General features: G+C 60.9%; 61 protein-coding genes and 3 tRNA genes (1 of these 64 only partly in view). 59 read left to right on the top strand and 5 right to left on the bottom strand.

The features are described 5' to 3' along the window. From JQN68_RS10120 to JQN68_RS10005, 24 genes are all read left to right on the top strand, one after another. Positions 1-123: the 3' portion of a KpsF/GutQ family sugar-phosphate isomerase gene (locus tag JQN68_RS10120; RefSeq protein ID WP_225072261.1), read on the top strand. The gene continues 840 nt to the left of window position 1, outside the view; only the last 123 of its 963 coding nucleotides appear in the window; its start codon lies beyond the left edge, outside the window; its stop codon occupies positions 121-123. Beyond that, complete coding sequence (locus tag JQN68_RS10115; protein WP_225072196.1) at positions 123-653, top strand: KdsC family phosphatase; 531 nt, start codon at positions 123-125, stop codon at positions 651-653. Before JQN68_RS10120 ends, JQN68_RS10115 begins: the two co-directional genes overlap by 1 nt. A gap of 101 nt (positions 654-754) precedes the next feature. Continuing rightward, positions 755-1297, top strand: coding sequence for an LPS export ABC transporter periplasmic protein LptC (gene lptC, locus JQN68_RS10110; protein ID WP_249621164.1), 543 nt, complete (start codon positions 755-757; stop codon positions 1295-1297). Positions 1298-1301: 4 nt separating this feature from the next. Beyond that, entirely contained in the window at positions 1302-1799 is a 498-nt protein-coding gene (gene lptA, locus JQN68_RS10105) for a lipopolysaccharide transport periplasmic protein LptA (RefSeq protein ID WP_225072197.1), read from the top strand. Then, positions 1799-2524, top strand: coding sequence for an LPS export ABC transporter ATP-binding protein (gene lptB / locus JQN68_RS10100; RefSeq protein ID WP_225072198.1), 726 nt, complete (start codon positions 1799-1801; stop codon positions 2522-2524). Before lptA ends, lptB begins: the two co-directional genes overlap by 1 nt. 212 nt (positions 2525-2736) lie before the next feature. Beyond that, entirely contained in the window at positions 2737-4185 is a 1449-nt protein-coding gene (gene rpoN / locus JQN68_RS10095) for an RNA polymerase factor sigma-54 (RefSeq protein WP_225072199.1), read from the top strand. Positions 4186-4268: 83 nt separating this feature from the next. Then, a complete protein-coding gene (hpf, locus tag JQN68_RS10090; RefSeq protein ID WP_225072200.1) occupies positions 4269-4817 on the top strand; it encodes a ribosome hibernation-promoting factor, HPF/YfiA family in 549 nt (182 codons plus the stop codon). 89 nt (positions 4818-4906) lie between these two features. Then, positions 4907-5368, top strand: a complete 462-nt coding sequence (locus JQN68_RS10085; RefSeq protein WP_225072201.1) for a PTS sugar transporter subunit IIA — start codon at positions 4907-4909, stop codon at positions 5366-5368. 278 nt (positions 5369-5646) lie between these two features. Next, a complete protein-coding gene (gene rapZ, locus JQN68_RS10080) occupies positions 5647-6513 on the top strand; it encodes an RNase adapter RapZ (protein ID WP_225072202.1) in 867 nt (288 codons plus the stop codon). Between the two features lie 5 nt (positions 6514-6518). Continuing rightward, positions 6519-6926 carry a PTS sugar transporter subunit IIA gene (locus JQN68_RS10075; protein WP_225072203.1) on the top strand — a complete coding sequence of 136 codons (408 nt, stop codon included), beginning with the start codon at positions 6519-6521 and terminating at the stop codon, positions 6924-6926. 108 nt (positions 6927-7034) lie between these two features. Then, entirely contained in the window at positions 7035-7520 is a 486-nt protein-coding gene (locus JQN68_RS10070; protein ID WP_225072204.1) for a PTS sugar transporter subunit IIB, read from the top strand. A gap of 1 nt (position 7521) precedes the next feature. Continuing rightward, on the top strand, positions 7522-8211 hold the full coding sequence (locus JQN68_RS10065; protein WP_225072205.1) for a PTS sugar transporter subunit IIC: 690 nt from the start codon (positions 7522-7524) through the stop codon (positions 8209-8211). A gap of 1 nt (position 8212) precedes the next feature. Then, complete coding sequence (locus tag JQN68_RS10060) at positions 8213-8989, top strand: PTS system mannose/fructose/sorbose family transporter subunit IID (RefSeq protein WP_225072206.1); 777 nt, start codon at positions 8213-8215, stop codon at positions 8987-8989. Next, positions 8968-9255: an HPr family phosphocarrier protein gene (locus JQN68_RS10055; protein ID WP_349632309.1), complete on the top strand. Its 288-nt coding sequence runs from the start codon at positions 8968-8970 to the stop codon at positions 9253-9255. Before JQN68_RS10060 ends, JQN68_RS10055 begins: the two co-directional genes overlap by 22 nt. Before the next feature lies 1 nt (position 9256). Further along, on the top strand, positions 9257-11041 hold the full coding sequence (ptsP, locus tag JQN68_RS10050; RefSeq protein WP_225072207.1) for a phosphoenolpyruvate--protein phosphotransferase: 1785 nt from the start codon (positions 9257-9259) through the stop codon (positions 11039-11041). A 64-nt stretch (positions 11042-11105) separates the two neighbouring features. Next, the gene (metK, locus tag JQN68_RS10045; RefSeq protein ID WP_225072208.1) at positions 11106-12275 is read left to right on the top strand and encodes a methionine adenosyltransferase; all 1170 of its coding nucleotides are present in this window, start codon (positions 11106-11108) and stop codon (positions 12273-12275) included. Positions 12276-12429: 154 nt separating this feature from the next. Beyond that, positions 12430-13164 carry a hypothetical protein gene (locus JQN68_RS10040; RefSeq protein ID WP_225072209.1) on the top strand — a complete coding sequence of 245 codons (735 nt, stop codon included), beginning with the start codon at positions 12430-12432 and terminating at the stop codon, positions 13162-13164. A gap of 321 nt (positions 13165-13485) precedes the next feature. Continuing rightward, positions 13486-14913, top strand: coding sequence for an adenosylhomocysteinase (gene ahcY / locus JQN68_RS10035; protein ID WP_225072210.1), 1428 nt, complete (start codon positions 13486-13488; stop codon positions 14911-14913). Between the two features lie 78 nt (positions 14914-14991). Beyond that, positions 14992-15666, top strand: a complete 675-nt coding sequence (locus JQN68_RS10030; protein ID WP_225072211.1) for a Crp/Fnr family transcriptional regulator — start codon at positions 14992-14994, stop codon at positions 15664-15666. A gap of 72 nt (positions 15667-15738) precedes the next feature. Then, positions 15739-16167 (top strand): acyl-CoA thioesterase, encoded by a 429-nt coding sequence (locus JQN68_RS10025; protein WP_225072212.1) that lies wholly within the window; start codon positions 15739-15741, stop codon positions 16165-16167. Positions 16168-16204: 37 nt separating this feature from the next. Next, positions 16205-16279, top strand: a tRNA-Val gene (locus JQN68_RS10020). 160 nt (positions 16280-16439) lie between these two features. Next, positions 16440-16985: a nitroreductase family protein gene (locus JQN68_RS10015; protein ID WP_225072213.1), complete on the top strand. Its 546-nt coding sequence runs from the start codon at positions 16440-16442 to the stop codon at positions 16983-16985. 87 nt (positions 16986-17072) lie between these two features. Next, positions 17073-17480, top strand: a complete 408-nt coding sequence (locus tag JQN68_RS10010) for a bacteriohemerythrin (RefSeq protein ID WP_225072214.1) — start codon at positions 17073-17075, stop codon at positions 17478-17480. A gap of 162 nt (positions 17481-17642) precedes the next feature. Beyond that, the gene (locus JQN68_RS10005) at positions 17643-17885 is read left to right on the top strand and encodes a hypothetical protein (RefSeq protein ID WP_225072215.1); all 243 of its coding nucleotides are present in this window, start codon (positions 17643-17645) and stop codon (positions 17883-17885) included. A 292-nt stretch (positions 17886-18177) separates the two neighbouring features. Here the strand turns inward: JQN68_RS10005 and JQN68_RS10000 are convergent, their stop codons facing one another. Both JQN68_RS10000 and JQN68_RS09995 read right to left on the bottom strand, forming a co-directional pair. Next, a complete protein-coding gene (locus JQN68_RS10000; RefSeq protein ID WP_225072216.1) occupies positions 18178-19533 on the bottom strand; it encodes an alanine/glycine:cation symporter family protein in 1356 nt (451 codons plus the stop codon). A gap of 181 nt (positions 19534-19714) precedes the next feature. Further along, a complete protein-coding gene (locus JQN68_RS09995; protein WP_225072217.1) occupies positions 19715-20269 on the bottom strand; it encodes a hemerythrin domain-containing protein in 555 nt (184 codons plus the stop codon). Positions 20270-20638: 369 nt separating this feature from the next. Between JQN68_RS09995 and JQN68_RS09990 the strand changes: the two genes are divergently transcribed. The 16 genes from JQN68_RS09990 to holA all read left to right on the top strand — a co-directional run bounded on the left by JQN68_RS09990 (position 20639) and on the right by holA (position 37865). After that, positions 20639-22546, top strand: a complete 1908-nt coding sequence (locus JQN68_RS09990; protein WP_225072218.1) for a putative bifunctional diguanylate cyclase/phosphodiesterase — start codon at positions 20639-20641, stop codon at positions 22544-22546. 105 nt (positions 22547-22651) lie between these two features. Further along, complete coding sequence (locus JQN68_RS09985; RefSeq protein ID WP_225072219.1) at positions 22652-22807, top strand: hypothetical protein; 156 nt, start codon at positions 22652-22654, stop codon at positions 22805-22807. Between the two features lie 246 nt (positions 22808-23053). After that, on the top strand, positions 23054-23749 hold the full coding sequence (rnc, locus tag JQN68_RS09980; RefSeq protein ID WP_225072220.1) for a ribonuclease III: 696 nt from the start codon (positions 23054-23056) through the stop codon (positions 23747-23749). Positions 23750-23790: 41 nt separating this feature from the next. After that, the gene (locus tag JQN68_RS09975; RefSeq protein ID WP_249621163.1) at positions 23791-24882 is read left to right on the top strand and encodes an elongator complex protein 3; all 1092 of its coding nucleotides are present in this window, start codon (positions 23791-23793) and stop codon (positions 24880-24882) included. 4 nt (positions 24883-24886) lie between these two features. Beyond that, positions 24887-25798 (top strand): GTPase Era, encoded by a 912-nt coding sequence (era, locus tag JQN68_RS09970; protein ID WP_225072222.1) that lies wholly within the window; start codon positions 24887-24889, stop codon positions 25796-25798. 40 nt (positions 25799-25838) lie between these two features. Beyond that, complete coding sequence (gene der, locus JQN68_RS09965) at positions 25839-27158, top strand: ribosome biogenesis GTPase Der (RefSeq protein WP_225072264.1); 1320 nt, start codon at positions 25839-25841, stop codon at positions 27156-27158. Between the two features lie 128 nt (positions 27159-27286). Continuing rightward, positions 27287-28816, top strand: a complete 1530-nt coding sequence (locus tag JQN68_RS09960; RefSeq protein ID WP_225072223.1) for a response regulator — start codon at positions 27287-27289, stop codon at positions 28814-28816. 35 nt (positions 28817-28851) lie between these two features. After that, entirely contained in the window at positions 28852-30828 is a 1977-nt protein-coding gene (locus tag JQN68_RS09955; protein WP_225072224.1) for a chemotaxis protein CheA, read from the top strand. Then, positions 30818-31303 carry a chemotaxis protein CheW gene (locus JQN68_RS09950; protein ID WP_249621162.1) on the top strand — a complete coding sequence of 162 codons (486 nt, stop codon included), beginning with the start codon at positions 30818-30820 and terminating at the stop codon, positions 31301-31303. The genes JQN68_RS09955 and JQN68_RS09950 overlap by 11 nt, the downstream gene beginning before the upstream one ends. Positions 31304-31438: 135 nt before the next feature. Further along, complete coding sequence (locus tag JQN68_RS09945) at positions 31439-31810, top strand: response regulator transcription factor (protein ID WP_225072226.1); 372 nt, start codon at positions 31439-31441, stop codon at positions 31808-31810. A 73-nt stretch (positions 31811-31883) separates the two neighbouring features. Further along, entirely contained in the window at positions 31884-32711 is an 828-nt protein-coding gene (locus JQN68_RS09940; RefSeq protein WP_225072227.1) for a GAF domain-containing protein, read from the top strand. 36 nt (positions 32712-32747) lie between these two features. Then, the gene (locus tag JQN68_RS09935) at positions 32748-33251 is read left to right on the top strand and encodes a response regulator (protein WP_283775493.1); all 504 of its coding nucleotides are present in this window, start codon (positions 32748-32750) and stop codon (positions 33249-33251) included. Positions 33252-33386: 135 nt separating this feature from the next. Then, positions 33387-33605, top strand: coding sequence for a translation initiation factor IF-1 (infA, locus tag JQN68_RS09930; protein WP_225072229.1), 219 nt, complete (start codon positions 33387-33389; stop codon positions 33603-33605). Positions 33606-33775: 170 nt separating this feature from the next. After that, on the top strand, positions 33776-36331 hold the full coding sequence (gene leuS / locus JQN68_RS09925; protein WP_225072230.1) for a leucine--tRNA ligase: 2556 nt from the start codon (positions 33776-33778) through the stop codon (positions 36329-36331). Then, positions 36328-36846 carry an LPS assembly lipoprotein LptE gene (gene lptE, locus JQN68_RS09920; RefSeq protein ID WP_225072231.1) on the top strand — a complete coding sequence of 173 codons (519 nt, stop codon included), beginning with the start codon at positions 36328-36330 and terminating at the stop codon, positions 36844-36846. Before leuS ends, lptE begins: the two co-directional genes overlap by 4 nt. Before the next feature lie 17 nt (positions 36847-36863). Further along, entirely contained in the window at positions 36864-37865 is a 1002-nt protein-coding gene (gene holA / locus JQN68_RS09915) for a DNA polymerase III subunit delta (RefSeq protein WP_225072232.1), read from the top strand. Positions 37866-37914: 49 nt separating this feature from the next. On the opposite strand, the gene rpsT is transcribed toward holA, so the two are convergent. Beyond that, the gene (gene rpsT, locus JQN68_RS09910) at positions 37915-38178 is read right to left on the bottom strand and encodes a 30S ribosomal protein S20 (protein WP_225072233.1); all 264 of its coding nucleotides are present in this window, start codon (positions 38176-38178) and stop codon (positions 37915-37917) included. A 229-nt stretch (positions 38179-38407) separates the two neighbouring features. Here rpsT and murJ point away from each other — a divergent pair, with 229 nt between their 5' ends. The 18 genes from murJ to JQN68_RS09820 all read left to right on the top strand — a co-directional run bounded on the left by murJ (position 38408) and on the right by JQN68_RS09820 (position 53134). Then, positions 38408-39979: a murein biosynthesis integral membrane protein MurJ gene (gene murJ, locus JQN68_RS09905; RefSeq protein WP_225072234.1), complete on the top strand. Its 1572-nt coding sequence runs from the start codon at positions 38408-38410 to the stop codon at positions 39977-39979. Beyond that, the gene (locus JQN68_RS09900; RefSeq protein ID WP_225072235.1) at positions 39976-40515 is read left to right on the top strand and encodes a methylated-DNA--[protein]-cysteine S-methyltransferase; all 540 of its coding nucleotides are present in this window, start codon (positions 39976-39978) and stop codon (positions 40513-40515) included. Before murJ ends, JQN68_RS09900 begins: the two co-directional genes overlap by 4 nt. An 88-nt stretch (positions 40516-40603) precedes the next feature. After that, positions 40604-40678: transfer RNA gene (locus JQN68_RS09895), tRNA-Val, on the top strand. 75 nt (positions 40679-40753) lie between these two features. Further along, positions 40754-42664 (top strand): threonine--tRNA ligase, encoded by a 1911-nt coding sequence (gene thrS / locus JQN68_RS09890; protein ID WP_283775492.1) that lies wholly within the window; start codon positions 40754-40756, stop codon positions 42662-42664. Between the two features lie 11 nt (positions 42665-42675). Next, a complete protein-coding gene (gene infC, locus JQN68_RS09885; protein WP_225072265.1) occupies positions 42676-43191 on the top strand; it encodes a translation initiation factor IF-3 in 516 nt (171 codons plus the stop codon). Positions 43192-43299: 108 nt separating this feature from the next. Beyond that, complete coding sequence (rpmI, locus tag JQN68_RS09880) at positions 43300-43497, top strand: 50S ribosomal protein L35 (protein WP_225072237.1); 198 nt, start codon at positions 43300-43302, stop codon at positions 43495-43497. Positions 43498-43601: 104 nt separating this feature from the next. Beyond that, positions 43602-43958, top strand: a complete 357-nt coding sequence (gene rplT / locus JQN68_RS09875) for a 50S ribosomal protein L20 (protein ID WP_225072238.1) — start codon at positions 43602-43604, stop codon at positions 43956-43958. 121 nt (positions 43959-44079) lie between these two features. Next, positions 44080-45096, top strand: coding sequence for a phenylalanine--tRNA ligase subunit alpha (gene pheS / locus JQN68_RS09870; protein ID WP_225072239.1), 1017 nt, complete (start codon positions 44080-44082; stop codon positions 45094-45096). A 109-nt stretch (positions 45097-45205) separates the two neighbouring features. After that, on the top strand, positions 45206-47620 hold the full coding sequence (pheT, locus tag JQN68_RS09865; RefSeq protein ID WP_225072240.1) for a phenylalanine--tRNA ligase subunit beta: 2415 nt from the start codon (positions 45206-45208) through the stop codon (positions 47618-47620). 80 nt (positions 47621-47700) lie between these two features. Beyond that, positions 47701-48024: an integration host factor subunit alpha gene (locus JQN68_RS09860; protein WP_225072241.1), complete on the top strand. Its 324-nt coding sequence runs from the start codon at positions 47701-47703 to the stop codon at positions 48022-48024. Next, on the top strand, positions 48005-48385 hold the full coding sequence (locus JQN68_RS09855; RefSeq protein WP_225072242.1) for a MerR family transcriptional regulator: 381 nt from the start codon (positions 48005-48007) through the stop codon (positions 48383-48385). The genes JQN68_RS09860 and JQN68_RS09855 overlap by 20 nt, the downstream gene beginning before the upstream one ends. Before the next feature lie 57 nt (positions 48386-48442). Beyond that, the gene (surE, locus tag JQN68_RS09850; protein ID WP_225072243.1) at positions 48443-49216 is read left to right on the top strand and encodes a 5'/3'-nucleotidase SurE; all 774 of its coding nucleotides are present in this window, start codon (positions 48443-48445) and stop codon (positions 49214-49216) included. A 12-nt stretch (positions 49217-49228) separates the two neighbouring features. Beyond that, on the top strand, positions 49229-49882 hold the full coding sequence (locus JQN68_RS09845) for a protein-L-isoaspartate(D-aspartate) O-methyltransferase (RefSeq protein ID WP_225072244.1): 654 nt from the start codon (positions 49229-49231) through the stop codon (positions 49880-49882). A gap of 3 nt (positions 49883-49885) precedes the next feature. Beyond that, positions 49886-50479: a YqaA family protein gene (locus JQN68_RS09840; protein ID WP_225072245.1), complete on the top strand. Its 594-nt coding sequence runs from the start codon at positions 49886-49888 to the stop codon at positions 50477-50479. Positions 50480-50521: 42 nt separating this feature from the next. Further along, complete coding sequence (locus JQN68_RS09835; protein WP_225072246.1) at positions 50522-51319, top strand: peptidoglycan DD-metalloendopeptidase family protein; 798 nt, start codon at positions 50522-50524, stop codon at positions 51317-51319. Positions 51320-51367: 48 nt separating this feature from the next. After that, the gene (locus JQN68_RS09830) at positions 51368-52384 is read left to right on the top strand and encodes a sigma-70 family RNA polymerase sigma factor (protein WP_225072247.1); all 1017 of its coding nucleotides are present in this window, start codon (positions 51368-51370) and stop codon (positions 52382-52384) included. A 58-nt stretch (positions 52385-52442) separates the two neighbouring features. Then, entirely contained in the window at positions 52443-52958 is a 516-nt protein-coding gene (locus tag JQN68_RS09825) for an adenine phosphoribosyltransferase (RefSeq protein ID WP_225072266.1), read from the top strand. Between the two features lie 99 nt (positions 52959-53057). After that, positions 53058-53134: transfer RNA gene (locus JQN68_RS09820), tRNA-Arg, on the top strand. An 87-nt stretch (positions 53135-53221) separates the two neighbouring features. On the opposite strand, the gene JQN68_RS14760 is transcribed toward JQN68_RS09820, so the two are convergent. Next, positions 53222-53563, bottom strand: a complete 342-nt coding sequence (locus tag JQN68_RS14760; protein ID WP_349632312.1) for a helix-turn-helix domain-containing protein — start codon at positions 53561-53563, stop codon at positions 53222-53224. Between the two features lie 475 nt (positions 53564-54038). Beyond that, positions 54039-54134: a phage integrase N-terminal SAM-like domain-containing protein gene (locus tag JQN68_RS09810; protein WP_225072249.1), complete on the bottom strand. Its 96-nt coding sequence runs from the start codon at positions 54132-54134 to the stop codon at positions 54039-54041. Between the two features lie 389 nt (positions 54135-54523). Here JQN68_RS09810 and JQN68_RS09805 point away from each other — a divergent pair, with 389 nt between their 5' ends. Further along, a complete protein-coding gene (locus tag JQN68_RS09805; protein WP_225072250.1) occupies positions 54524-55330 on the top strand; it encodes a transposase in 807 nt (268 codons plus the stop codon). The last annotated feature ends 123 nt before the right edge of the window (positions 55331-55453 follow it).

Here is a 55453-nt window from a genome sequence, read left to right as displayed (position 1 = left end):
GAGGCGGTGCAGGTCATGGAGGAGCACGCCATTACCTCGTTGTTCGTATTCGATGCCGAGGACCGGGATGTGCCGGTGGGCATCATTCATCTGCATGATCTGCTCAAGGCGGGAGTGGTCTGATGTCGGTGGTCCTGGAAAAGGTATGTCTGCTGCTGTTGGACGTGGACGGGGTTTTGACCGACGGTCGCATCACCTATGATGACCAGGGACGCGAAACCAAAAGCTTTGATGTCAAAGACGGTCACGGCATCAAGCTGTTGATGCGGGCCGGTCTCCAGGTCGGCATCATTACCGGGCGCCGTTCGCCGATTGTCGCCCATCGCGCCCAGGAACTGGGTATCGGCATGGTTTACCAGGGAGCGCTGGACAAACGCGTGCCCTATGAGGCGATTCTGGCTGAACAGGGGTTGACGGATGAGCAGGTGGCCTATGTCGGCGACGATCTCATCGACCTGCCTATTCTTCGTCGGGTAGGGTTTTCCGCCGCCGTGGCGGATGCGGTGGATGAAGTCAAGGCGGCGGTGCATTATGTGGCCCGGCGGCGCGGCGGTCGCGGCGCGGTTCGGGAAATCTGCGATCACATTCTCAAGGGCAGTGGTCGCTGGCCGGCGGTCACGGCGCGCTACGGATTGGAATGGCGGCAGTCCTGAATCAAAAGCCATGCCAACTGTCTGTGTAACGCCTTTACTCCTTGCCACGATGGTGATATACTCCCGCTACTATGTTGCCGAAGTTAACTGCCCGAAATTTATTGCTAATTGCCATGCTGCTGCTGGTCACGGGGCTGCTGGTGCCCATCTTGGGACGACAGCGGGAACCCGTGTCTAAAAAATCGGGAGATACCCTGCCCCCGGATGTTGATCTGGCGCTGAAAACCATCAATTATACCGAGACCCGAGATGGTCGCCGCCACTGGTCATTGAAGGCCGATTCCGCGGAATTCGATTCCACGCGCCAGGCCAGTACCATCAAGAATGTGCACATGGTTTTTTTTGACCGCCAGGGCGAAGAACAGGTGGTGCTGACCGCGGACCAAGGTTCCTGGGCGACGGCTTCCGGGGAGGTGTCCGCCAGCGGCAATGTCGTCATCAAGGCAGGGGGGGAATATTCCCTGTTTACCGACCAACTGCAGTACAGCGAGGAACGTGGTCAGATTACCAGCGAACATCCGGTTCGCATGGTGGGCCGAGGGGTGGAAATGACCGGCCGCGGCCTGGTTTTTTCCGTTCAAAGCCGGACCCTGCAACTGCAGTCCGCGGTGAAGGCCACCATCACCAGTCGTCAGGACGGGTAACGCTATGAAACAGTTACGATTTGCTCTGCTGCTTGCCGCGCTGTGTCTGTTCGCCGGGAGCCCGACGGGGGCCTGGGCCCAACCGGCCGGCAAGGTCGTGGGTTCCGCACCCATCGAGATCACTTCCAGTCGCATGGAGGCCGACGGCAACCTGCGCCGGGTCAAGTTCATCGGCCAGGTCATTGCCCGCCAGGGCGAGATGACCATTCATGCCGAGGAACTGGTGGTTCACTATGAGTCGCAGGGGGGGCGCATCTCCACCGTGGAAGCACTGCGCCAGGTGCGAATCGTTAAGGGCGACAGGATTGCCACCGGCGGTCGGGCGGTCTATGATGTGGCCAAGGCGCAGGTGGTCCTGACCGGATCGCCGCGGGTTCAACAGGGGGCCAATTCCATCGCCGGTCAAGAGATTACGTTCTTTCTGGATAGCGAACGCAGCATCGTCAAAGGCGATTCCGGCAGCCGCGTCAAGGCCATTTTCCACTCCCAGGAGCAGCCCTAGTGGGACGTAAGCTGGTCGCCCGCAACCTGTGGAAGACCTACCGCGGCCGTCAGGTGGTACGGGGGGTTGATCTCGAACTGCAATCGGGACAGGTGGTGGGCCTCCTCGGTCCCAACGGCGCCGGCAAAACCACCTCCTTTTATATGGTGGTCGGCTTGATTCGGCCCGATATGGGCCGGGTTCTCCTGGATGACAGGGACTTGACCAACCTGCCCATGTATCGACGGGCCCGGGCCGGCATTTCCTATCTGCCCCAGGAGGCATCGGTCTTTCGGAAACTGACGGTGCAGGAGAACCTTCTGGCCATTCTTGAAACCGTTGTTGATCGTCGCGATGAGCAGTGTGAAAAGGCCGATGCTCTGGTGGAGGAATTCGGCTTGCGACACGTCGCCAAAACCCCCGGCTATGCCCTGTCGGGCGGCGAGCGGCGCCGCCTGGAGATTGCCCGGGCACTGGTTATAGAGCCGGATTTCATACTGTTGGACGAACCCTTTGCCGGCATCGATCCGCTGGCCGTCAACGATATCCAGAACATTATCGGGCGGTTGCGTTCCCAAGGTATCGGCGTGCTGATCTCCGATCACAATGTGCGGGAGACCCTCGGGGTCTGCGACGAGGCCTATATTCTCAGTGAAGGAGCGATTCTGTCTTTCGGCAAGCCGGCCCAGATCGCGGCCTGTCCGCAGGTTCGAAGCATTTATCTGGGGGAGAAGTTCCGGCTTTGAGTTCAGGTTCGGTGGCCGGGGGCAGCGGTCGCCTACCTGGTCGGCAGCGCGAGAAAAGCGGGCCTGCCTGAGTTTGGACGGCTGTCCTTTGGCGGGCCGTTGGGGTAGAATTTCAACATGAGGTTGCTTACCGGCAGGCTACCCCAAGGGATTGCGGGGGACCTTTCCGACAAACCGATGGTCATCGGCCAGCGGTTCTTCAGTGGAGTATCATGGCTTTAGAAATTCGTCAACAAATGAAACTCAGCCAACAGCTGGTCATGACGCCCCAGCTGCAACAGGCTATCAAGCTGCTACAGCTTTCCCGCATGGAACTGGAAGCCGTCGTGCGCCAGGAACTGGAAGAAAATCCGGTTCTGGAAGAAGGGCTTGACTCTCTCGACGAAAAGGATGACCCCAATGAGCGTGCCGAAGCCATGGAGGCTCCGGCACCCACCGAAGAGGTACAGGAGTTCAAGGGCGACAGCGAGGAACTCAGCCAGCTGGACTGGCAGGCTTATCTGGACGGCTACCATTCCGGCAGCACCACGGCCGATATCTACGAAGCGGATGAGGAGCGCCCCAGTTTCGAGAATCTGCTGACCAAGAAGCCCTCGCTGTCCGATCATCTGATGTGGCAGCTCAACCTTACCCGCATCGGCCCTGAAGAACGAGTCGCCGCTGCGGAAATCATCGGCAACCTGGATGAAGGCGGCTACCTGATTGCATCTCTGGAAGAGATCGGCCAGGCGGCGGGGATTTCGCCGGAGGTCGTCGAACGGGCTCTGGCTGTGGTTCAGGAGTTCGATCCGGCCGGGGTGGCGTCCCGGAACCTGCAGGAGTGTCTGCTGCGCCAGGTCGAGCAGTTGGGCATGGGCGAGTCCCTGGTGGGTGTGGTGCTCCGCGACCATATCGCCGATCTGGAAAATCGCCGCTATCCCGCCATTGCCAAAGCCCTCAACGTGTCCCTGGATGAAGTGCTGGGTGCCGGGCGCATCATCTCCGGTCTCGATCCCAGTCCCGGTCGGGCCTATTCGCAGGAAGAAGTTCAGTACATTACCCCAGATATCTTCGTTTACAAGGTTGGTGACGAATATATGGTGGTATTGAACGACGAGGGCTTGCCCACTCTGCGCATCAACTCGTTTTATCGCAATGCCCTGTCCGGCAGTACCCAGGTCGATGAAAAGGCCGGGGAATACATTCAGGAAAAAATGCGCGGCGCGGTCTGGCTCATCAAGAGCATCCACCAGCGGCAGCGGACCATTTATCGGGTAACCAAGAGCATTGTCAAATTTCAGAGGGATTTTTTCGAAAAGGGCATCGAATATCTTAAACCTCTTGTTCTACGCGATGTGGCGGAGGATATTGAGATGCATGAATCGACCGTCAGCCGGGTTACGACCAACAAGTACGTGCAAACCCCGCGGGGTCTTTTTGAACTGAAATACTTTTTCAACAGTGGTATCAATACCACGGTGGGCGATTCCATCGCTTCCGAAAGCGTCAAGAGCAAAATCAAGGAAATTATCGCGGCGGAAAATGCCAAGAAACCCTATTCCGACCAGAAGATTGTCAATATCCTCAAACAGCAGGGGATTGACATCGCCCGTCGAACCGTGACGAAATACCGCGAAATGCTCGGTATCCGCTCATCGACGGAGCGCAAGAGGCTGTTTTGATCCAGGGTCGGGAGCCGGGGCGCGCCCAGCGCCTCCGCAGGTGAGTCCTGCCCATTTACACCAGAAATTCCAGGAGGTATTTCATGCAAATTGCCGTAACGTTCAGACATATGGAAGCGAGCGAGCCGGTTCGGGCCTATGTTGAGGAGAAACTCGGGCGGGTCAAGAAGTATATCGATGAGCCGATCGATGCCCAGGCGGTGTTGGCGGTGGAAAAGAAGATCCGTCACAGTGCCGAAGTGACCCTGGTGGCCAAGGGTATCACCATCAAGGGCTCGGAAGAAACCAACGACATGTACGCCGCCATCGATGCCGTGGTCGACAAGATCGAGCGGCAGCTCAAACGTTACAAGGAAAAGATTAAAAACCATAAGCCCGACACCGGTCGTGCGCGCGTGGTGGCCAAGACCGTGCTGGCGGCGGAGAGCATCGATGAAGGAGCCAGCGAGCCGGTCATCATTCGCAGCCAGAGTTTCCCCGTCAAGCCCATGTCGGTGGAAGAAGCGGTCATGCAGATGGATTTGCTGAACAAGAATTTTCTGGTTTTCACCGATTCGTCCAGTGAAGAGATCCAGGTTGTCTATCGGCGCAAAGACGGCAATTACGGCCTGATTGTTCCGGAACGCCGTTAACCGGCAACTGCGAAAGTATTCCGCCATGCTGCCGGGCGATACCCTGGTGTCGCCCGGCAGGTCAACGGGCCGAGACAAGCGATAGGTTTATGAAGATTGTTGATTTGCTTGATTCCTCTGCAATTGTCGCCAACCTGTCAGCCACGGAGAAAAATGCCGTGCTGGCTGAACTGGCCGCCGCCGCGATCAAAGGGGAAAACAGTCTGGAGCAGGGCATGGTGGTTCAGGTCCTGCAGGAGCGGGAGCGCCTGGGCAGTACCGGCATCGGCGACGGGGTGGCCATTCCCCACGGCAAGTTGAAAAAGCTGGACCAGTTGCTGTTGTCCTTTGGCCGCAGCCCGAAGGGCGTCGATTTCGATTCCCTGGATGGCAAACCGGCGCAGCTGTTTTTTCTTCTGCTGGCTCCGGAGGAGGCGGTCGGAGTGCACCTCAAGACTCTGGCGCGAATTTCCAAGCTTCTGAAAAGCGCCGCGGTCAGGCAAAAACTGCTGACGGCGGATTCCGGAGAGGATATCTTCCGCATCATCAGCGAGGAGGAAGAACATATCTGAAGCACCGCTACGGTGTCCGACGGCGGCGGGTTTTCCGGAACGTCGGGAGCTTGGACCAAGGCCTGGCCGGACTGCCTCCGGCAGCATGCCGGCGAAATTGTGTTCAACCCGGTAGCGACGCACGGTTGTGCTCGACTGCCTCTGCAGCATGCCTTGCCAGGCCGGGTTTTGCCTGGCCCGGCGAGGCTTTTTTCTGGCTGATGCAAAGTTTTGCCCGGTTTTTCGCCCGCGGGTGAGGGGTTGCAGCGAAAAGCGTCTTTTGGGGTGGGAAAAATACCATGCAACAGGCGAGACTGGTCATCATTACCGGATTGTCCGGTTCAGGCAAGACAACAGCGGCCAGGGCCCTTGAAGACGAAGGGTTTTTTGTGGTCGATAATCTGCCGTTGGTGTTGCTGCCCGCGTTTCTGGAGCTGAATCCGCCCCTTGGTACGAGCAACTCCAATCTGGCCGTGGTTGTGGATGTCCGCAACCAGCAATATCTGCAGGATTGCCAGGAGGTTCTGAGTGGTATCAAGGCGGCCGGCCATCAGGTGGACATTTTTTTCTTTGATGCCAACGACGATGTCCTGTTGCGTCGTTACTCTGAAACCCGCCGTCGCCATCCCTTGCCGACCCGGCAGGGTGTGGCGGAAAGCATTCTGTGCGAACGCGAACTGCTCATCGGCCTGATGGCCATGGCGACGGCCATTATCGATACCTCCTGGATGACGCCGCATCAGTTGCGCGCCAAAACCCTGCAGTTGGTCTACGGCGACGAGGGCGGGCATCCCCTGGCGGTGCTGGTGCAGTCCTTCGGTTTTCGGTACGGAATTCCGCCCGGAGCCGATCTGGTCATGGATGTCCGCTTTCTGCCCAACCCGCACTTCATCCCGGAATTGCGTCCTTCCACGGGGTTGGCGCCGGCGGTGCGGGACTTTGTCCTGGAACAGGCGGCGACCCGGGATTTTCTCGATAAATTTCTCCCCTTGCTGGAGTTTCTCCTGCCCCACTACCGCCAGGAAGGGAAAAGCTATCTGACCATCGCCATCGGCTGTACCGGCGGCCGGCACCGCAGCGTGGCGATAGCCGAGCATCTGCGGGGCAGGATTCGCAGCCATGAACTGTCGGTGGAGGTGCTCCACCGGGATGTGGCCAAGGGATAACGAGGGTGATAGGTCTGGTTGTTGCCGCACATGCCGATCTGGCCGGCGAACTGCTTCGTACCGCCGAAATGATTATTGGCCCCCTGCCGCGGGTGGCGACCATCGGTATTTGTCGCGAGGACAGTCCGGAAGAGGTGCGCGCCCGTTTTGCCAAGGCCGTGGCCGAGGCCGGCCAGGATGGCCACGGCGTCCTGATTCTCACCGATATGTTCGGCGGTACTCCGTCCAATATCGGCTACGCCTTCCTGGAGCCGCAGCGTGTCGAGGTGCTGACCGGCGTCAACCTGGCCATGCTGCTGAAAGCCGCCAGTGAACGCAGTTCCCAATCCCTGGCGCAGCTGGCGGTGACGACCAAGGAGTACGGCCAGCAGAGCATCCTGCTGGCCAGTGAAATTCTGACCAGACTTTCCTGATCGCCGGCTCGGCGGCGCTCCGTTTCCGGATGGTTCCAGCCGGGATGCGGTGATGGGCCCGCAGGATGGGCCCCTACCGTTTCCGGATGAAAGCAGGCGAAGGCATTTATGGCGATCGTACTGGCAAGGGTCGATAACCGACTGATTCACGGACAGGTCCTGGAGGCCTGGGTGCCCAGCACCCGTACCGAATGCATCGTGGTGGCCAACAACCGGGTGGCCGAGGAGGAGCTGTCCCGATTGTTGATGGCGGCAGCCGTACCTCGGGGTATCCGCGTGGTCATCGGCTCCATCGAGTATGCCTCGGCATTTCTCTGTTCCCCCGACGGGCAGGCGCTGCGCACCCTGGTTCTGTTCGACTCCCCGGCCGACGCTCTGCGGGCCCACGACCTCGGGGTGCCCTTTGCCGAACTGAATCTCGGCAATCTGCAGCGCCTCGAGGGGAAAAAGCGTGTCAGTTGCTCCGTCGCCTTCGATCAGGAGGATATTCAGAGTCTGAACGCCCTGGAAGCCCAAGGGGTGAAAATTCATATCCAGTGTGTCCCTTCCGAGCGACAGCGCAATTGGCGCGTTGCCCTGGCCTCCGGGTGCTGACATGACTGTCGCGGCGCTGCTCTGGGCGGCTTTGACTTCGATCTTCGCCGGTCTGGATCGAACCGCCCTCTGTCAGGTGATGCTGGCGCGGCCGATTGTCGTGGCACCGCTCCTCGGTTGGCTGCTGGGGATGCCCTTGGTCGGCCTGCAAGCCGGCGCCTTGATCGAGCTTTTGTGGGTCGGCCGTCTGCCGGTAGGCGCAGCAGTGCCGCCGGATGATACCCAGCTGGCGGTCGCAAGCACCCTGCTTGCCGTTACCAGCCCCCTTGGACTGCTGCCGGCCGGCTTTGAAGCGGTGATCTGCGTTTTCCTGGTTTTGCCTTTTGGACGCGCCGGCGAAGCCTTCGACCGGTTGGCTCGGCGTGCCAACAACCGCCTCCCGCAGTTGGCCGGCGAGGCCATCGAGCAGGAGCAGTATGCGCGGGTGAAATGGCTGCATTTGCAGGGCATGGCGGCATTTGCCCTGGCCTCCCTGGCGACCTGTATCGCTTTGGTGACGGGCGGTTGGCTGCTGTTGCATGGTCTGGTGCCCCATCTGAGGACCGTGCTGGCCGCTGCCGGACCCTGGTTGTGGCCGGTTCTGCCCGTGCTCGGCAGCGCCGTGGTGCTGGCCGGCGGAGGTGTCCGGCATGCCTGGCTGTGGTTCGGCGGTACTTTCCTGCTGGTCTACGTTTTGCGCCTGGTGTTCTGATATGATGTCAAGGGTTCGCTACAACCGATTGCGGGTGCTTGGCGCCACCCTGTGGCGCTCCCTGACGCTGCAGGGCAGTTGGAGCTTCGACGGCATGCAAAGCCTGGGTTTCCTGTTTGCCATGTTACCGGCCCTGCGGCGCTATTACCAGGGTCCCGAACTGGCCGCCGCCTGTCGCCGCCATCTGCGCCATTTCAATACCCATCCGGTGTTGGCGACCCTGATTCTTGGCGCCAGTCTGCGGCTGGAAGAGCACCGCAGCCAGGGTGATGAAGGCTTGATCGACGTCGTCAAGTTCAAGGAGGCACTGGTCGGACCCTGCGCCGCCATGGGCGATGGCTTTTTCTGGGGCGGGCTGAGGCCTCTGGCCGCGGCCCTGGGGGCCGGTCTGGGTCTCACCGGTTCCCTGTGGGCGATTCCGGTCTTTCTGCTGGTCTACAATCTGCCCCATCTCTGGCTGCGGGTTTTGGGGTTGCTGCAAGGCTATCGCCGCGGCTACCGGATTGTGGAATCTCTGCAGCACTGGCATTTGCCGGATTGGACGCAGCGTCTCAAGCGGCTGACCGTGGTGCTGTTGGCGGTTCTGTGCGCATGGGTGTCCGCTGCCGTAGCCCCTGCGGGCCGGCCGACCGGCGCAATTTGGGGTTTGCTTGGGCTGCCCCTGGTTTTTCTGCTGGTCTGGCTGGTGCGTCGGGGGATTTCGCCGCTGCTCATCGGCTTGGCGGGTTGTTTGCTGATTTTGTCGGGAGTTCAGATATGTTTGATGCAGGGCTGGTGACCATGGAAGGTGTATTTACCATCAAAAACCGCCTGGGACTGCATGCCCGGGCCGCGGCGCTGCTGGTTCAGACCGCCAGCCAGTTCCAGTCCGAGATCACCCTCAGCAAGGACGAGGAAGAGGTCAATGGCAAGAGTATCATGGGGATACTGATGCTGGCCGCGGCCCAGGGATCCGAAGTCAAGGTCCTGTGCGAGGGCGAGGACGCCGCCCAGGCGTTGGCCGCCATCGCCGAGTTGATCGACAACGGGTTCGGAGAAACCTGACATGCTGCAGGATATTTTTCTTCAGGGCATCAGCGCTTCGCCGGGGGTGGCCATCGGGGCGGCTTATGTCATCGATCGCAATCGCATTTCCGCTGTCGAACGGCCCATCGACGTTGACGAGGTCGAGGCCGAATGCCGGCTGTTCCAGGAGGCCGTCAGCCGCTCCCGGCAACAGTTGCAAGAGGTCAAGAACCGCGTGGCGGAACCGCGCCTGGCCGAACATCTGCATATCATCGACACGCATCTGTTGATTCTTGAAGATCAGATGCTGGTCGGCGAGACCCTCTCCCTGATCAGAGCCGAACGCATCAATGCCGAAGGTGCCCTGAAGCGTATTTTGCAAAAATTCCGGGCTGTTTTCGACAGTATCGAGGACGAATACCTGCGTGAGCGACGTTCGGATGTGGACTCCGTCGGCCAACGCATCCTGCGCAATCTCATGGGGGCCGCCCAGCAGTCCCTGGCCGATGTGGATCGCAAAGCCATTGTCGTGGCGCATGATCTGTCGCCGGCCGATACCATGCAGATGGACAAGGAACGCATCATCGGTTTTATCACCGATGTCGGCGGCCGGACTTCCCATACCGCCATTCTGGCCCGTTCCCTGGGCATCCCGGCGGTGGTCGGCCTGGAGAGCGCGACGGCCAAGGTCCGGGACGGCATGCCGTTGATCATCGATGGATCCACCGGGACCGTCGTACTCAATCCTTCACCGGAAACCTTCCGTGACTACCTGCAGAAAAAACAGTTCTACGAATATCTGCAACAGGAGCTGATCTTCTATCGGGACCTGGAAGCCGAGACCCTGGACGGCCATCGCATTGTGCTGCAGGGCAATGTGGAGTTGGCCGAGGAGGTGCCGGCGGCCCTGCGTGAAGGCGCCCAAGGCATCGGTCTGTATCGCACCGAATTTCTTTACATGAACCGGGAGGATACGCCCTCTGAGGAAGACCAGCTGCAGGCTTACAAGACCATCGTCGAGCGCATGGCGCCGCATCCGGTGACCATTCGCACCCTGGATGTCGGCGGCGACAAGCTGGTCAGCAGCATCGACCTTTCCGATGAAGCCAACCCGGCCATGGGGTTGCGGGCAGTGCGATTTTCCCTGAAGGAGAAACACCTCTTCAAAACCCAACTGCGCGCCATTCTGCGGGCTTCCGCCTTCGGCAGGGCGCGAGTCCTGATTCCCATGATCACCGGGGTGGCGGAAATCGTCGCCTGCAAGGCCTGCATTGCCGAGGCCAAGGAGGAGCTGACCGCCGAGGGGCTGGCTTTCGATGAGCACCTGCAGGTGGGCATCATGATTGAAACGCCGTCGGCGGCCATGATCGCGGACCTGCTGGCCCGCGAGGTGGATTTTCTGTCCGTCGGCACCAACGACCTCATCCAGTATTGCCTGGCCGTGGACCGCGGCAACGAACATGTCGCCTATCTGTACGAACCTTTGCATCCGGCGGTGCTGCGTGCTCTGCGCATGACCTGTCAGGCGGCCCGCGAACAGGGGGTGGAAATCGGCATCTGTGGTGAAATGGCCGCCGATCCCCTCTACGCCCTGGTGCTGCTTGGTCTGGGATTCCAGGAGCTTTCCATGAACGCGCCCTACATTTCCCAAGTGAAGCGGATCATTCGCCAGGTCCGGCGCCAGGAGGCCGAGGAACTGGTGCTGGAACTGCTGCAACTGGGCACCGCTCCGGAGGTCGCAGCCCGGTTGGAGGCGGAAATGCACCGGCGTTTCCCGTCCCTGTTCGAAGCTCCCCGGGCTGCTGGTTCGCCAGGAAAATGTTGACAGTTCTGAAAGAGTTCATCTAATATTCACGTTTGCGAAATCAGCGACAGGAGGGCATCATTCCATGGGCATGACCGATTTTCTGTTTACATCCGAGTCCGTCAGTGAAGGACATCCCGATAAAGTAGCCGATCAGATTTCCGATTCCATCCTGGATGCGATCCTCAGCCAGGATCCCACCAGCCGCGTGGCGTGCGAAACCCTGGTGACTACCGGCCTGGTCATGATTGCCGGGGAAATCACCACCAACGCCCGGATCGACTATCCGGACGTGGTTCGCAGCACCATTCGCGATATCGGCTATGACGATTCGGCCATGGGATTCGACTGGGAAACCTGCGCCGTGCTGACCTCCATCGACCGCCAATCCCCGGATATTTCCCAAGGGGTAAGCGAAGGGCAGGGACTGTTCAAGGAGCAGGGGGCCGGCGACCAGGGGTTGATGTTCGGCTATGCCTGCGATGAAACGCCGGAATTGATGCCCATGCCCATCATTTTCGCCCATAAGCTGACCCAGCGTACGGCGGAAGTACGTAAAAGCGGCCTGCTGCCCTTCCTGCGTCCGGACAGCAAGTCCCAGGTGTCCATCCAGTACATTAACGACAAACCCATCCGCATCGATACGGTGGTGGTTTCTTCGCAGCACAGCCCCGAGGTTCCTTATGAGACCCTGCGCGAGGCCCTGATTGAAGAAGTGGTCAAGAAAATGCTGCCGGCGGACATGCTCGACGAAAACACCAAATACTTCATCAATCCCACCGGCCGTTTCGTGGTCGGCGGTCCCCAGGGGGATTGCGGCCTGACGGGCCGCAAGATCATCGTCGATACCTACGGCGGCCAGGGTTCCCACGGCGGCGGCGCCTTTTCGGGGAAGGATCCCTCCAAGGTCGATCGCAGCGCCTCCTACATGGCCCGCTATGTTGCCAAGAACGTGGTCGCCGCCGGCCTGGCGCGCAAATGCGAGGTGCAGTTGGCTTATGCCATCGGCGTGGCGGAACCGGTCTCCATCATGGTCAATACCTTCGGCACCGGCCTAATTCCCGCCAACACCATCGCCAAGCTGGTGCGGGAGGAATTCGATATGCGTCCGGCCGCCATCATCCATACCCTTGATCTGCTGCGGCCCATCTACCGGAAGACGGCGGCCTACGGTCATTTTGGTCGCGAATTGCCGGAATTCACCTGGGAACGTACCGACCGGGTCGAGTCCCTGCGGCAGCGCGCGGGGCTCTGATTCCTGCCAAGCCGAGTTTCAAGAAGGAAAAAAGCGAACCTGCCGGTTCGCTTTTTTCGTAAGCACCAAGATGATCGGCGCCCGCTACGGGCAGAAATTTCCAGGACGATATGCTACCATGAAACAAAACCCGTTGCGAAAGGCGGTGGCGAACATGCAACGAAACATGAAACTATTGGCTTTGGGAATGGGCTTGGCACTTCTGGTGAGCGGCTGCGTCAGGTATCGCAGTCAGGTGGTGCCGTTTCGTGCCCCCTCCAGTTATGCCAACATGCAGGTGGTGGTCGATACCCAGGTGGCGGCACAAGCCTATGCGGACAAAGCGGCGGCGCGTCAGGTGTTCGGTTTCGACGTCCGTGGTGCCGGCTTGCTGCCGGTGCAGGTGATCATGCAGAATGACGGTCAGCAGAGCCTCGCGGTTATGCCCGAGCAGTCCTTTCTTCTCGATGCCGAAGGCAATCTGTGGCCGCTGCTCGACAGCGCCACAGCCTATCGCCGGGTTGAGGAAAGCTCCGAATACGCTCGTATCGCCAGGGGCGGCGGCCGTGGCGCCCTGCTCGGCGCTGCCGGGGGCGCGGTGCTCGGCACTGCCATCGGTATCCTGACCGGGGAAAATATCGGTTCGGCGGCGTTCAAGGGTGCTGCCGTGGGTGGTGGCGGCGGGGCGGTAGTCGGCGGCGCCGGTGCCCTCGGCAGCGATGAGGCCGGCCGGCAGATAGCGCGCGACCTGGCGGCCAAGCAGCTGGTCAACCAGGCGGTGCCGCCCGGCAACCTGGCTCAGGGATTCCTGTTTTTCCCCGGTGAAGCGACTTCGGCCAGCCAACTGCGGTTGCAGTTGCGGGCCATGCCCAGCGGCACGGTGCATACGGTCATTCTGCCATTGCAATAATTCGGCTCAGGTTGGTCGCTGACCTCTCATGGGGGCGAATTCAGGCGGATTCGCCCTTTTGTCTTGCCATTTGCGGGCGGTCGGGCTATATAACAAAACTTGTTGATATTTCAAATAAATAAGTCAGTTTCAGGTTTTTCGGGGAGCTGTGGAGCGGCAAACATTTTCGGCTTTAGTGTAAAACCAGCCAAAATCCGACAGCTCGGGAGCGCCTGCGGCAACCTTATCCGCAGGGTGCCGTTGCTCCTCGGTGCGACCACGAATGCCGTACTGCCGGAACCATTTGTCATCTAATTTCCCGTTGAAAGGAATTGCTCAGTCATGGAAACCACATCGATTCGCAACGATTTTGTTGTCAAAGACCTATCCCTGTCGGAATGGGGGCGAAGAGAAATCCGCATGGCCGAAGCGGAAATGCCCGGCCTCATGGCCCTGCGCGAGGAGTACCGGCAGCAGCGGCCACTGGCCGGCGCCCGCATCACCGGTTCCCTGCACATGACCATTCAGACGGCGGTGCTCATTGAAACCCTGGTGGAACTGGGAGCCGAGGTCCGCTGGGCCAGCTGCAACATCTTTTCCACCCAGGATCACGCCGCCGCCGCCATCGCCGCCGCAGGGATTCCCGTTTTTGCCTACAAGGGCGAGACCCTCGAGGAATACTGGCAATATACCCTGCGCGCCCTGGCTCATCCCGGCGGCCCCACGTTGATTGTCGACGACGGCGGCGACGCAACCCTGCTGATTCATCGGGGCGTGGCTCGTGAGCGGGCCTATGCGGACAGCGGCGTTCTGCCCGAGGTGTCCCAGGAAAACCGCGAAATCACCATCGTTGATCAATTGCTCAACCAACAGTTGCTGGAGGATCCGGGATTTTGGCAGCGCCTGGCCGCCGGCATGGCCGGGGTGAGCGAAGAAACCACCACCGGCGTACACCGGTTGTATCAGATGGAACGCAGGGGGGAACTGCTGTTTCCGGCCTTCAATGTCAACGACTCCGTCACCAAGAGCAAGTTCGACAACCTCTACGGCTGTCGGGAGTCTCTTATCGACGGCATCAAGCGGGCGACCGATGTCATGATCGCCGGCAAGAAGTGTGTGGTGCTCGGTTACGGGGATGTCGGCAAAGGCTGCGTGCAGGCCTTCAGGGGCTTGGGTGCGACCCTGTTCGTCACCGAAATCGATCCCATCTGCGCTCTGCAGGCCGCCATGGAAGGCATCCCCGTGGTAACCATGGAGGAAGCCTGCGCCTGGGGGGATATCTTCGTCACCACCACCGGCAATGTCGATGTCATCACCCGCGAACATATGGATCGCATGAAAAACGAAGCCATCGTCTGCAATATCGGCCATTTCGATTCCGAGATCCAGGTGGACCGGCTGTTTCACGATCCGGCCCTGAAAGTCCATCCGGTGAAACCGCAGGTCGATCAGATCGAATGGCCGAGCGGCAAGCGCCTGACGGTGCTGGCCCAGGGACGGCTGGTCAATCTCGGATGTGCCACCGGGCATCCTTCCTTTGTCATGTCCGCCTCCTTCACCAACCAGGTGTTGGCCCAGATTGAGTTGTGGACCCGGCCGCAGGCCTATGAAAAAAAGGTCTATGTTCTGCCTAAAGGCCTCGATGAGAAAGTGGCCCGCCTGCACCTGGGGCAACTCGGCGCGCAGTTGACCCGGATGACGGCCAAGCAGGCCGACTATCTTGGCGTGCCCCTGGATGGTCCGTTCAAACCGGAGCATTATCGTTACTGATCGGCATCTGTTTCAACAACGGCTCCGCTGCTCCGCTACGGGCAGCGGAGCCGTTGTTCATCCGCGAGGCTAGCGAGATTGAACGCCAAAGCCGCCATCAAGGCCTGTCCTCTGTTTGTCGGCGCCACCGCTCAGGATCTGGAGGAGCTGTTGCGCATCGCGCGGCCGCAATGCTACCGCAAGGGCCAGGTCCTGTTTTCCGAAGGGGAGGAAGCGACGGGCTTTTTCGTGCCCATGACCGGCAAGGTGAAGCTTTTCAAGCTCTCCCCGGAAGGTCGGGAGCGCATTCTGCGCATCGCCCAGCCAGGCCGGACCTTTGCCGAGGCGGCCATCTTCGATCTGGGGTTGTACCCAGCCAATGCCCAGGCCCTGGACGACTGTACGGTGCTGTATTTCCCCAAACCGGAGATTCTGCGTCTGCTGCACGACAATGCCCAGTTGGCCATTCATATCATCGGCGGCATTTCCCGCATTCTGCGGGAACTCATGGACCAGATGGAGGCTTTGACTTTTCGCGATGTGCCGGCGCGGTTGTCCCACTATCTGCTGGATCTGGCCGGCGGACGACCGGAAGTGGTGCGGTTGCCCGTGTCCAAAACCCAACTGGCGGCCAACCTGGGCACCGTTGGCGAAACCCTGTCCCGTACCCTGCGACGCCTGGTCGAAGAGGACCTGATCCGGGTCCGTGGACGGGATATCGAGATTCTGGATCCTTCCGGGCTGCAGGGCATTGCCGACCGTTACAAGGAATAGAGGAGCCAGAGATTACGAAATTTTTCAGCAGCACGACAGGGCGGCAGGTGTTGCCGCCAGGGAGTATTCCAGTTGTTGACGACCCGCATGGAATTCATCGTCCGCTATGCCGAAACCGATGCCCAGGGCATCGCCCACCATGCCAACTACCTGGTCTGGTTCGAGGAGGGCCGCTCCGATTTTCTCCGCCAGCAAGGCCTGGCCTACAGCGAGATGGAGCGGCAGGGTTATCTGGTGGTGGTGGCCGGGATCGAACTGACCTGCCGCGCCGCGGCCTTTTACGAGGATGTGCTGGTACTGTTCACCACCTTGGATCGGATTCGAAGCCGTGGCCTGGAATTCTCCTATCGGCTGCACAACCGGCAGAATATGCTGCTGGCCGAAGGGCGCAGCCGCCATGTCGTCGTCGGCCGCGACCGCCGTCCGACCGCCCTGCCCGAGGCCTGGCTGGTGGCGTTGCGCTCCGGAGGGACTGCGACAGGGGTCGAAATTCAATCTTGACTTGCCGCCGGCGAACTGCTATAAATCCCCTCGTTACGGGCGTTTAGCTCAGCGGGAGAGCACTGCCTTCACACGGCAGGGGTCGTAGGTTCAATCCCTACAACGCCCACCATGAAATCAAAGGGTTACGGCATTAGCTGTAACCCTTTTTTGCATTCCGGGGGGCGGGGTCGGTCACCCTCGCCTGGGCGATGGCCGCCGCCAATCCCGCCCGATTCTGCAAAGTTCCTGCATGGGGTGGCCTTTTCGGTGTTGCGGCAAAGGAGGGCGTCGTGGATTTTGCGCCACTGATTCGAAATCGGCAGAGCGTTCGCACCTATTGCGACCGACCCGTGGAGGTGGAAAAGCTCGGAAAACTCGTCGAAGCCGTGCGTCTGGCGCCTTCGGCCTGCAATGCCCAGCCCTGGACCCTGATTCTGGTGGATGACCCGGCTCTGAAGAACCGGGTCGGCGAGGCCACCCGCAGCAAGGTTTTCGGTCTCAATCGCTTTGCGGTCCAAGCCCCGGTGCTGGCGGTGCTGGTGATGGAAAAACCGGTCTGGACGGCACGCCTCGGCGCCCTGCTGCAAAGACGGGAATTCGCCCTTTTCGATATGGGCATTGCCGCCGCCCACTTCTGTCTGCAGGCGGCGGATTTGGGCCTGGGGACCTGCATGCTCGGCTGGTTTGACGAAAAAGCCATCAAAAAGTTGCTGCGGGTGCCCCGGTCCCGACGGATCGCCCTGGTGATCACCCTGGGCTACCCCCCTCAGGGTTATCCGGTGCGATCCAAGGCCCGTAAAGATTCATCGGCCATGTGCCGATACAATCGCTACTGATCGCCGTTTTGACTGCGAAACGAAAAAAATGGGACCTCGTACTGTCCACAACCCCTCTTCAACCCTTTGCAACCCCAGGAGGAATGCATGGCACTGCTGCAATGGAACGATACCCTGTCCGTCAACATCACCGAAATCGACCTGCAGCACCAGCGGCTGGTCGCCATGATCAATGAACTGAACGATGCCATGGCCAAGGGCCGCGGCAAGGACGTCCTCGGCCATATCCTGGCCGGATTGGCGTCCTACACCGCGACCCATTTTGCCACGGAAGAAAAGTATTTCGACCGCTACGGTTATCCGGCCAGCGTTGCCCATAAGCAGGAGCATCGTGATTTTACCGCCAAGGTCATGGAATTCAAGCAGGGCTTCGACGAAGGTCGTTTCGGGCTGTCCGTCTCGGTGATGAACTTTCTCAGCGATTGGCTGCGCCACCATATCAAGGGCAGTGACATGAATTACGGCCCCTTTCTCAACGCCAAAGGGATCAAATAGTTCTCCCTGTGAAGGCTCTCCTTGCTCCAGGGCCTGTTTTGCCGGACGGTTCCGCATCCGGGCGATGATTTTTCATCCCGGGCACGCCTTGATATCTGCCGGCCAAGCCCTATGCTTTTAGCATCTCGGGCGGTATTTTCAACCCTAACAAGGAGAAGCGCCATGAAGAGAGCGAAACAGCTGTTGGTGATCTTGGCAATTTGCCTGCTGGCCGGGTGTGGTTCCCACGCCGGCAGCGCAGGACTGGGTGCCGTAGGCGGCGCCGCAGCGGGCGCCGGCGGGTATGAATATCACCTGACCCGGCAACGGGATCGGGTAGAGCAGGACTATAAGGACGGCAAAATCAACAAGGCGGAATACGATATCCGCATGGATCAAATCAGGCGGGATTCCCTGTTCAGGTAACCCGATGGCATGCCCCTCCCCAGGCGCCCGGCCCGGTATCCCGGCCGGGCGTTTTCAATAATGGTTCCGGCCGCGCCCCTGCCGGAACCGGCAGTCGCAGCTGTCCGCAGTTCTGGTCATTCCTTGACGCGCCATGGAAAATAATGAAAAAACAGCTGGATGCAACCAAGGTTTACAAAAAGTCGACATGACTTGCGGGCCTTTCCGTTGCTAAAATCAGCTCTGTCGGAAATCTGTCATCCGATTCCCGCAGGACAAGGGAACAACGGCGTGCAGGTGCCTCCGGCGGCCGTCAGCGCCGGGTTCCGGATGGATAGATTCGGTCCGGATCGCGGAAATATTCCCGGGTCAGACGCACCACCAGGGGACTTAGGAAGAGCAGGCCGACCAGGTTGGGCCAGGCCATCAAGGCATTGAAGATGTCGGAAACGGTCCAGACCAATTCCAGGCGGATATAGGCGCCGATCGGCAGCAGCAGGCAGAACAGCAGGCGGTAGGGCAGCACCAGGCGCGGCCCGCAGAGGTATTCGATGGAGCGGTCACCATAGTAGGACCAACTGATGGCGGTTGAAAATGCGAACAAGGCCAGGCCCAGGGCCACGATGTAGCCGCCGGGGCCGGGCAGTCCGCGGTTGAAGGCACTGGCGGTCAGATCGGCGCCGGTCAGGGTGCTGCGATAGGCGCCGGTCAGGACGATGACCAGGGCGGTCATGGTGCAGATGGCCAGGGTATCGATAAAAGGGCCGAGCATGGCGACCAGGCCTTCCCGGACCGGTTCCTCGGTGCGGGCGGCGCCGTGGGCGATGGGCGCACTGCCGAGCCCGGCTTCATTGGAGAAGACCCCCCGGGCCACCCCGAAACGCATGGCCTGGCTGACCGCGGCGCCGGTAAAGCCTCCGGCGGCGGCCGATCCCGTGAAGGCGTCATGGAAGATGATCGCCAGGGCGCCCGGGATGCCGTGCCAATTGCGCAGCAACACCCAAAGGGCGCCGCTGACGTAAAAGATGCACATCATCGGTACCAGTTTGCTGGCCACCCGGCCGATGCGTTTGATGCCGCCGACGATGACCGCAAAGACCAATATGCCGAGGGCCAGTCCGGTGGTGAGTTTGGGGATGCCGAAATAGGTCAGCAGGGGCTCGGCGACGGAATTGGCCTGAGCCATGTTGCCGATGCCGAAAGAGGCCATGACGGCGAAAAAGGCGAACAGCATGCCCAGCCATTTTTGTCCGAGACCCTTTTCAAGGTAGTACATGGGACCGGCACTGACCGATCCGTCCTCGTGCAGGGTACGAAAATGCAGGGACAGGAGGCATTCGGAAAACTTCAGGGCCATGCCGAACAGGGCGGTAATCCACATCCAAAACACGGCGCCGGGGCCGCCCATGGCGATGGCGGTGCCGACGCCGGCGATGTTGCCGGTGCCGATGGTGGCCGACAGCGCCGCGCTGAGAGCCTGAAAGTGGCTGATTTCGCCCCTGTCTCCGGGATTGTCGAAGCGACCGGAGATCAATTGGAAGGCATAGTGAAAGCGGCGCAGCTGAATGCCTTTGACCAGGAGGGTCATGAGGATGCCGGTTCCCACCAACAGCACGATAGTGATCGGCCCCCAGGCCAGGCCGGCAAGCTGATCGAGCCATTCACTCATAATGTCCTCCTTATGACGGGGCCTGCAAAAATCTATATGTTCAGTCTCTGGAATGGCCGAGGCGGGAGGATAACATATCGGCCGGGCACTGGCCAAGGGGCTTGCCAGGTATGTAAGACCGGCATTCTGGCTTGGGGAGGGCGGAGCCGGGCGGAAATAGACAGAGCTCCGTCCGGATCGGTCAAAAGTGGATTTCCGGGTTCAGACGCTGCAATTTTTCCAACAGGTTGGCACGTCGGCGGGGGCTGAGCAGATTCTGTTCCAGGCTGTGACAGGCCTGCAGCAGCCGGGCGTCCTGAGGTTCGCCAAGCTGATCTTCGGCCAGCGGAAAAAGGACCCGTTCCTCCCGATCGAGGTGGGCTCTCAGTTGCAGGATGTAATCGTCCATGGCGGCGGCCAGGCTCAGGTTGGATTGAGGTTCGTCCGGCTTCCAGTTAAGGGCGACCTCCTGGAGGAACTGCAGGATTTTGCGGTTCATCTGATGCTGCGCCAGGCCGATGCCGATGGGTCCGGCCTGGCGGGAGATTCCGGCTTTTTCCATGGCCAGGAACAGAACGTTTTCTTCTTTGCCGCAATGGCAATGGTCGACATAGATCCAGAAGAATTCGAGCAGACTTTCCAACTGCCGACCGGCTTCCGGACTGAACTTGCCGCGCTGGGGGCGGAGGCGCTCCATGGTGGTCAGAACCAGTCGGATAAGGCTGTGTTCCTGGCGGAGTATTTCGATAATCTGCATGGATTTCAGGGGTCCTCATGGCGGAGCGGCAGCGCAGGGCAAACAGCACCCGAACAACAGGACAAACATAACATAAATCGGAGTCCTGTCTAATCTGCTGACTTGAACGGCAGTAATCAGAAAGGAATCATTTCAGCGAGAGGCGACAACCGGATGAAACATCGAAGTTGCTTTTGTTAAAGACCGGTACTCCTTCCTTTGCAACTTTGGCCATAGGATTTTGCGCGACAAAAAATAATAGTCATGATTCAAAACTTATTGACTTCGTTTTAATTTATGTCGGCGTGAAAGGTCTCAATTTTCCGCTAAACTGTATCGTACGGTGGCTGATTGGGAATAATTGAAACTCTATTGTTAAAGGTTATGTTTGTGCAGAATGCCAGAGTCAATGGATCCTTGGTCATCATCTCCTATGTTGCTCTCGGCGGCATGGCGGTGCTGATTATCGACATTCTGCTGCAACGACTCTTTCCCCAGGCTTTCGAAGCTTGGCTGTGGAGTCGCTTGTTTGGCTGGCCGCTTCTGGCGGGCATCGCCGCCCTGCCTTACCTGCTGAGGCGCCGAAGCAGTGGGCTTGCCGACGAGATCGCCTTGCAACCAATACCTGGCCAAGGCCCGATGCAGGATGTTGGGCGCTACGCGCCGCTGCCCATGGCGATCCTCGATGAAGCCGGTCTGGTGACCTACTGGAATCCGGCGGCGGAGGACCTGACGGGCTGGACCATGGCGGAAATGCTGGGTCGGCCACTGCCCTGGGCCGACGAGGCGTCACGCCATGGCGGGCGTCGGTGGCCGCCATCGTCCGCCACCGGCGCTCCGAAAGGCTGCTGGGAAGAGCGGTTGCGGCACCGGGACGGTCGGCTGTTGGATGTGCACCTGTTCGGTGCCTCACTGGGTCGCCCGGGGGGCGATCCGGAAGGCTGCGTCTGCCAGTTTCTGGATATCTCCGAGCAGAAACTGGCCCAGGCCAAAGTAGCCTTTCTGGCGCACCACGACCAGTTGACCCGCCTGCCCAACCGGAACATGCTGCATGAACGGTTCAACCAGGCCACCATGCATGCGCTGCGCACCCATACCCGGTTGGCCATCTGCCTGCTGGATCTGGATCACTTCAAGCAGGTCAATGATCTCCTCGGGCACCACAAAGGGGATCAGCTGTTGTGTCAGGTTGCGCAGCGGCTTTCCCTGAGCGTGCGCCGCAGCGACACGGTTTGCCGCATGGGCGGAGATGAATTCGTGCTGTTGCTGACCAATACCGGTGAAGTGGTGGAAGTCGCCGCCCTGGCCCGCAAAATCATGCAGCAGTTCGAGGAACCATTTCCCCTTGGCGAGCATGCTCCCAAGGTTACCGTCAGCATGGGTATCAGTATTTTTCCCGACGACGGCCTCGAGTTCGAAGCGCTGTTCAAGAACGCCGACGCGGCCATGTACCTGGCCAAGGATGCCGGTCGGGCCAATTTTCAGTTTTTTCGCGAGGAGATCAATATTCAGGTGCAACAGCGGATCCTGATTGAAAAGGGTTTGCGGCAAGCCCTGCAGGAAAATCGGTTGACCATGTACTACCAGGCTATCTGCGAAGTCGACAGCCGCCGTCCGGTGGCCATGGAAAGCCTGGTTCGGTGGCGGCACCCCGAGTGGGGTGTGTTGTCGCCGGGACAGTTCATTCCGGTGATTGAGGATTCGGATCTGATGCTCGCCGTCGGCCGCTGGATCCTGACCGAAGTCTGCCGCCAGTTGCATTGCTGGCGCCGCCAGGGGTTGCCCTTGACGACCGTATCGGTGAACGTGACCGCCCGACAGCTTTTCCAGCCAGGCTTTGCCCAATGGCTGGGCAATGTCCTGGAGAAATATGGCCTTGAACCGGAGTGGCTGGCCCTGGAGTTTACGGAAAGCGTGTTTTCGGATGCTCGACATTCCGTGCAGGCGGTTTTGGAAGAGCTTCGGACCATGGGCGTGGAGTTGATTCTGGATGATTTCGGCGTCGGTTGCTCGAGTCTGAGCCTGCTCAAGCAACTTCCCGTGGAGCGCCTTAAAATCGACCGGTCCCTGCTTGAAACCGTCGGCCAGGAAGGGCAGGGTGCCATGATGACCGCCAGCATCATCCAGATGGCCGGTAATCTCGGCCTGCAGGTTCTGGCCGAGGGGGTCGAGACGGAGGAACAACTTAACTTTCTGCAAAGCCATCACTGCGACCTGGCCCAGGGCTATCTGTTGGGCAGCCCCATGAAGGCCGAGGAAATAATCGTCGCATTCCTGCCAAAGGGCGAAATTGGATGATGCCCTGTTTTTCCCCGATGGCCAAAAAGCTGGTATGATTGCCACAAGGCGTGCCGGGCTGGATGGTCACTGTACATATATGAGATTGAAGGGCAGGAGGGGGACATGTTTGACGAACTGTGGCAGTTGGTCACCCAAACAATTCGGTGGGAGGTCATACCCGGTCTGCAGGGGATGCGCCGAACCTTGCCTTTCTGGATCATCCTGATCCTGGCCGTTATCCTCATTTTGTCCCTGAAATATCCTCGTTCCCGCTCCTGAAGCCAGGCCCTTGCCGGACAATGGGCTGCTCCAGGGCCGGTTTTGCCACCTTTGCCTGCTTTCCGCCTGCCGGACCCGAGTCGACGGCACAACTCCGCCTTCCTGGTCGTTGCGGTAGCCGGGCAATTTGTGTATAGTGCCTGATTCAATTGGCAGCTATTCGAATTTAATCCGGCAGGCTCGGACGGCTTGGTGGCAAATTCTCCAGAGCCTGCCGGGTTAACCGTGATTTTGGGGGTGATCGGGATGGATGCCGAACTGGCCGGGGTGCAACTGGAGCAGCGGATTCGTTATCATTTCAAGAACTCCGCACTGATGCAAGAGGCGTTGACGCACAAATCCTTCAGCAATGAACAGGGCGACGGGACCCTCCCGGACAATGAGCGACTGGAATTTTTGGGCGACGCGGTACTCAGTTTGCTGGTCAGCCAATACGTTTTTCGCGAATATCCGCGGCTTTCCGAAGGGGACCTGACGCGACTGCGTGCCGAGGTGGTCAGTGAAAAGGGCCTGGTCCCGGTGGCCCGTCAGCTCGATTTGGGGGCCTTTCTCCTCTTGGGCAAGGGCGAGGAGCGCAGCGGCGGACGGGAAAAAAGCAGCCTGCTGGCCAATGCCTTGGAAGCGCTGCTGGGAGCGGTGTTCTGCGATGGCGGCTTCGAAGCGGCGCGCGCCATGGCCGAGGATCTGCTGCGCGAACCCATCGTCCGGGCCGCGCGGCGCAAGGCCGGCGATTACAAAACCCGCTTGCAGGAATTGCTGCAGGGCCGCTACGGCGAAGTTCCGGCATATCCGTTGCTGGAAGCCTCAGGACCCGCCCACCAGCGCACTTACCGGGTGGAAGTGCGGTTTCGAGGCCGGGCCATCGGCACCGGCCAGGGCCACAGCAAGAAGGCCGCCGAGCAGGAGGCCGCCCGCAGCGCCTTGGAGCATTTGGAGTTGTGACCGACGGCCGGGCTGCCGGGCGTCGCCGAAATGACATCGGCATGCGCGTCTATCCGCTCTTCATTCCTCACCAGGGGTGCCCTCAGCGCTGCGTTTACTGTCGGCAGGAAGCGGTGGCCGGGATGTCGACGGCGCCGGCGCCGGCCGCTGTCCCGGGTATGCTGGACGCTATGCTGCCGGTGCGCGGCGATGGCGAGGTGGCTTTTTTCGGCGGCAGCTTTTCGGCTCTGTCGGCGCCGCTGCAGGAGGCTTATCTGCGCGCTGTGGCTCCATTTCTCGCCGCGGGACGGGTGGCCGGGATTCGCGTCTCGACCCGGCCGGACGCGTGCGGTCCGGAAGCCGTAGAGCGCTTGCGCCGGCATGGCGTGACCACCGTCGAATTGGGCTGCCAGTCCTTTTCCGCCCGGGTGCTGACCCAGAGCGGCCGGGGGCACGGCCCGAGGGACGCCTGCGGTGCCGCATCCCGGTTGCGCGCCGCCGGCCTGCGGCTGGGGCTGCAGCTGATGCCCGGCCTGCCCGGTGCCGACACCAGAGAAGCGCGCCGCAGCCTGGCATGCGCCCTGGCCTTGCGACCGGATTTTCTGCGCCTCTATCCGACCGTGGTGCTGCGCCATACCTTGCTCGAAAAATGGTGGCGACAGGGGCGCTATAGTCCCATGCCGCTCCTCGATGCAGTAGCCCTGTGCGCCGAGCTGCTCTGGCGGAGCCGGCAGGCCGGAGTGCCGGTGATCCGACTGGGTCTGCAGAGCAGTCCGGAACTCCATGGCCCCGACGGCATCGTGGCCGGGCCCTATCATCCGGCCTTCGGTCACCTGGTAAAGTCTTATCTGTGGCGGCGGGCCCTGGACCGTCTGCTGACCCAAGGGGGTTGTCAGCCATTGGCGGTACATCCGTCGGATGTGGCCGATGTGCGCGGGCATCGCAACGGCAATCTGCTGTATCTGCAGCGCCGTTTCGGTCCCGTGACGATCCAGGTTCAGGAGCGGCTCGAGCGGGATGGTCTGCGGGTTGGCGCCCGGCTGCTGAATCTGTGGGAGTTGGCCCGTTTTCCTGTCATCGGGCGCCGCGGCTGCCCATCGTTTTCCGTTGAATCTCCGCTGGAGGCAGGCTCCGGCGAACACGCTAAAGGATAATTCCGTGACCCATGAAAATGGTCCGCCGGAGGGGTTCCGTTCCGGTTTCATCGCCATTATCGGCCGTCCCAACGTCGGCAAATCGACCTTGCTGAACGCGGTGCTGGGGCAGAAAATCGCCATTACCAGCCATAAGCCGCAGACCACCCGCAACCGGATTCTCGGTATTCACAATCTGCCCGGCGCCCAGTTGCTGTTTCTCGATACGCCGGGCATTCACCGTGCCCGCGGCCTGCTCAATCGCTACATGGTGGACCAGGCTGTCAGTGCCTGCCAGGATGTGGATGCCATTCTGCTGTTGGTCGAGGCCGATGATCCGCCGGGCGGTGGCGACGATTTCGTCCTGGAATTGGCGGCCCGTACCAAGGCGCCGGTGATCTTGGTCATCAACAAGATCGACCTGATTCCCCGTACCAAACTGCTGCCCCTGATCGCCGCCTATGCCGAAAAATTCGATTTTCAGGCCATCATTCCCGTCTCGGCCTTGAAGGGGGAAGGCCTCCAGGACCTGCTGGCGGCCCTGGTCACGCAGTTGCCCGAAGGCCCCCGCTATTATCCGGAAGACATGATCACCGATCTGCCGGAGCGGTTCATCGTGGCCGAGATGATCCGGGAGCAACTGTTGCGCCAGGTCCACGACGAAATTCCCTTCGGCACGGCGGTGGTGGTGGAAAATTTCACCGAGAAACCCCAACAGCAACTGGTGGTCATCCAGGCTACCATTTTCGTCGCCCGGGAGGCCCACAAGAAGATTGTGCTGGGCCACGGCGGGAGCAAAATCAAAGCCATCGGCCAGGCTTCGCGCCACAGCATCCAGCGGCTGCTCGGGACGCGGATTTTTCTCGAACTGCTGGTCAAGGTGGAGAAGAACTGGACCGAGACGGAACGCTCCCTGAAACGGTTCGGCTATGACTGAAAAGCCCGACTGCTCTTTTCCCTGTTGCCTGTGAGTTGACATCATGTCCGTGGTCGCCATTGTTGGACGCCCGAATGTCGGAAAGTCCACCCTGTTCAATCGCATCTTCGGCCAGCGCCGCGCCATCGTCGAGGATATCCCCGGGGTAACCCGGGACCGCAACTATGCCCGCGTGACGCGGTTCGAAGTGCCTTTTACCCTGGTTGACACGGGCGGGTTCGAACCGGTGAGCGAGGATCGCCTGCTGGTGCAGATGCGCGAACAATCGCAACTGGCCGTCGAGGAGGCCGATGTCATCCTGTTTGTCATGGATGCCCAGCAAGGCCTGACCCCCTCCGATCAGGAGGTTGCGGAACTGTTGCGGCGTTCCGGCAAGCAGGTCCTGTTTGTGGTCAACAAAGTCGACGGAGAACGTCAGGAGGCTGCCGTCGGGGAGTTTTTCGGTTTGGGGGTGGACCAACTGTTCCCGGTCTCGGCGGAGCACGGCCGCGGGGTCGGCGACCTGATGGATGAACTGCTGACCCGGCTGCCGCCGGCGGCAACCGGCCAGGATACTGCCGAGCAGGAAGTCCGGCTGGCGGTCATCGGCCGGCCCAACGTCGGCAAATCGTCCCTGGTCAATCGTCTGGTCGGCAGCGAACGGGTGGTCGCCAACCCGACCGCCGGCACGACCCGGGACAGTATCGACACGCCCTTTGTCTACAATCGGCAACGCTATGTGCTCATCGATACGGCCGGTATCCGGCGCAAGGGCAAAGTCAGCCAGCGTTTGGAAAAATACAGCGTCATTCAGGCCCTCAAGGCCATGGACCGGGCGCATGTGGTTCTGGTGGTCATCGATGCCGAGACAGGCATTACCGATCAGGATCTGACCGTGGCCGGCTATGCTTTCGAGCGCGGCCGGGCGGTTATCCTGGTGGTGAACAAGTGGGATTGTATTGCCAAGGACAATTCGACCCTGAATCAGTACCGGCAGAAGGTCCTGGATGCCTTCAAGTTCCTCAATTTCGCGCCGGTTTTGTTCGTCTCCGCCCTGACCGGTCAGCGGGTGGCGAAAATCATGGCCGAGGTGGAGGCGGTGGCGGCGGAGTTTAACCGTCAGGTACCGACGGCCGCCCTCAACAAGGCCCTGGAGGAAGCGGTACTGGCCCATCAGCCGCCCATGGTGCAGGGGCGCCGGCTGAAACTCTTCTATATCACCCAGACCGCGGTCCGTCCGCCAAGCTTCGTGGTTTTCACCAACCGATCGGAAACCGTACATTTTTCTTATCAGCGCTACCTGGTCAATCATTTACGGGCCACCTTTGGCTTTGTGGGTACGCCGATCCGGCTGGAATTCAAGGAACGTGAGCGCCGCTAGGCCGCCGGGAGAAGGGCCGCCAAAGTTCCAGGCCGGGGATTTTCAACTAGCTGATAGCCTTTGGGCCGGAAATTGCTATAGTATCTTTCGGGCCCGGCATGTTGGATTGCCGTAATGAGCGAGACGATATGGGACTGACCGGCAAACTGGAAGATCTCGGCTTTGGAGAGATCCTGCAAATCATCCGCCTGAGCGGGAAATCCGGCCACCTGTGCCTGAACCGGTCGCAGCGGCAGGTGGAACTCTTCTTTGAGGCCGGCAGGGTGGTTCAGGTGGTGGACAGCAACCTTGTTGGGGGGGGCCGGGAAGAGCAAGCACCCGACGGGCCAGGCTCCGGCGCCGCGTCCGCACCCCAGGCCCCGGCCGCCGACGAGTCGGCGGCCCGCGGCCTGGTGGTGGAGATTCTCCGCGAACTGGCCACCTGGCAGGAGGGTCATTTCATATTCGAGCTCTGGGACACGGCACCGCCGGAGGCCCTGCCTCCCGGTCCGGGCCGCATCCGGTTGCGACACGGCATTTGTCCGCAGAGTCTGACGGCTGCAGAGCCGCTGCCTGAGCCTCGGACCGCGACGGTCGCGGAAAATGCCATCGCTTTTCGGAATGACCCGGGGCCGGCCTTGGCCTCGGTCTGGCTGGTGGACGATGATGCCATGGTGCGCCAGGCTCTGGGGGCGGAATTGACGGCACAGGGTTTTTCCGTCACCCTGTTCAGTAGCGCCGCCGAATTCTGGACCGCGTTGCTGGCTTCGAAATCCAAGGGCCTAAAGCCCCTGCCGATCATCGATCTGATCATGCCGCGGCTCAATGGCGAGGGGGTGCTGGGCGGTTTGGAGCTTTTGGAACTGGTACAGGAGCGGTTTCCCGATATTTCCCCCCTGGCGATTTGCGATTACCGCAATGGTGAGCTGACTCGGCGGGTGCGCAATCTCGGGCTGCCGGAAGTTTTCCCCAAGCCGCGGACCCGGGAACTGCGGGACGCCTCCGGCCGCAAGGCGCTGGCGGCTCTCGGCAAAACCTTGAGCAAGGAACTGGCGCGGTTGTTGCCCCGACCGGGGGCGGCGGGCGAGCCGCATTGGCCCGCCATGGACAGCTTCCCCGCGCCGTCCTCCGGCATGGCCGCGGGTCCTGGCGAGCACTCGCCGGGGCTGCTGCTGTTGAAGGGGATGTTGCAGGAATTGGGCAATCCCTCCCTCGGCGGCGGCGTGTTGCTGCTGGTGCTGCGCTTTGCCAGCGAATTCATGAACCGGGCGGTGATCTTCAAAGTCAAGGATGACCACCTGGTTGCCGTCGGCCAGTTCGGTCTTGAGACGGGAACCGCTTCCGGGGACGATGGACTTCTGGGCATCCGCGTGCCGCGGGACAGCGATGGCCTGTTGGCTCGGATATCACTACAGTCGCGGCCCTGCAAGGCCGAGCTGGGTTCCGGGCAGTGGGATCGGTACCTGTGCCAGGCCCTCGGGGGGGCGGTGCCGCGAGAGGTGTTTCTGGGACCCATCGTCAGTGAGGGGCGGGTGGTGGCGGTCCTCTATGGCGACAACCTGCCCCGCCAGGCGCTGGTGGGGGATACCGAGGCCCTGGAGATCTTCCTTTCCCAAGCCGGCCTGGCCATGGAAAAGGCGCTGCTGGAAGGGCGTCTGAAGAGCGCCGGGTCACCCTGACGGCGAGGGGGGATTGGGAAAGGATTGCGACTCCCATGCTGGATCAGGAACAGGAGTTTATGGCCGCCGCCCGGGAGCTGGTGGAGGGATTCTGCCAGGAAGTTCTGGGCCTGTTCGGGCAGGACGATCCGGCTGCGTCGGACGGCGGGAGCGTGGCCGAAATGTTCCGCCGCATTCATTCCCTCAAGGGTCTGACGGCGGCCTTTGATCGGTCCTCCGCGGCCGATTTGTGCCATGCCCTGGAACAGGTGCTGGATGCCCTGCGGGCCGGGCGTCAAAGCCTGTCCATCGATGTTGCCAAGCTTTTGCTCGAGGCGGCCGACCAATTGCAGCACCTGGTGCAAAACCCGCCGGATGAGCGCCGGCCGGAGACGGCGTTGCAGCCGCTCCTCGCGCGTCTGGCCGGTGTGGCCGAACCGGCCCCGCCGGCCTTGCAGATCGCCCCGGAAGATCTGGGGATCGAAAAACATATTGCCCAGGCGTTGACGACTGCCGAAGGGCAACGGCTTTTGCAGTGCCTGGCCCAGGGCCGCGCCCTCTATCAACTCGATGCCGAATTACCGTTGGCAGCCATGGAGGAGCGAGGGACCCGGCTGCGCGAGGCCCTGCACGGGGTCGGGGAACTGCTGGCCGGTGTCCCCGGCGCTTTGGACGCCGCCGGCCAGATCGTCATGCATTGGCTGTTGGCCGGCCGCCAGTTGGAGACCCTGTGCGACAAGCTGGATTGGCAGCCGGCGCCGGTACTGCGGCGGCTGCCCATCGGCGATCCGCCGCCGCAAACGGCCCGAAGGACGGCACCGGCCGCTCCGCCGCGCCTGGTTCGGGTCGAGCAGGCCTGCCTTGAAGCCCTGCAGGAAGAAGCGCGTGATCTGGCCCTGTGCCAGGGCAATCTGCTGCGGTGGCAGCGTTCCTGGAGCACGCCCATCGACCCGATTCGTGCCATGGAGCTGGATTCCCTGTTGCGCGATTTGGGCCAGGGTCTGGAAAGGTTGCATCGGGCCCTGCACAATGCGCGCACGGTTCCGGTTCATTTTCTGTTCGAGCGTATGCAGCGCATTGTCCGCCAGGCCTGTCTGGACGGAAACAAGCGCATCCGGCTGGAGCTTCGCGGTGGCGACACCGCCCTGGACCGCGGTCTGCTGGAGGCTTTGAGCGAACCTCTCACCCACCTGTTGCGCAATGCCGTGGATCACGGTATCGAACCCGTGGTCCATCGGCGTGCCGCCGGCAAGCCGGAGGAGGGGAGCGTGCTGCTTGAGGCCGGCCAACAGGGCAACCAGTTTGTCGTGGCGGTGACCGACGACGGCGGCGGCATCGACGCGCAACAGGTTCGGGCGCGGGCAGTTGAAGGTGGCTTGCTGGCCCCGGAAATCGAACTAAGCCGGCAGGAGATTTTCGATCTGCTGTTCCTGCCCGGGTTTACCACCCGGCGGCAGGTTTCGGAACTTTCCGGGCGCGGTGTCGGCCTGGATATTGTGCATCAGCATCTCGCCGGGTTGTCCGGTTTGGTCGAACTGGACAGTACTCCAGGGGCCGGCACCACGGTACGCCTGGTCTTGCCCATGAAGCGGACGGTGCTGCCGGTGCTGGGAATCAAGGCCGGTGCCTTCTGGTATGCCCTGGCCGTCGAGGATGTTCTGGAAGTTCGGCTCCTGCGGGAGATACGGCGGGATTGCGGCTCCTGTTCCGGGGCATTGCTCTTGCGCGGGCGGTCGACCCCCCTGTTTTCCCTGCGGACCTTTCAGGGCTGCAGCCAAGCGGACTGGACCGACGACGGGTACCTGGTGGTGGCGGCCCTGGGCCAGCGTCAGGTGGCGCTGGTGGCGGAAGCGGTCAGTCGGCGCTGTACGGCGGTGCTGCGTCCCTTCGAAGGGGTTTTGCGGCGCCTTCCGGGCATCGCCGGGCTGGCCGATCCGGGCCATGACCAACCCATGCTGCTGCTGGATTTGGGCACCGTCATCCGTACCGCGGGTCAGCAGCAGCTTTTGGCCGGAGCAGCACATGTCTCCTGATGCGCCTCCATCCACGGCTTCCGGCGGTCCGACCGACCCGGTGGCCCCGCGCCGCTGGTTGTTGGTCCAAGGCGGCGATGCCCGCTATGCGCTGGACATTGAAGGCATTGTTGCGATAATGAGCACAGTGGCCCTGGTGCCGTTGCCCCGGGTGCCCGAGTTCATCCGCGGCGCCACGGTGTTCCGCGAATGCGTCGTGCCGGTCCTCGATGTGCGGCAACGCCTGGTGCCGGGCAGCGGGGATGACGGGCGGGGCGCAAAGGTGGTAGTGTGCCTCTGGCAGCAGCAGATGATCGGATTGCGGGTTGCCGGGGTGGGGCCTCTGGTGCAGGCCGACCGCCAGGAACAGGTGTCGGAGCGGGAGTCCGAAGACGGGGTTGCACGGTTTTTTGACGGCTACATCCCCATCTCACGCGGGGCGGTGCCGATACTGAGTCTGGCGGCTCTGTGCGATTTTCCCCTCGGTGCGGACTGATGGTCCGGGCCGTTTGATGCAAACCTGGAATCCGTCGACAGGACAAACATAACCGGGCATGGACTTCCGCCGGCCCGGTCTCTGATGGTCGGGACGGTTCGGGCCGGATTTACATCTGCAAAAAGGAGCTTGGGAGTGGAGCAGAAAAAGATCCTGATCGTCGAGGACGAGGCCAGCTTGTTGCGTCTGGAAAGCATACTGCTGACTTCCAAGGGCTACCATGTCAAAGGGGTCACCAGCGGCCAGGCCGCCTTGGAAGTGGTGGAAGACTACGCCCCGGACCTGGTCCTGCTGGATATCATGCTGCCGGAAATGGATGGTTTCGAGGTATGCCGCCGGTTGAAGAGCGGCGCCGCAACCTGCCACATTCCGGTCGTGATGGTCACCGCCAAGAAGTGTCCGGAGGATATCGAACGGGGCATGGCGGTCGGTGCCGACTGGTATATTCCCAAACCCTTCAAATCGGCCATGGTGCTGCAGACCATTCGGCGGTTTGTGGAAACCTGAAGCGCTTGTCGCCGGCCCGGAGTGCGTGGCAAATTCGCTGTTCCGAAGGCTGCGGATAGGGAGAGGTAGGACAATGGATCAGAATGTCAAACGGGAACCGGTGACGCAAAAAGCCGAGGAACTCCTCCAGGCGTTCAAGAAGGGCGCGGAATTCACCCAGGAACTGCTCAAGGAAAACGAACGGCTCCGGTTTCAATTGCTGCATTACCAGCAGGGCCGTGCCGATGCCGCCGACCTGCCGGGTCTGCAGGCGGAGTTGGCCGGGCTGCGCAACCGGGTTCAGGAACTGGAGGCCGAAAAACAGGCCATCCTGCAGCGCATCGCCCAGGTCGAGGCGGAGAACCTGGATTTTGCCAATCGCTATGTCGAGATCGAGGCGGAAAACAACAGCCTCGCCAATCTGTATATTGCCACCTATCAGCTGCATTCCACCCTGGACCTGCGGGAAGTTCTGCGCATCATCACCGAAATTCTCATCAATCTCATCGGTGCCGAGGAATTTGCCCTGCTGCTGCTGGACGAAAAGTCCATGACCCTGCAGGCAGTCGCCGCGGAAGGCCTGGCTCCGGAAGACATGCCGGCCTTCGGTCTCAACCAAACCGGGCCCGGTCAGGTTGCCCACAGCGGGCAAAGCTTTTTCGTCGACGATATCAGTACCCATTGCGCCGCCCCCGATCGGCCTTTGGCCTGTATTCCGCTGAAAATCAAGGATCGGGTCATCGGTGTCATCGCCATCTACAAACTGTTGCTGCAAAAGAGCCGGTTTGCCGAAATCGACTTCGAGCTGTTCTCGCTGCTGGCGGGTCACGCCGCGACCGCAGTCTTCGCCGCCAAGCTATATTCGGAATCGGAACGCAAGCTATCGACCATCCAGAGCTTTCTGGATCTCTTGACCAAATGATGGGAATTCAGGCGTGCACCATGCGGAGCCGGAGACATGGCCGGCCATGGCCGACGGCAGGCACCCGCGCCGGTGCCGCCCATGGGGGCCGGCGCAGATGCCCACAGTGGAGGTGAGGTGATGGCACAGAGAAAAATTCTGGTGGTCGAGGATTCCAGCATCATGCGGCAGTTGCTGGTCATGGCGCTGAGGCGCCTGCCGGCGGTGACGGTGCTGGAAGCCAACGATGGCCTCGAAGCCCTCAAGCTGTTGGCCAACGAGACCGTCGACCTGATCTTCACCGATATCAACATGCCCCATCTCGATGGGTTGAAACTGGTTGCCCTGCTGCGCCAGGACAGTCGCTACGGTCAGGTGCCCATCGTCATCGTCACCACCGAGGGCGTGGACCAGGATCGGGATCGCGCCCTGCAGTTGGGTGCCAATGCCTATATCCACAAGCCGGTGCAGACGCCGCAGGTGGTGGAAGTTGCCGCGCGCCTGCTGGACCGACCCGCCTCGCAGGCTGAACCGGTGCCGCCCAATCCTGCAAAGGGTTGACAATTCCCTGTGCGGTCATGTTAAATAGTTGCGTTTCAGCACCGGTGACGCCGCCGGTCGTGAAAATGTTATTCGGTTCACCTGTTTTTCCCATGTTCCCGATACGAAAGACCAGCTACTCACCAGGAGGTACCCTTGGCCAAAGAAGAAGCCATTGAAGTGGAAGGGTCGGTTATCGAACCCCTTCCCAATGCCATGTTCCGCGTCAAACTCGACAACGGCCACATCGTACTGGCCCACATTTCCGGCAAAATGCGCAAGTTCTACATTCGTATTCTGCCCGGCGATCGGGTTACCGTGGAATTGTCCCCCTACGATTTGACTCGGGGACGGATTACCTATCGGGAAAAATAGGCCGCCGCGGCGGCCCGCCGAGACATGCTTGCCCCTGGTGCATGCAGACGCTGTCGTGGATGACGCGGCGGAGAGGTTCTGCATGCATGTCATTTTCTGATGCAGAGTGATGCCGGCGCTGGCCGGCTTTACTGTTTGACCGATATCCGGGCCGGATACTGAGGAGCGTTATGGAAGAGCGTTATGACGCCGCCGCCATAGAATCGAAATGGCAGGCCACCTGGGAAGAACAGCGGGCGTTTCAAGCCACGGAGGATGCCGGCAGGCAGAAATATTACCTGCTGGAGATGTTTCCCTATCCCTCGGGGCGGATCCACATGGGCCATGTCCGCAATTATTCCATTGGCGACGTCGTGGCCCGCTTCAAACGCCTGCAGGGCTTCAACGTGCTGCATCCCATGGGCTGGGACGCCTTCGGCATGCCGGCGGAGAATGCCGCCATCCAGCATGGCACCCACCCGGCTCGCTGGACCTGGGAGAACATCGCGCACATGCGCGACCAACTCAAGAAGATGGGTTTCTCCTACGACTGGGACCGGGAATTGGCGACCTGCGACGCCGCCTACTATAAATGGGAGCAACTGATCTTCCTGAAGATGCTGGAGCAGGGGCTGGCCTACCGCAAGAGCTCCTTCGTCAACTGGTGCCCGACCTGCCAGACCGTGCTGGCCAACGAGCAGGTGGAAAACGGCGGGTGCTGGCGTTGCGACAGCCAGGTGGAGCAGAAGGAACTGGATCAGTGGTTTTTCAAGATCACCGATTACGCCCAGGAACTGCTGGACGACACCTGGCGGCTGACGGGCTGGCCGGAGCCGGTGCTGGTCATGCAGCGCAACTGGATCGGTCGCAGCATCGGCTGCGAAATCGACTTCCCGGTGGCCGACCGGGAGCTGAGCGTCAAGGTGTTCACCACCCGCCAGGATACCCTGTACGGCGCCACCTTCATGAGCCTGGCGCCGGAGCATCCCCTGGCCCTGGAACTCGCCACCGCCGAACGGCGGCAAGAGGTCGAGGCCTTCATCGCCCGGGTGCGGCAGCAGGACAAGCTGCGCCGGACCAGCGACGATCTGGTCAAGGAGGGGGTATTCACCGGCTCCTTTTGTGTCAATCCCGTCAACGGCCGTCGTATTCCGGTGTTTCTCGCCAACTTCGTGCTGATGGATTACGGCACCGGTGCGGTCATGGCCGTACCGACCCACGACCAGCGGGATTTCGAGTTTGCCCGCAAATACGGCCTCGACCTGGTGGTGGTCATTCAGCCGGAAGGCGAGACCTTCGATGCGGCCACCATGACCGAGGCCTGGACCGGACCCGGCCGGCTGGTTCACTCCGGTCCCTTCGACGGCGTCGACAACGAGCAGGCCAAGGAAGACATCGCCCTCTACCTGGAGCAGCAGGGGGTGGGGCGGCGCACCGTCAATTTCCGCCTGCGTGACTGGGGTGTGTCCCGCCAGCGCTACTGGGGAACGCCCATCCCCATCATCTATTGCCCGGCCTGTGGCGCGGTGCCGGTGCCGGAAGCGGAGCTGCCGGTGCTGTTGCCGGAGGACGTGGAAATCAGCGGTGAAGGCGGCAGCCCCCTGGCCCGGCACGCCGCGTTCCTCAATGTACCGTGTCCCCAATGTGGGACCCCGGCCCGCCGCGAGACGGACACCTTCGACACCTTCGTCGAAAGTTCCTGGTATTTCGCCCGCTACGCCTGCCCGCAGTATGGCGACGGTCCCCTGGACCGCGCCGCGGTGGATTACTGGCTGCCCGTCGACCAGTATATCGGCGGCGTCGAACATGCGGTCATGCACCTGTTGTACGCCCGGTTTTTCACCAAGGTGCTGCGCGATCTGGGCATGCTGGGGCTGGATGAACCCTTCTCCAACCTCCTCACCCAGGGCATGGTCTGCATGGAAACGCGCTCCTGCCCGACCCACGGCTGGCTGTTTCCTGAGCAGGTGGTGGATGGCCAATGCAGCCTCTGCGGGCAACCGGCCCAGGTGGGGCGCAATGAAAAGATGAGCAAGTCCAAGAAAAACGTGGTCGACCCCGACCAGCTCATCAGCCGTTTCGGTGCCGATACCGCGCGCCTGTTCTCCCTGTTCGCCGCCCCGCCGGAGAAAGACCTGGAGTGGAACGAACAGGGGGTGGAGGGCTGCTACCGTTTCCTGCACCGGGTCTGGCGGGTGGTTTTGGACCACCTGGAACTGGTCGGCGCGGCGACGATTCCGGCCCGGACCGAAGGTGAGGCGCGAGTTCTGCGCCGCCAGGTGCACCGGACCATCAAGAAGGTTACCGAGGATGTGGACGGGCGCTTTCATTTCAATACCGCCATTGCCGCCGTCATGGAACTGGTGAATGCCATCTACGGCTTCAAGGACAAACCGGCCAACCCGGGCGTGCTGCGCGAAGCTCTGGAAACGACGGTGCGGTTGCTGGCGCCCTTTGTGCCCCATATCGCCGAGGAACTGTGGGCCCGGCTTGGCCACGCGGGCGGACTGGAGGCGGCGGGCTGGCCGCAATGGGACGCTGCGGCCCTGGTGGAAGAGGAAAAAACCATTGTGGTTCAGGTCAACGGCAAGGTGCGCGGCAAGGTGACCGTGGTCGCGGACGCCGATGACGAAGTGACCCGGCAGGCGGCCTTGGCCGACGCCAATGTGGCCCGTTTTTTGGAGGGCAAGACAGTGCGCAAAGTGGTGGTGGTTCCCGGCCGGCTGGTGAACATCGTGGCGTCATGAACCGGCGGCTATGGCTGATCCTGACGCTGATGCTGGGATTGGGGCTGACGGCCTGCGGCTATCGACTGCAGGGCCGCGACGACCGTCTCCCCGATGGCGCGCGGTATGTGTATGTCGAAATGTTTCGCAACCGCACCTACGAACCCTTCCTGGAAAATGCGGTGACCAATGCCGTGGTCGACCGTCTGGCACGCAGTCCGGGGGCTGAACTGGTGGAACAGCCCGAGCGGGCCGATGCCCTGCTCAGCGGAACCATCGTGGACTACCGGAATTATGCCCTGGCCTATGACGCCGGGGACCGCATCGCCGAATACCGATCGGTGATCAGGATGGATGCGGTGTTGCGCCGGGCCGATACCGCCCAGGTGCTCTGGAAAGGCAAGGTGTCGTGGACCGAGGATTACCTGGCCAGTCCCGACAAGGCCCTGGAGCGGGATCGTGAGCAGGCGGCCATCGCCGAGCTAAGCCGGCGGCTGGCCGACGAACTGTATTCCCGGCTCATGGATGCGTTCTGACGCGAGGAGTTGCACCCATGACCGCCGCTGAGCTGCAGCGCCTGTTGCGTGACCGGCGTTTTCCGCCCTTGCTGTTGCTCTACGGCGAGGAATCCTATCTCATCGATGGGGTGCTCCGGCAGTTGCGGGATCGGGTGGTGGCGCCGGAGGCCCGGGACTTCAACCTGGAGGTCTTCTCCGCCCGGGACTGCCGGGCGGCGGCGGTGCTGGACGCGGCCCGTACCTTTCCCGTTTTCAGCTCCCATCGGTTGGTCATTGTTCGGGATTTGCAGCAATGGTCTGCGGCGGAGCTGGACGCCTGTCTGGCCTATCTGACGGATCCGGCCCCCGAAACGGTGCTGGTGCTGTGTGCCGAAAAGATCGATGGCCGGCGTAAATTCTTCCAGGAATTCAAGAAGCGCGGGGCCCAGGTCGAGTTCAAGCCCCTGCGCGAGCACCAGCTGCCCGCCTTCGTCACCGATCTGGCCCGGGAGGCAGGCTTTTCCTTCACGGAAGAGGCTTTGGCCCTGTTCTGCCGGCGGGTCGGCTGCAATCTCTACGAGGTGGATGGGGAGTTGGCCAAGTTGCGCAACTTCCTGGGGGAGGTGACGGTCGCGGATGTCGGTGAGGTCCGGGCCGTGGTGTCCGATGGCCGCATCGACAATATTTTCGAGCTGACCGAAGCTCTCGGCCGCCAGGATGCCGCCCGAGCCCTGCCGCTGCTGCGGCGGCTGCTGGCCGACGGGGTGGCGCCCCTGGTCATCCTGAGCATGATTACCCGTCATTTTCGACAGCTCTGGATGGCTCGGGAATTGTTGACGGACCGGCATTCGCGCCAGGAAATGGCGGCCCGCATCGGTATTCATCCCTTTTTCCTGGATGGACTGTTGCAGCAGGCCCGGGAGTTTCCGGCGGACCGGTTTCGGCCTCTGTTCGAACTGTTGCTGGCCACGGACCTGGGCCTGAAATCCAGCGGCCCCGAACCGGCCGCTCTGCTGGAAGGGTTGGTGCTGCACCTCGGCGGGAGTCGGCGCGCATAAAAAAAGGGGCTTGTAAAAGCCCCTTTTCACTATGTAGCGGTGGTACGGCTTACGCCATGCCGTTGACCAGCTTTGCCAGGCGGGAAATCTTGCGGCTGGCGGTCGCTTTGTGGATGATGCCCTTGGTTGCGGCTTTGTCGATATAGGGTACGGCCCGACCCAGCGCTTCGTTGGCCGCGGCCTGGTCGCCGGTGGCGACGGCGGTCCGGACCTGCTTGACGAAGGTACGCATGGTAGAGCGGATATGGCTGTTGCGGGCATTGCGCACCGCCGCCTGGCGATTGCGTTTGAGAGCGGATTTGTGATTGGCCAAGGTTGTTCCTCCATCGGGGGTTGAAGGGGGCAAGATCGCCTCCCGTTGTTCAGGCCTGTTTTATAGCATCGGCCGTAGCACGAGTCAAGATAAGAAATTAACAATAAAATATCGAAATTCCCTTTTACTTTAATCTGTTAGCGTTTCCCGGATGTGGAATTAAATTTAAATAATCCACTTTGGGAAGGCGGCGGACTCGCAACGGGTGGCGGACGGAAACAGAGGCTTTATGTCGGAGAAAGCAAAGATAGCCAGGGCGACGGGCATCATGGGCGCGGCCACCGCCTGCAGTCGTGTCGCGGGCCTGGCGCGGGACATGGTAGTGGCCCGCTGGTTCGGGGTCGGTTTTGCGACGGACGCCTTTTTTATGGCCTACACCATCCCCAACCTGCTGCGGCAATTCTTTGCCGAGGGTTCCCTGACGGCGGCCTTCGTGCCGACCTTCTCGGAAGTCTACGTGAAGCGCGGGCCGGAAGAGGGGCGGCGGGTGGCCAATATCTGCTGGACCCTCCTGACGGTGCTCATGGTGGCCATCTGCCTGGCGGGGGTTCTCGCCTCGCCTCTGGTGGTGCGGGTCATCGGTTACGGCTTTGGCGCCGTGCCGGGCAAGTTGGAGTTGACCGATTTTCTCAACCGGTTGATGTTTCCCTATCTGTTCTTCGTCAGCCTGCTGGCTCTGGCCTCCGGCATCCTCAATGTACTCGGTCATTATTTTACGCCCTCCTTTTCCACCGTCTTGCTCAACCTGGCCATGATCGGTTGCGCTTTGGTGTTGGGGCCCCTGTTCCAAGTGCCCATCACCGCCCTCGCCGTGGGCGTGCTGCTGGGAGGTTTGCTGCAGTTGCTGCTGCAGGTGCCCGGTCTGCGGGCGCGGGGGTTTCTGCCCCGGCCCGATTTCCATTTCGGCGATCCGGCGGTGCGCCGCATCGCCCGGTTGATGCTGCCCGGCATCGTCGGAGTGGCCATCTATCAGATCAACGTGGTGGTGTCGCGACTGCTGGCCTCGTTCCTGCCCCAGGGCAGCGTCTCCTATCTGTATTATGGCCAGCGCCTGTTCGAGTTTCCCACCGGGATATTCGTGGTTTCCCTGGCCCAGGCCGTGTTGCCGGCCATGAGCCGGCAGGCGGCCCTGGATGACAAGGTCGGTTTCAAGGAATCCTTGCGCTTCGCCCTGGTGCTCATCGTTCTGGTCACGGTGCCGGCCGCCGTCGGTCTGGCACTCTGCGCGATACCCATCTACAGCCTGTTTTTCATGAACCGGACCTTCACCATCCAGGACGTGCTGCAGACCGGCCGGGTGCTGGCGGTTTACGCTCCGGGACTGATGTTCGTCGGCGTCAGCCGGGTCATCGTGCCGACCTTCTATGCCATGAAGGATACCCGCACGCCGGTCAAGGTCTCCTTTGTGACCCTGCTGGTCAATATCAGCCTCGGGCTGCTGCTCATGGGACCGTTAAAACATGTCGGCCTGGCCCTGGCCGTCAGCCTGTCCTCCATGTTCAATGCCACGGTCCTGCTCTGGCTGCTGCGGCGGCGCATCGGCACCCTGGGTTTGACGCGTATCGGAGGCTCGTTGCTGCGCATTCTGCCTGCCCTGCTGGCCATGGCGCTGGTGGTGCATCTGCTGCTGGGCTTGACCGATTGGCGCCAACCGGCCATGATGGTGGAAAAGGGCCTGGTGCTGACGGCGGCGGTAGCCGTCGGCGGCCTGGTGTTTCTGTTCGGTTGCCTGGCTCTGGGTGTCGAGGAAGTGCGCGATGTGGTGCGGATGCTGCGGCGACGATTGACGAGGACGGCATGAAAAATCCGCCGCGGATGGAGCGGTTCTGGTGGGGCAGTCTGGAAGTTCCGGTCGGCCTCGTGGTAGTGGTCGGCACCGCTGAGCAGTTACTGGAAATCGGCCTGTTGCCGCCCGGATCGTCCGTCCGCGCCTGGCTGGCGAGCCGCTATCCGACCTGTGCGCCGGCCGGGGAAGGTCCGGTGCCTCTGGCCCTGCGGCAGTTGGCCGAATACTTTGAGGGCCGCCGTAGGCGATTTGAGGTGCCCCTCGCTGCCGAGCGCTGTTCGGACTTTGGCCAACGGGTTCTGGAGGCTCTCAGCCAGGTACCCTACGCTGAGCGGATCAGTTATGGAGAACTGGCCCGGTTGGCGGGTTCTCCCGGGGCGGCCCGGGCCGTGGGACGGGTCATGGCCGGCAACCGCTGGCCCATCGTGGTGCCCTGCCATCGGGTGGTCGGGGCCGGCGGCCGCCTGACCGGTTATTCGGGCGGCACCGGACTGGATTGCAAGCAGTGGCTGCTCGACTTTGAAGCCGAAGTGGCGGCCCGAGAGATTTGAAGGGGAACTTTTTTGGGCGGTGGAGAAAAAGAGGTTGACAGGGTTCGGCCTTCTTTGCTAATAATTTGCTCCGTCGCAGAGATTTTGTAGGCACGTAGCTCAGTGGGAGAGCACTACCTTGACACGGTAGGGGTCGGCGGTTCAATCCCGCCCGTGCCTACCATCATCTACCAAACAGACGCGTACACGGTAGAGGCATCCTAGGATGCCTCTTTTCGTTCGCGCAGAGGGTGTCGTCATGATTCAGGTGCAGTTGCCGGATGGTTCCATAAAACCGTTTCCTCCCGGAAGTACGCCCCGGGATGTGGCCGCCGCCCTGGGTGCCGGCCTCGCCCGGCAGGCCGTGGCGGCGCGCATCGACGGCCAATTGGCCGATCTCTCGACGCCTCTCGACCGGGACTGCCGGGTCGAGCTGATCACCCTCGATTCCCCGCAAGGCCTGGAAGTCTATCGTCATACCGCCGCCCATCTCATGGCTCATGCCGTCAAGGATCTGTATGGCGACGAGGTTCAGGTGACCATCGGTCCCGCCATTGAAAACGGTTTCTATTACGATTTTTATAGTGAGCGGCACACCTTTTCGCCGGAGGACTTCGAGCGCATCGAAGCTCGCATGACAGAACTGGCCGCCGCCGATCTGCCCGTGGTGCGGGAGGAAGTCAGTCGGGAGCAGGCCATTGCGCTGTTCCGCTCCATGGGCGAGACCTACAAGGTGCAGCTCATCGAGGATTTGGGCGAACCCCGGGTTTCCCTGTACCGGCAGGGCGATTTCGTCGATCTCTGCCGCGGGCCGCACCTGCCGTCCACCGGTCGCCTGCGGGCCTTCAAGCTGACCAGCGTGGCGGGCGCCTACTGGCGTGGCGACGAAAAGAACGCCATGCTGCAGCGTATTTACGCTACCGCCTTCCCCGACAAAAAGGAGCTCAAGGCCTATCTGGCGCGGCTGGAAGAGGCCCGCAAGCGGGATCACCGTCGCCTGGGCCGCGAGCTGGATCTCTTTTCCTTCAACGAAGAGGCCGGCGCCGGCCTGGTCATCTGGCATCCCAAGGGCGCCCTGCTGCGCACCATCCTGGAAGATTTCGAGCGCCGCGAACATCTCAAGCGCGGGTACGACCTGGTCATGGGTCCGCAGATTCTGCGCACCGAACTCTGGAAGACCTCCGGGCACTTCGACAATTACCGGGAGAACATGTATTTCACCGAGGTGGACGGGCAGAGTTACGGCATCAAGCCCATGAACTGCCTGTCCCACATGCTGATTTACAAGTCCCACATGCGTTCCTACCGGGATTTGCCCCTGCGCTATTTCGAGCTTGGCACGGTGCACCGTCATGAGAAGTCGGGCGTGCTGCACGGCCTGCTGCGGGTGCGGGGCTTCACCCAGGATGACGCCCATATCCTGTGCACCCCGGAGCAGTTGGACGGCGAAATCAAGGGCGTACTGGAATTCGTCCGCGACGTGATGGGCATCTTCGGCTTTGAATACGAGGTCGAGATTTCCACCCGTCCGGCCAAGTCCATCGGCAGCGACCTGGATTGGGAGCGGGCCACCAAGGCCCTGCTGCAGGCCCTCGACGATGTCGGACTGTGCTATGAAATCAACGAAGGCGACGGCGCATTTTACGGGCCGAAGATCGACATCAAGCTCAAGGACGCCCTTGACAGGCGTTGGCAGTGTGCTACAATCCAGTGCGATTTTACCCTGCCCGAGCGGTTTGATCTCACCTATGTCGGCAAGGATGGCGAACGGCACCGGCCGGTCATGCTGCATCGCGTCGTGCTGGGGGCCATCGAGCGTTTCATCGGCGTGCTGATCGAGCATTATGCCGGCAACTTTCCTCTATGGCTGGCTCCGGTTCAGGCGGTTGTGGTCAATGTCACCGATAATCAGGCCGCTTATGCCGAAGCGGTGCATCGCCAGCTGCGCGCTGCCGGAGTACGGGTCAAGCTGGATCTGCGCAACGAGAAGTTGGGCTTCAAGATTCGTGAGGCGCAGTTCGAAAAGATCCCTTATATGCTGGTGATCGGGGATAAGGAAATGGCGGATGGAACTGTGTCGCCGCGTTACCGTAGCGGTCAGAACCTGTCGCCCATGACGCCGGACGCCTTTGTGCAGTTTGTATTGGACGAGTGTAAACAGTATCGTTAGGAGGTGCCACCATAGCTAAGGAAGAGACGCGCGTCAATCGCGCCATCCGTGCCAAAGAGATTCGGGTTGTCGACGATGAAGGGGGCATGCTCGGCATCATGAGCGTGCGCGATGCATTGATCGCTGCTGAAGAGCGGGGACTCGATCTCGTCGAGGTGTCGCCCAACGCTGAACCGCCGGTTTGCCGGATCATGGATTACGGCAAATTCAAGTATGAGGCGAGCAAGCGGGCGGCCGATGCCAAGAAAAAAACCGCACGGGTGGAAATCAAAGAGGTCAAGATGCGTCCCAAGACCGAGGAGCACGATTTTCAGGTCAAACTGAGAAATGTGCGGCGGTTCCTGGAGAATGGCGATAAGGTCAAAGTGACCGTCATGTTCCGCGGTCGCGAAGTCACCCATCCCGAATTCGGGGCGGCGTTGATGGAGCGCGTGTCCACCGAGATAGGCGAACTCGGCCTGGTGGAGATGACGCCGAGAATGGCCGGGCGTTTCATGACAATGGTGCTGGCCCCCAAAAAGAAATAGCGCCGGGTTTGATTTGGTCGATTCCCGTGGCGATGTAAAGATGTTGGATGGCCGGGTCGCAATAGCGTGTCCGTCCGGAACAGATCATGGACGAAGGAGAGGGTTGATATGCCTAAAATCAAAACCAATCGCGGTGCGGCCAAGCGTTTTCGCAAGACCGGCACCGGCAGGATTCGCAGGAATAAAGCTTTTACCAGCCACATCCTGACCAAGAAAACCAGCAAGCGCAAGCGCGACCTGCGCCACGCCACTCTGGTGGCCAAGGTGGACGAAAAAAATATCAGTCGGTTGATTCCCTACATCTAGGAATCCGCCAGGGCGAATCAAGACCGTGAACTGAGGGGAATTGTCTCCCCCTTCAGATCCGGCCGCGGCCAGGCCGCGTATTTCAACACTGCAAGGAGAAACACATGCCCAGAGCAAAAAGAGGTTTTAAAGCGAGACGCAGAAGAAACAAGGTTCTCAAACTCGCCAAAGGCTATCGTGGCGCACGCAGCAAGCTGTTTCGGTCCGCCGCCGAGGCGGTTGACCGCGCCCTGAACTACGCGTTCCGCGACCGCAAGGTCAAGAAGCGTGATTTCCGGGCCCTGTGGATCGCGCGCATCAATGCGGCGGCGCGGGAGAACGGCCTGTCCTACAGCCGCATGGTGTTCGGTCTGAAGCAGGCCGAAATCGGGCTGGACCGGAAGATCCTGGCGCAGCTGGCGGTGACCGATCCGGCCGGCTTCAGCGCCATCGCGGCAAAAGCCAAAGCCCAGCTTCAGTAAGAACCATGGAATGAAAAAAAAGAGATGGGGCCGGGCCCCATCTCTTTTTTTTTGATCTGCGCGGTATCGACCAGACCGGGGATACCCTCACTATCTGGATCACGGAACGACGGGACGGAATATGAAAGAGCAACTCGATCAGATGCTTGACCAGGGGCGATCCGCCCTGTTGGCTGCCGCTACGGTGGCGGCTCTGCAGGAGGTGCGGGTCCGGTTTTTGGGAAAAAAGGGCGAGCTGACGGCGCTCATGAAGGGCATGAAGGATCTTTCGGCCGAGCAGCGGCCGGTGCTCGGCGCCCTGGCCAACCGGGTCAAGGAGGACCTTGAGGCTCTCTTCGATGAGCGTCTGGAGCAGGTCCGGGAGATGGAGTTGGAGCAGCGGTTGGCCAGTGAACGGCTGGACGTGACCCTGCCCGGCCGGCGCCTGGTGGCCGGCACCAAGCATCCGGTCACCCTGGTCATCGAGGAACTGATCGAGATCTTTTCCGCTCTGGGTTTCGGCGTCGCCGAGGGCCCCGAGGTGGAAAAGGATTTTTATAATTTCGAGGCCCTCAACATGCCCAAGGACCATCCGGCCCGGGACATGCAGGATACCTTTTACATCAACGACGATGTGGTGTTGCGCACCCATACCTCGCCGGTGCAGATCCGCACCATGCTCAAGCAGGCCCCGCCGGTGCGGGTCATCGCCCCCGGTACCGTCTACCGCCGCGACTCGGATCTGACCCATACCCCCATGTTTCATCAGGTCGAAGGATTTCTGGTCGACAAGGGCATCACCTTTGGCGATCTGAAGGGCGTGCTGACCGCCTTTCTGACCCAGGTCTTCGGCAAGAACGTCAAGGTGCGGTTCCGGCCTTCCTTCTTTCCCTTTACCGAGCCGAGCGCCGAGGTGGATATCCAGTGCGTCATGTGCCGCGGCGGCGGTTGCCGGGTCTGCAAGAGTTCCGGTTGGCTGGAGATCCTCGGCAGCGGCATGATCGATCCGGAGGTGTTTAAAGCTGTGGATTACGATTCCTCCATCTACAGCGGATTTGCTTTCGGCATGGGCATCGAGCGCATCGCCATGCTCAAGTACGGAGTCAACGACCTGCGCCTGTTCTTTGAAAACGATCTGCGGTTTTTGCGGCAGTTCTGAGATACGCGCGATGGTCGCCGCCGCACTCCGCCCCTGGCAGGTTGGTCGAACCGGTCCGGGAGCATGTCGGGTCCTTGTGCCCGTTGCCAATGAACGAGGGAAATGAATCATGATTGTCACCTATAATTGGTTGAAAGAATACGTCGACTTCACCTTCAACGCCGATGAGTTGGCGCACCGCCTGACCATGGCCGGCCTCGAGGTGGATGCCATGGAGCGGTTCGGCGAGGGGCTGGATTCGGTCATCGTGGCGCGGTTGAAGGAAGTGGCCCCGCATCCCGATGCGGATCGGTTGACCGTCTGCCAGGTCGATACCGGCAGCGAAGTGCTGCAGGTGGTGTGCGGCGCGCGCAATCATAAAACCGGTGACTTGGTGGCTTTGGCCCAGGTAGGCACGGTCCTGCCAGGGGATTTCAAGATCAAGAAGTCCAAGATTCGCGGCCAGGAATCCTTCGGCATGCTGTGCTCCGAAAAGGAACTGGGCCTGGCCGAGGAATCGGAAGGCATTCTCATTCTGCCGTCGGAACTGCCCCTGGGCCGGCCCGTCTTCGCCGCCCTGGGCCTGAAGGATGTCCGCTATGAGCTGGGCCTGACCCCCAACCGTCCCGACTGCCTGAGCATCATCGGTGTCGCCCGGGAGGTGGCCGCCATGGCCGGTCGGCCCCTGCAGGTGCCGCAGACCGAACTGGCCGAAGGGGAGGCCGGCATCGACACTCTGACCTCCGTGACCATCGACGAGCCGGCCCACTGCCCGCGCTACGCGGCACGGCTGATTCGCGGCGTGCGCATCGGTCCGTCACCGGCCTGGCTGGTGCGGCGCCTGGAGTCCATCGGTCAGCGCTCCATCAACAACGTCGTCGATGTCACCAACCTGGTGCTCATGGAACTCGGTCACCCTCTGCACGCCTTTGATTTCGATCTGTTGCGGGGCGGCCGCATCGTGGTGAAAAAGGCCGAGCCGGGATCCACCTTCGTGACCCTCGACAGCCAACCGCGACTGCTGACCGCCGGTGATCTGATGATCTGCGATGCCGAAGGGCCGGTAGCCCTGGCGGGCATCATGGGCGGGGAAAATTCGGAGATCCGGGATGAAACCGTCAACATTCTGCTGGAAAGCGCCTATTTCAATCCCCTGACCATCCGCCGCACCAGCAAGCGTCTCGGCCTGCGCACCGAGGCTTCGCACCGCTTCGAACGCGGCGCCGACATGGCCATGGTGCCGGTGGCCCTGGATCGGGCCGCGGCCCTTATCGTGCAGGTCGCCGGCGGCTGCATCGACCGCGGCCGCATCGACAACTATCCGGAACCCTATCGGGAGCGCCGCCTGGTGCTGTCCGTGGAGCGCGCCAACGCCCTGCTCGGCACCCGGCTCAGCCTGGAGGAAATGCTCGGCTGCCTGCGCTCCATCGGCCTCGGGGTGCAACTGGCCGAGGAACAGGATGCCGAGCGCCTGGTGGTCGACGTGCCTGCCTTCCGACCCGACCTGGAACGGGAAATCGATCTCATCGAAGAGATTGCCCGACTGCACGGCTATGAGCAGATACCGGCCACCATGCCGGTCAGCCGGATGCTCTGCCAGCGTCCCGCCGGCCATCTGCGGTCCGTGGTTCAGGTTCGCAACCACCTGGTCGCGGCCGGCTTCAGCGAGGCCATCAATTATTCCTTCATCGCGCCTTCGTCCTGGGATCGGCTGGCCCTGGCCGCCGACGATGTGCGCCGCAATCCGGTGACCATCCTCAATCCTCTGACCGAAGAACAGTCGGTGCTGCGCACCACCCTGGTACCCAGCCTGCTGGAAACCGTGGCCCGCAACCTGTCCTACCAGGGCCGGGATCTGCGGCTGTTCGAGGTGCGGCCGGTGTTTTTGCCGCGGGCCGGGGAGGAGCTTCCCGAGGAGAAATGGCGCCTGTGCGCCGTCTGGTGCGGACGGCGGGAGGCCGAAGGCTGGTCCCAGCAGCGCGCGGACGTGGACTTTTTCGATCTCAAGGGCTTGGCCGAATCCCTGCTGGACAGCTTCCGAGTCGAAAAACTCGGCTGGCTGGCCGGCGCCGAGGAACCCTTCCTGCATCCCGGCAAGAGCTGCCGGATTCAGGCCGGCACCCGGGCCCTGGGCACCCTGGGCGAGGTCCATCCCCGCATCCTGGAAGGCTATGACATCGATTTGCCGGTCTATCTGCTGGACCTGGATCTGGAAGAGTTGTTCGCCGCCGCCGGCGGCGCGGGCGGCTTCATGCCCCTGTCCCGCTTCCCCCAGGTCTGCCGCGACAGCGCCCTGCTGGTGGCCGAAGCGGTGACCGCCGGCCAGGTCCTGGAGGTGCTGCAGGCCGTCCGGACGTCGATTGTCGAGGACTTCGCCCTGTTCGATGTCTACCAGGGACCGGGTATTCCCGAGGGGAAAAAGAGCCTCGCGGTCCGGGTTCGCTACCGCAGCGCGGAGCGCACCCTGACGGAAGAGGACATCCAGCGGGCCCATGACAAGCTGCTTGCGGCCCTCGGTAACCGTCTCGGCGCCGAAGTGCGCTAAAAACGGTTGCTTAGACAGATACGCTGTGTTATAAAAAAACGCGTGAATTCAAGTATCTGTGGTTTAAGGGGGATGGCTCTATGACCAAGGCGGATCTGGTTGAAAAAGTGTATCTGAAAACCGGGTTTTCCAAAAAGGAATCCGCGGACATCGTCGAGATGGTTTTTGATCTGATGAAGGACACCCTGGAGCAGGGTGAAAAGATCAAATTGGCCGGCTTCGGCAACTTCGTCGTCAAGCAGAAGGCGACGCGGCGCGGTCGTAATCCCCAGACCGGGGATGAAATCGAGATCAGTTCCCGGCGGATTCTGACCTTCAAACCCAGTCAGGTGCTGAAGTCGGCGATCAACGGCCAGGAGCTGGAATTGTCGGCTTTGACTGAAGATGGACGTGCCGATTCCTGACAAGCTCTACTTCAAAATCGGCGAGGTCGCCCAGTTGGCCGGCGTCAAGCCCCATGTGCTGCGCTACTGGGAGAGCGAGTTCCAGACCATCAGCCCGGCCAAAAGCCAGGGCCGCCAGCGGCTCTACCGGCGCCAGGACGTCGAACTCGTCCTGCGTCTGAAAGAACTGCTCTATCAGCAAGGCTATACCATCGCCGGTGCCAAGAAGCTTCTTGGCCGGCGCGGCAGTGCGCGGCGCGACCCTGCCGCCGAGGCGCAGGCGGCCAAAACCGACCGGCAACTGCTCGGCGAGATTCGCGACGATCTGTTGCGCCTTCGCCAATCATTTTCTGTTTCCCGTTCCGAAGATCCCCTGAAGTGAGCCCGTGCCTTGGACCGTTCCCGCCGTCCAGCCGACCTTGACCCGGGCGAGGACTCCTTGTTGATCCTGGTGACCAATGACGACGGCATCCATGCCCCCGGAATCGCCGCCCTGGCGGAGGGGCTGAAGGCCTTGGGCCAGGTGGTGGTGGTCGCTCCGGACCGGCAGCGCAGCGCCATCGGCCGGGCCCTCACCCTGCACAAGCCGTTGCGCGCCGAGGAGCTGCTACCGGGCCGGTTCGCCGTCGACGGCACACCGGCTGATTGCGTCAATCTGGCCCTGCACGGCCTGCTGGCCAAACGGCCGCAGCTCATCGTCTCGGGCATCAACCACGGCGCCAATCTCGGCGACGACATCACCTATTCGGGTACCGTGTCCGCGGCCATGGAAGGCACCCTCCTGGGTATCCCGGCCATGGCCGTGTCCCTGGCCGCCAATCCCGGGCACATCGACGGCTTTGCCCATGCCGCCGCCGGCGCCTGCCGCATCGCTACCATGATTCTCCGCAAAGGGCTGCCGCCGGATACCCTGTTGAATGTCAACGTTCCTCCGGGGACGCCCCTCGGCATGCGCCTGACTCGGCAGGGCCGACGGATCTTTGGCGAGTTGGCGGTAGAGAAAACCGATCCTCGTGGTCGCAAATACTATTGGCTGGGGGCGGCCGAGCCCGGCTACGAGGATATGGACGGCACCGACTTCCGGGCCGTCAACAGCGGCTACATCTCCGTGACCCCGCTGCATCTGGATCTGACCAATTATCGTTCCTTCGCCGGTCTCCAGGCCTGGAAGGACGAAACGGCAGCGGACTTCTTTGCCGCTGTCCAGCCCTGAAGGAGCTTTTTCATGGACTTTTCCATAGCCCGGCGGTTGATGGTTGAACAGCAGATCGTGCGCCGCGGGGTCAAGGACCCTCGGGTGATCCAGGCCATGCTGCGGGTGCCGCGCCATCTGTTTGTCGAGGAAGCCCTGTGGAGTCAGGCCTACAGCGACTTTCCCCTGCCCATCGGCGAAAGACAGACCATCTCCCAGCCCTTCATGGTGGCCTACATGACCGAGGCCCTGCAGCTGACGGGCACCGAGAAGGTTCTGGAAATCGGCACCGGCTCCGGCTATCAGGCCGCCGTCCTGGCGCAACTCGCGTCGCGGGTGTACAGTGTCGAGCGGCTGGCGGAACTGGCCCGCCGGGCGCGGCGCACCCTCGATCAGCTGGCCTGCCGCAATGTCAACATCAAGCTTAGCGACGGTACCATCGGCTGGGAGGACGAGGCGCCCTTCGATGGCATCATGGTCACCGCCGGCGCCCCCGATATTCCCTCCGAATACCTGGATCAGTTGGCCATCGGCGGCCGCCTGGTGATCCCCGTCGGCAACCGGACCAGCCAGGTACTCAAGCGCGTGATCCGCGTCGGGTTGGATCGGTTCAGCGAGGAAAACCTCCTCGACTGCCGTTTTGTGCCCCTGGTCGGCCAGCGAGGCTGGAAAGAGGAAGAGGTTTAGGCCGTGCACTGCTTGCGCCGATTGTACAACTGGGTGCTGAGCTGGGCTGAAACTCCCTACGGGGCTCCGGCCCTTTTTTTTCTGGCCCTGGCGGAATCCTCCTTTTTTCCCATCCCTCCGGATGTGCTGCTGCTGGCCCTGGCTCTGTCGGCTCCTGCCGGGGCCTTCCGTTTCGCCCTGCTGGCGTCCCTCGGTTCCGTCATTGGCGGGGTCTGCGGCTACGGCATCGGCATGGGCTTCTGGGAAACCCTGGGCGGGTATTTTTTCCAGTATGTTCCAGGATTTACGGAAGAGGGATTTCTCCGGGTGCAGGAGCTTTTCGCCCGTTACGATTTCTGGGTGGTGTTTACCGCCGGCTTTACCCCGATTCCCTATAAGGTGATCACCATCGGTGCCGGTGTGTTCGACATCAATTTCCCGGTTTTTGTGTTGGCTTCGGTTTTGAGCCGCAGTTTGCGTTTCTATCTGCTGGCGACCATGATATTTCTGTATGGCGCCACCATTCGAGCTTTTATAGAAAAGTATTTCAATTATTTGACGCTTGCGTTTATGGTAATGTTGGTGGGCGGCTTCCTGCTTTTTGCCCACGCAGCCTGACGCCGGCTCCTTCGGGTCTGCCGTGTCGGAAAAGGTTTTAGGATGTTGTTCCGCCTCCAACAAGCTTGCGGCGACCGGCTCTCCCTCAGGAGCATTCGGCGGCTGGTCGGACCGGCGGTACTGATTCTGGGGCTGGGTGCTTGCGCTCCGCCCCGCGGCGTGTATCATACGGTACAGCCGGGGCAGACGCTCTACCGCATCAGCCGCAGCTACGGGGTCGATGCGGAATACCTGGCCCGCATCAACGGCATCGATGATCCGACGCGCCTGCGCGCTGGACAGCGGCTGCTCATCCCGGGCGCCCGGGACATGCGTACCGTGCCGGCCACGGTGGCCTCAGCTCCCGCCAAGCCGCCCGCGCGCCCCGCGCCGCGGCCGGCCGCTCCAACCCCGTCGCGCACCCCGCCGGCCAGGGACAGCGGTGCCGAAGCGCCCGCCGCGGCCTCGGCCCGCAGGGCGGGACAATTTGTCTGGCCGGCCTCCGGCAACCTGGTCAAGTCCTTCGGCGAGCAGGGTCATGGCGGTCGCAAGGGCATCGAGATCGCGGTGCCCCTGGCCAGTCCCATCCAGGCTTCGGCGGCGGGTAAGGTCATTTACAGCGGGGACGGCATTCAGGGATATGGCCATCTCATCATTCTCAATCATGATGACGGCTTTTTTACAGTGTACGGCTTCAACCAGAAGAACCTGGTGGCTGTCGGTACCTTCGTTAGTCAGGGACAGAAAATCGCCTTGGCCGGAACCCCGCCGGGGCAGGACCAGGGGCGGCTGCATTTTGAAATTCGTCGTGGCAAGGAAGCTCTCAATCCCACCAACTACCTGCCGGCTGTCAGGCGCTGAGGCCCCGGACCCCGCAGGCGGTCCTTCCAGAAGGAGAGAATCGTAACCATGAGCAGAGTCGGCAACGAATTTGATAATCCGTGTTTCGATACCGAACCCGAAGAAGAGGACGAAGCACTCGTGGAATCCGACGAGGAACTAGTTGAAGAGTTGGGGGAGGCGGAAGCCGTGGTGGAGGAGGAACCCGAGGAGGAAGAGGTTGAGGAGAGCCATTCCGACGACGCCATCAAGCTTTACCTGAAGGAGATCCAGAAGAGCAAGCTGCTGACCGCCGAAGAGGAGCGGGAACTGGCGCGTGGAATCGCCCAGGGCGACATGAAGGCCCGCGACCGGATGATCGAATCCAACCTGCGGCTGGTGGTGAAGATCGCCAAGCGCTACATGAATCGCGGCCTGCCGTTTCTCGATCTCATCGAGGAAGGCAACATGGGCCTGATCAAGGCCGTGGAGCGCTTCAAGCTGAGCAAGGAATGCCGTTTTTCCACCTATGCCACCTGGTGGATCCGCCAGTCCATCGAGCGCGCCCTGGTCAACCAAAGCCGCACCATCCGCCTGCCGGTGCATGTCTCCGACGACATCAACAAGTTCATCAAGATCAGCCGGGAACTGGTGCATCAGTACAATCGCGAGCCCCAGGTGGAAGAGGTCGCCGGCGCCATGGGCGTCGAGCCGCATTACATCCGCCGCCTCATGGTGCTGGTTAAAAAGACCTACTCTATCGAGCATCCCATGGGCGAAAACCGCGACTACAGCCTCATCGACACCATCGAGGATACCAACGCCGACAACCCGGCGGTGCTCATCGAGGATCTCAACAAGTTCGACCATGTCAGCCGGTGGTTCGCGACCCTGTCCGAGAACGAGCGCGAAATCCTGGCCCTGCGCTTCGGTCTGGAGGACCGGGAACCGCAGACCCTGGACACCATCGGTCGCCGCTTCGGCGTCACCCGCGAGCGCATCCGCCAGATCGAAGCCAAAAGTCTCGATAAACTGCGCAAGATCATGGAAGAGGAAGAAGCCGCCGGCCAGGCCGCGCTGGACCGGGAACTCGCCAAACATCGATAACGGGCCCGGCCCATCTCACCCAAGGACGAAGCCGTTTATGAGCGAAAGGAAGCTGGACGTGGAGGATCTGAAAAATGCCATCCGGGACATCCCGGATTTCCCCAAGAAGGGGATTGTCTTCAAGGACATTACCACCCTGCTGGCGGACGCAAAAAGCTTCCACCGCATGGTCGACCTCATCGCCCACCGCTACATCGGGCAGCACATCGATCAGATCGTCGGCGTCGAAGCGCGCGGCTTCATCCTCGGCGCGGCCCTGGCCTACAAGCTCGGTACCGGCATCACCCTGGTACGGAAGCCCGGCAAGCTGCCCTACCGCACGGTGCAGAAGAGCTACGATCTGGAGTACGGCACCGACACCCTGGAAATCCATGCAGACGCCTTCAAGCCCGGCGATCGGGTGGTGGTGGCCGACGATCTGCTGGCCACCGGCGGCACCGTCGCCGCCGTGGTCGACCTGGTTCAGCAGTTCGGCGCCGAAGTGGTGGAATGCGCCTTTCTGGCGGAGTTGGAGTTCCTCAGCGGCCGCAAGAAACTGCCGGAAGGCAAGGTCTTCAGCCTGCTCAAGTTCTGACGCCGCCGGCACCCTCTCCATGGCCGGCGGGAAGCCGGGGAGGGGCGAGAAAAGGCTTGCGCCGCCTGCGGTCGGCAGTTATGATGACAGCCCGTTTCCGGCCCCGTAGCTCAGCAGGATAGAGCAACCGCCTCCTAAGCGGTAGGTCGTGCGTTCGAATCGCGCCGGGGCCGCCATAAACCAAAACAGCCACTCGGCATTCTTGCCGGGTGGCTGTTTTGCGTTTTGGGGTAGCGATGTGGGTGACAAATTCCATTTCCGGTTCAGGCGCCAGAGGTATTCTCCAACCGGCCTCGATCCCTTTCCTTCATCCGGTCGCACCGGTTTAGAATCTGCAGTAAGCCGGCGGGGTCGTTGTCGGCGGCATTCAGCAGGACCAGGGCCGGTCCATGGGGCTTGCGGTCACCGCGTTCCCAATGTCTCAAGGTGGCCACACTGATACCGAAGGTGGCTGCAAACTGATTCTGGGTCAATCCCGTTTTTCGGCGGACATCCTTTACGTTCACTTCCTGTGGCGAAAATACGCGTACCTCGCATATCTCTCCCTTACTATGGGCAATGGCTTCATCCAGGCCTTGCTTGATGCTCTCGAATAGCTCGCTCATGTTTTCTCCTAAACGCCGTTGGCTTCCTTCAGCAGATCTACCAGGTGGCGAAGTTGCTTTTTTTCCTCTTGGGAAAGGCTGGCTTTTTCCCTTGCCACCCCTGGCCCAGCGAAGTTTTCGAATTCCTCCGGTATTCTCAATCAGGGCCCCGGATTCGGGGTGCTCTGCCAAGTAGATGACAAGTGTTTGGCGCTCCTCATCGTTGATGAGATGCTTGCCTCGGCGAATGAACTCACCTGTTTCTGCAATGGTAATCAAGGATTCTGTCATACAATATAATCCAATGGATTACTTTAGTCAACGAACATGGGCCGTGATGGACAATTGAAATTGCTCCTTCCAAAAAGGCTCGATAATTTGTTGAAAAATTTTTGCTATCGACAAAGATTTAAATTGTTGACGAAAATTTTCATAGGCGCAATATAACAGCAGTTTGGCAGGCCGGGGAAGTCGGGTTTGGGAGTTTTTCGCTTGGCTAGGGAGCGTTCAGGGCCTGGCGTTGGGTGGTCGCAGAAACCTGGCCATGTGTTGCCAAGTGACTGAGGAACGCTTCGATCTCGATTTTACCCATGTCCCGGGGATGTCCGGGGGGACGCTTGAAAGTGAAAGAGAGATTTTAGCATTCAAGCGGCTATGCACCACGATGCGGGTGAGTATCGGAAATAGACGGAACGATATTGCGATGTTGCGTTTGTCAGACACATTATTTCGACTCGAACCATCCTCTTTTTCGTTCCGAGCAGCAAGATGCCAACCCATAAGGTTTGACACGACCTGAAAGGTCGTCTCAATCCATTGTTCATGAAGCCCGTCAATTTGGCACTGATCTTTGGAATAAGGGTTCCGAACTCTGGGGGTCGGACCAAGCCAAGCTATTGAAATATCGAAATTAATTGGCCAAATAGGCCCTGTTTTTGGGCTTAAAGCCCTGTTTTCACCCGCAAAAATGGGTCTCTAAGGATGGCAAGAGCAAATCGACATCATATTCCGGGGCAGGTGTGGCACATTACTCACCGTTGCCACAAAAAGGAATTTCTTCTGAAATTTGCCAGGGACCGTAGGCGCTGGCTTTGCTGGCTCTTCGAAGCCAAGAAACGCTTTGGGTTGAGAATTTTGAACTACGTGGTGACCTCCAACCATATCCATATGCTGGTCGTCGATAGTGGCCCGAATGTCATCGCCAAAAGTCTCCAATTGATTGCCGGGAGAACTGCTCAGGAATTCAATCAACGGAAACAACGTAAAGGAGCTTACTGGGAAGACCGCTATCATGCCACCGCCGTTGAGCAGAGCGACCACCTGGTACGCTGCCTTGTTTATATCGATCTCAATATGGTTCGCGCCGGTGTGGTATCCCACCCGTCGGAATGGGAAATGGGCGGGTATAACGAAATCCAGAATCCCCCCGAACGGTACGGCCTGATTGACATGCCGTATCTAAGGGAGCTTTGCGGCATCTCAGATTCCGAACATTTTACCGAGCAGTATCGTCAGTGGATCCAAGAGGCCATTGACAATGACAGAAATCAACGAGAAAGCTGCTGGACTGAGAGTATTGCCGTAGGTAGCGTCGGTTTTGTTGAAGAGATAAAGGCTCGGCTTGGAATCAAGGGTGTTGGGAGAAAAGTTGAGCGGCAGGAAGCTAGCCGTTTCGTGTTGCGAGAGGAATCTGAAGCTTACAGTGCCGATTTTGGGCCTGAAAATAGCAGTTTAAGCGCAAATAACAGCTATTTTTTGGATGTTTTACTCGAAAATTCAATAGATTAGCTTGGTCCGACCCTCGGGAACTAGTGCGCCGCGCAGGTCACGCCAAACGTTAGCTGTCAAAATTGGCCTCCGTGCCTTGCTAGGGTAGTCATAAACCGACCAAAGTGATACTATAGTGGCACT

This window comes from Desulfuromonas sp. CSMB_57, from assembly GCF_020194955.2.
Taxonomy (GTDB): domain Bacteria; phylum Desulfobacterota; class Desulfuromonadia; order Desulfuromonadales; family Syntrophotaleaceae; genus JAFCIY02.
The sequence above is the reverse complement of the archived record's forward strand: the minus strand, read 5'-3'. Positions and strand labels throughout refer to the sequence as shown.

Excerpts from the sequence above, each read along its gene's own strand:
- JQN68_RS10115 (WP_225072196.1), top strand. The coding sequence starts at position 123 with ATGTCGGTGGTCCTGGAAAAGGTATGTCTGCTGCTGTTGGACGTGGAC.
- lptA (WP_225072197.1), top strand. The coding sequence starts at position 1,302 with ATGAAACAGTTACGATTTGCTCTGCTGCTTGCCGCGCTGTGTCTGTTC.
- rpoN (WP_225072199.1), top strand. The coding sequence starts at position 2,737 with ATGGCTTTAGAAATTCGTCAACAAATGAAACTCAGCCAACAGCTGGTC.
- hpf (WP_225072200.1), top strand. The coding sequence starts at position 4,269 with ATGCAAATTGCCGTAACGTTCAGACATATGGAAGCGAGCGAGCCGGTT.
- JQN68_RS10085 (WP_225072201.1), top strand. The coding sequence starts at position 4,907 with ATGAAGATTGTTGATTTGCTTGATTCCTCTGCAATTGTCGCCAACCTG.
- rapZ (WP_225072202.1), top strand. The coding sequence starts at position 5,647 with ATGCAACAGGCGAGACTGGTCATCATTACCGGATTGTCCGGTTCAGGC.
- JQN68_RS10070 (WP_225072204.1), top strand. The coding sequence starts at position 7,035 with ATGGCGATCGTACTGGCAAGGGTCGATAACCGACTGATTCACGGACAG.
- JQN68_RS10065 (WP_225072205.1), top strand. The coding sequence starts at position 7,522 with ATGACTGTCGCGGCGCTGCTCTGGGCGGCTTTGACTTCGATCTTCGCC.
- JQN68_RS10060 (WP_225072206.1), top strand. The coding sequence starts at position 8,213 with ATGATGTCAAGGGTTCGCTACAACCGATTGCGGGTGCTTGGCGCCACC.
- JQN68_RS10055 (WP_349632309.1), top strand. The coding sequence starts at position 8,968 with ATGTTTGATGCAGGGCTGGTGACCATGGAAGGTGTATTTACCATCAAA.
- ptsP (WP_225072207.1), top strand. The coding sequence starts at position 9,257 with ATGCTGCAGGATATTTTTCTTCAGGGCATCAGCGCTTCGCCGGGGGTG.
- metK (WP_225072208.1), top strand. The coding sequence starts at position 11,106 with ATGGGCATGACCGATTTTCTGTTTACATCCGAGTCCGTCAGTGAAGGA.
- JQN68_RS10040 (WP_225072209.1), top strand. The coding sequence starts at position 12,430 with ATGCAACGAAACATGAAACTATTGGCTTTGGGAATGGGCTTGGCACTT.
- ahcY (WP_225072210.1), top strand. The coding sequence starts at position 13,486 with ATGGAAACCACATCGATTCGCAACGATTTTGTTGTCAAAGACCTATCC.
- JQN68_RS10010 (WP_225072214.1), top strand. The coding sequence starts at position 17,073 with ATGGCACTGCTGCAATGGAACGATACCCTGTCCGTCAACATCACCGAA.
- JQN68_RS10005 (WP_225072215.1), top strand. The coding sequence starts at position 17,643 with ATGAAGAGAGCGAAACAGCTGTTGGTGATCTTGGCAATTTGCCTGCTG.
- JQN68_RS10000 (WP_225072216.1), bottom strand. The coding sequence starts at position 19,533 with ATGAGTGAATGGCTCGATCAGCTTGCCGGCCTGGCCTGGGGGCCGATC.
- JQN68_RS09995 (WP_225072217.1), bottom strand. The coding sequence starts at position 20,269 with ATGCAGATTATCGAAATACTCCGCCAGGAACACAGCCTTATCCGACTG.
- JQN68_RS09985 (WP_225072219.1), top strand. The coding sequence starts at position 22,652 with ATGTTTGACGAACTGTGGCAGTTGGTCACCCAAACAATTCGGTGGGAG.
- rnc (WP_225072220.1), top strand. The coding sequence starts at position 23,054 with ATGGATGCCGAACTGGCCGGGGTGCAACTGGAGCAGCGGATTCGTTAT.
- JQN68_RS09975 (WP_249621163.1), top strand. The coding sequence starts at position 23,791 with ATGCGCGTCTATCCGCTCTTCATTCCTCACCAGGGGTGCCCTCAGCGC.
- JQN68_RS09960 (WP_225072223.1), top strand. The coding sequence starts at position 27,287 with ATGGGACTGACCGGCAAACTGGAAGATCTCGGCTTTGGAGAGATCCTG.
- JQN68_RS09955 (WP_225072224.1), top strand. The coding sequence starts at position 28,852 with ATGCTGGATCAGGAACAGGAGTTTATGGCCGCCGCCCGGGAGCTGGTG.
- JQN68_RS09950 (WP_249621162.1), top strand. The coding sequence starts at position 30,818 with ATGTCTCCTGATGCGCCTCCATCCACGGCTTCCGGCGGTCCGACCGAC.
- JQN68_RS09940 (WP_225072227.1), top strand. The coding sequence starts at position 31,884 with ATGGATCAGAATGTCAAACGGGAACCGGTGACGCAAAAAGCCGAGGAA.
- JQN68_RS09935 (WP_283775493.1), top strand. The coding sequence starts at position 32,748 with ATGGCCGGCCATGGCCGACGGCAGGCACCCGCGCCGGTGCCGCCCATG.
- leuS (WP_225072230.1), top strand. The coding sequence starts at position 33,776 with ATGGAAGAGCGTTATGACGCCGCCGCCATAGAATCGAAATGGCAGGCC.
- lptE (WP_225072231.1), top strand. The coding sequence starts at position 36,328 with ATGAACCGGCGGCTATGGCTGATCCTGACGCTGATGCTGGGATTGGGG.
- holA (WP_225072232.1), top strand. The coding sequence starts at position 36,864 with ATGACCGCCGCTGAGCTGCAGCGCCTGTTGCGTGACCGGCGTTTTCCG.
- murJ (WP_225072234.1), top strand. The coding sequence starts at position 38,408 with ATGTCGGAGAAAGCAAAGATAGCCAGGGCGACGGGCATCATGGGCGCG.
- JQN68_RS09900 (WP_225072235.1), top strand. The coding sequence starts at position 39,976 with ATGAAAAATCCGCCGCGGATGGAGCGGTTCTGGTGGGGCAGTCTGGAA.
- thrS (WP_283775492.1), top strand. The coding sequence starts at position 40,754 with ATGATTCAGGTGCAGTTGCCGGATGGTTCCATAAAACCGTTTCCTCCC.
- rpmI (WP_225072237.1), top strand. The coding sequence starts at position 43,300 with ATGCCTAAAATCAAAACCAATCGCGGTGCGGCCAAGCGTTTTCGCAAG.
- rplT (WP_225072238.1), top strand. The coding sequence starts at position 43,602 with ATGCCCAGAGCAAAAAGAGGTTTTAAAGCGAGACGCAGAAGAAACAAG.
- pheS (WP_225072239.1), top strand. The coding sequence starts at position 44,080 with ATGAAAGAGCAACTCGATCAGATGCTTGACCAGGGGCGATCCGCCCTG.
- pheT (WP_225072240.1), top strand. The coding sequence starts at position 45,206 with ATGATTGTCACCTATAATTGGTTGAAAGAATACGTCGACTTCACCTTC.
- JQN68_RS09860 (WP_225072241.1), top strand. The coding sequence starts at position 47,701 with ATGACCAAGGCGGATCTGGTTGAAAAAGTGTATCTGAAAACCGGGTTT.
- JQN68_RS09855 (WP_225072242.1), top strand. The coding sequence starts at position 48,005 with ATGGACGTGCCGATTCCTGACAAGCTCTACTTCAAAATCGGCGAGGTC.
- JQN68_RS09845 (WP_225072244.1), top strand. The coding sequence starts at position 49,229 with ATGGACTTTTCCATAGCCCGGCGGTTGATGGTTGAACAGCAGATCGTG.
- JQN68_RS09835 (WP_225072246.1), top strand. The coding sequence starts at position 50,522 with ATGTTGTTCCGCCTCCAACAAGCTTGCGGCGACCGGCTCTCCCTCAGG.
- JQN68_RS09830 (WP_225072247.1), top strand. The coding sequence starts at position 51,368 with ATGAGCAGAGTCGGCAACGAATTTGATAATCCGTGTTTCGATACCGAA.
- JQN68_RS14760 (WP_349632312.1), bottom strand. The coding sequence starts at position 53,563 with ATGAGCGAGCTATTCGAGAGCATCAAGCAAGGCCTGGATGAAGCCATT.
- JQN68_RS09810 (WP_225072249.1), bottom strand. The coding sequence starts at position 54,134 with ATGGGTAAAATCGAGATCGAAGCGTTCCTCAGTCACTTGGCAACACAT.
- JQN68_RS09805 (WP_225072250.1), top strand. The coding sequence starts at position 54,524 with ATGGCAAGAGCAAATCGACATCATATTCCGGGGCAGGTGTGGCACATT.